The sequence below is a fragment of the Nostoc sp. UIC 10890 genome, from assembly GCF_054786515.1.
Window position 1 is genome coordinate 115,343 of the sequence record NZ_JBSGKF010000002.1, and the last position, 55,815, is coordinate 171,157.

Below are 55,815 nucleotides of genomic sequence, written 5' to 3' on the forward strand. Positions count from 1 at the left end.
TGGTTAATTAAACTTCCAGGAATGCCACAACCAAGATCCCCCACAGCTAGTCGAACGACGGCTTGTCCCTGAATTTCAACTTTCTGGATTAGAACACAGCCATATCTGTCTCCACTATGCTCAAAAACATTCGTGCATAACTCAGACAGTACATTGATCAAGTTGTTTATGTGTGAAATTGATAACCATCTGCTATAAATGTTTTCAGCGCGGGAAACTACAGCACTGACATCTTCAATAGTAGAAACCAAAGTCAATTCCAAAAGATTAGCTGTCCTTGGATCTCGGTTCCACCGCTCTTGTAGTGGACTGTCCACGTCAAACCAGTCGTTCTCTATCTCAAAGAGAGCCATCCGTTCCAAATACTGATGAACTTTTAGCTGCATACGGTTCAGCAATATTTTATTACCCGAAACCTGCCTCAAATGACGTCCGGCAATTACTAAAGCTAAGAGACCGTAAGGACGGATAAAACTCACTTGGCTCATATCAATTTCGTATGCTTGAGCAGGTGTAGTTTCCTGAATACGGTTGTAGAAAGCCTCAATAGTTCGTGCATCTGCCCCAAGAACATCAGGAACAGTTATAGTCACAGGTTGCAAGGTAACTACCTCTAAAAATAATAATTACTAAACAATATGGGTTTTTACGTAAAAATGTTTATATTTAGAAATAACCAGAATACCTGAGTGCAACTGAGAAGCTTTTTTAATCGCTTTTTTAGAGCGAACCTACATATGACAGATGAATTGTTCCCCGGAGATAATTTTGGGGATACTCAAATAATCGCACCAGACTGACTTTTCCCACCACTGCTTACTCAACTTTGGGGCAACTAAACTAGCTTCAAGCCCACCTTCCGCACCCAGTACTGTCACAATCGGTTCTTGCGTGAGCGAATAATATATCTGGCTTAGATTCCTGCCCAAAAGATTCGCCCTCTGCTTTCAGGCGACGAATTTCCCCAATCGCTCGTCTACCTCTTGCTGAAAGGAGGCGATCGCTCTTTGCTGATTTTGCTTAACCTCCTTAAAGTCAGCATTTCATTGACAAAAACGAGTAGATTATTATAATTGCAACAAATTGGTAAAAATAGGCATTTTTGCCAATTTTGGTGCTTAATTTGAGAAGTGATATTGCATTCTAGATGTTCTCTAACTTGCATTCCCACAGCATATGCAAGCAATGGGGGTACCGAATTTCCGATTTCTCTTTGGGCGTGGAGTATTGCCTCACTGAAATTAAACCAATCAGGATAACTGTGCAAACGAGCAGCTTCTCTAACTGAGATAACCCGTGGCTGTTCTGGATGGAGGGGACGTAATGCTGTGCGGTTGCCACTCCCCGCTCTTAACGTCACGCAGAATCCATCCCATTGCAGCTTTTTTGATTTGGATCTAGCTTCTCTCGCGCCTGGAGGAGTGTTGATGAATTGCTGAATTACTTCTGGTGTATGTGTTGTCGCTGCGAATCCCGTCTCAATGTTAGTTACTATACCAAGATTTGGGAATATTTTTTCAATATACTTAGCATATTCTCCCTTCACCCAATCTGGATGCCATTCTTGAGTGTTTTGCTTGGGGAGTAGGGGGACTGGCGACAAGTCCGCGATCGCATCTCTAACTGTATGTTGAGGTTGATGCTCCGGCGGTATAATTTCTCCAAACTTAGATGCAACAAAAAATACCCTTTTTCTAGCTTGCGGAACCCCGTAATCTGAAGCGTTCAGGTTCCATTTGCTAAGGAAATAATGTTCTTCTAGCACTGCTTGGAGGTTAGCAGTAATGCAGCCAAACTTCTGATTTTCAATCCCCGGCACATTCTCCATAATTGCCCCAAGGGGATTGAGTTCCAACACCAGCCGAACAAACTCCCCTACCAACGAGTTTCTCTCATCTTCAACATTTTGCAGTCCAGCAACACTAAATCCTTGGCATGGTGGCCCACCAAAAACTGTATGAATTTCCCTGTCCCAATCTACATACTTCGTCTGAATACAGGCGCGTATTTCTTCACCCGTCACCTCCCGAATGTCTTTGCACAAGACTGTGGCGTGCGGGAAATTATGTTGGTATGTTGCTAGGGCGATGGGATTATTATCAATGGCGATCGCGATTTCAAATCCTGCTGCTTTAAATCCCAAATCAAATCCACCCACCCCGGAGAATAGGCTAACAGCTATTTTTTTGTTTGTTGCTGTTGAGTTCATTGAGATTCTAATTAATGTTAATTTCTTGCACTTGGCTTTTAACACATGTCAATTACAATCGGAGTTCTGCCTGAGTTTTAAGTCTGCCAACCATCTGTCTAACCGACTATTACTAATTGTTTCTTCTATTAATGGGTAATCTGTAGTAAAGACTTTATATACTCCTCCTGACTCCATCTCATAAAAATTGATAATCAACCCTTCACGCTTGGCATTACTAAGCTTTTTGATTGCCTCTGGAAGCATCTGCCATACAGATTTCCTTTCCGAATCCGAAAGGAGGTTCCAAGCTTGTTCCTTAGCTTGTTGATATTGCCATAGTCCTCGGCGCACTGAGGAATAATCTGAAGCTTTCCGCAATATGTCTGCGAGGACTTCTGCATCAGTTGCTGGGACTTCATTTGTACCGAACATCCCAGCCAATGTACTTTCTACTGCCTGAATCTCATCTTCTTCAAAGTCAATGTTTGACTCTTCAGGTTCTTCCAGGTATTCTTCGCAATCATATTCTTCTGTATCCCTTTGCCACAAGGTTTCAAGTTCTCGCTGCATTACCTCAAGGTTTGTTGGGTTGACGATATTTTCATCGTTGGCAGGAATCAATTCTTCTATGGTGTCAGTGAGTTGTTCACAAAGAATTAGTTCTTCAAAAGAGCCGATTTCATTCTTGGCTATCTCAGCTTGATGCTTTTCATATAAGTCAGCGATCGCCTTTCTAACAATTCGCTGCGGTGACAATCCCAATTCCTCTATTAACTTCTCGGTAAACACCCCTGTTTGGTGGTCATCCTCCATAATTTTGCCGAAGGTGTAATATCTATTTCCATCTGGTGTTGCTCGCCAGTTGCCATCTTTTTTTTCTTGATTCATGGCTCTGAGAAACAATCTTCTTTTCTCAATCAGTTCTAACACTAATCCACAAGTCAATCCTCCAATAGGAATATCTTCCAATTCATCAATTAGGATTTTGTAGTTCACAGAACATAACCGAAGTAGTACCGATATTGGTAAAACCGCCAAGTGTTCCGGGCAACTGATAAATGCTTGAAAATTCTCGGCAATTCGGAGCGATCGCCTTTCCTCAGCACTGCCCTTATCCCAACCGTACTCTTCTAATAGTGCGCGATATTCTTTTTTGGTGTAAGTCTGCTTGTACTCGTAGAGTAGGAAAGCCGTATGGAGGTACTCTAGGGTACTTTGCTCTATGTGGGTGGTAGGATTGGAGTTTACCTGATGCTGCTCGACGTATGAATTATTTGCAAAAGTTGTTGTAGTCATGATATTGTATGCGCGGTCTTAATCTCTAAGACCAAGTTTCCTAATTCGACTAGTTAAATAAGTCAGGCCGCTTTTTCCCAATTTTCTGATGATGATTTGGAGATAGCAGCCAAGGCATAGCCCAAGGTGTGCTTGTGAATTTTGGGCATTTTGTGAAACGACATATCCTGACCCCAATCTTGGACTGACTTGGTGCCAATATGTAATACTTGCGTGAGAGTTTTGACACAAGTTGCGCGAAAATTGGCGTGAGACACAGTTTGTAGTACTTGTTGTTCAGTTAACCCTTGAAGGAGTATTTTTTCTAGAAACGTTTGAGCATTTACTTCCAGTGCGCTATATTCTCCTCTCAAGACGCTCTTTAGCTGCTTTGGCACGATTTCGGCAGCGTGAATGTAAGCAAGTGAAACTTTGCAGTAGTTGGGCATCCCGTCAAAGTTGAGGTCACTTCCCCACTTGCGAACTGTTGGTCTTTGTACACCTAAGACTGCACATAGTACAGTGATACATTTTTTGCGGTATTGTGAGTCGGTTTCTTCTTCGAGAAGTTCTGGGGGACTGAGTTCAGCGATATCAAAACAGTGGCGTAGAAATTGTCTTGGTTCTAAGCCTTCTTTGGGCAAGTTTTTGAAGATTTCGCAGTATTTCATATTGGACTCGTGCAGAAATTTTGATTGAAACAGGTGTTTTTCTGCCATCTCAACTTTTTTGTGCTTTTGATTGAAGAATACCAAATCAACTAATTATGTATGTGTTTTATTTACATTTTGTAACTATTTAGCAGTGTAAAAGCAATTATGCACTGCTAAATAGTTACGTTTATTAACGATTTAGCATACAAAGGCTTCAAATATGCTTTGTGGTTCCGATAGACTGAAGTAACATGAGTAAACAACAGCCCGAACAAAACCCGAAGCTACCTCCGAAGCGTGGTCGTCCTGTAGATGCAGAGAAAGACCGCGTGACAGTTCATATTAGTGTTGAAATGCGAGGTCAAATTGAGAAGCTAATACCTGATATGGGTAAAAGCTTGTCAATGGTAGTTAGGAACTTGGTGAATTTGGGTTTAGAGCTTGTTGGTTTATCTCAAAAGGGACTTACTGCTCCTCGGTCAGGTAATTTAGAGGAGTGGCTTGCAAGTTATACGTCTTTGGGAACTGAGCTGCTGATTGCTTGTGAAACTCTAAATTTGTCAGCTCCAAAATCAGGACAAATAGCTATTTGGCTTTTAGACAAAATGGCTTTTGGGTCAAATGACCCTCAAATTATTAATGATGAAGAAGATACTGGTACAAAGCTTTTAGAAAGAATTCGTTTAGGAAAGAAACTGCAAACTTTTAGCTTTGAACAAGGGATAGAATTACCTCAAAATGAGGAATTTGCTACTTGGTTGGGGCAGTTATATGTTAATGCTGCTATTGGACAAGAACTTTCAGCTGCTTGTCAGACGCTGGATTTGCAGTTACCAGAGACAGGAAAACTACAGGAGTGGTTGCAGGATTTGGTGGTGCGTTCGCCCTTGGCGGCTCTTCAAGGAGGATCGCACAGCGTCTCCGCAGTAGAATCGCAATTATCAAACGAGTTATTAGAAGAATGCGATCGACTGGGGATAGAGCCGCCAAAACCTGGTGAGGTTGTAGCGTGGCTACAAAATACCCGCCCTGCGGTATTTGAGCAGTCAATGCACGAACATAGGTTACCTTTTACGGATGATGGTTTGCCTTTAGGGGGGTCGCAACCTTTTTTGGAGCATTTACTTACACTAAATGCACCGCCAACTGAAGATGAGGAGTATGACATTGCTCATAGGTTTGGTGTAGATCCAGCCCATCTTAAGGATTTGATATCCCGCATGAGGTTTGACAAGAACGGACAGACCAATAATTGTCATTAATTTGCTGAGGGGATAAATGCATGGATGCCATTGAAGATTCCTCAACGTTGTGGACTTTACTATGCAAGCCTGGATGGGAAATTAAACCCAACCCAGTAAAGCATCTACTCAAAATTAAAGCTCCTGACTACCAGGAAGCATTAATGCTTTATACCAACTATCGAAAATTTCTAGCAATGTGGGCGGCATCCCTCGATTGTACCTGTGCTTTGATAGGAATTCAGGGGATGCGTGGGTCTGCATTCAAAATTCTTGCAGCAGCGCCAGCATCGCAGCAGAAGTTATACGAAGACTTAATTTTTGCGAGCTTACGAAAGTCGGTTAGTTGTGATTCAGAAAAACTAGTTGATCGGGAATTTGAGAAAGATATCAGCAAGTATTCAGGGTTTTACATTGCCGAAACTTGTTTGCACCCTGAGCTTAAACCAATTGTTGATGAAATATTCTCAAACCCAGACAAGAAACTTGCTTTAACGCGAATGTCTGACAATTTGCAATTAATCGTGTCCGCATCAGCAGCACGGGCGATGAGTTCTGACTCACAAGATGTGGTGCGTCGCCGAACAACTGATTTTTGGCACGCTAGAGACTATGAATGTTTTTTGCGGATGTTCAAGCAAGATGGGGGAGCGGGGTTTGAAATTACTTACCAAGCAACAACCAATCTCCCAAAAATTAATCCTTTGGCACCGTGGGCGCGGTTTACTACAAGCTATCGGTTTTTTGAAATTGATGTTGGCGATCGCACAGAAGTGTACCGTTTGGGCGAAGGTAAAGATATCGCCCTAATCAGTCGTCCCAAGGTTATTTCATAATATAGCGAGGTTTTATGGCAGTAAGATTCCTAGAAAACAAGGGCAGTGGCAATATTCTAGAGATTAGTCGAGCTAGACTTTTAGAACTTACCCCCAATGTTTATCCCCTCACCTGGGAAGCGATTCTTTCAGGTAATGGTGATAGTGCAGCTATCTTGGGTGCAGGTTTTGCCGAACGTGAAGTTTTTTTTGGTTTTGAGGGAGTTGACTTAACGCGCTACCAACTTCCGACAATCGACTGTTACGACATTGCTACTGAGCCGCCAGAAAAGTTTTTAGCTTTACGCAGCCAATACCCAAACCTACAGTTAAATTATTTTTGCGATCGCAATCTAGCAGAACTAGAACTGACAAAACTTTACGCTCCTAATAGCCTGCGGCTAGTTTCGGTTCATGGAGTGTTAGATTACTTACAACCAGATGCTGTTACGAGAACATTACTCGATATTGTGAAAGTACAGCCAGAGGCAATATCGATAAGGCTATTTTTAATGGGCAACCCGTGGTCGCGGAATTTTGCGAGTGTAGAGCAACTAGCGATGGAATTAAATTCAATAGAAATTACTACAAGTGGCTTATTTGAGCCGATTTATTTTGATATATTTTGTCGTACAGGTGTTGTGCAATTAAATATTTTAGACCAGGATAAAATTGAACATAATTTGTTACCAATTTACGGTGCATCTCATGTCATGCCTGATAAACTAGTTGGTTATTTGAATACTCAAGGATATAAGCTTGTTGCAACTGATGTGTACTCACTTTCAAGTCAGGATTTACAAGGGAATGAGTTGCAGAATCACAATAGTAATAAAGATGTATCTTTAGATAATCCACATGGAATGTTGTTATTTTTCAATAAAGAAAATATTTATTTGAATCGAGTTAATCAATGAAGGTAAAACTGTCCTTGTGGACAGTTAATGGAATAATATTATTGCGAAAAAGCTATATTCATTGAAATAAAATAAGTTAACCGCATTACCATTGCAGATAATGTGGTTACGAACTGAATCAAAAAATAAAAAATACTGCAAATATAGTATTTTTTGCTCCAAGAAGTAACCCAATACTTTTGCTTATCAACTTAACGTTTGCAGCGGGTGTTATATTTGCTCAGTTTGTGGGAACACTAAGAATACGGGTTTTGATTCCACTATAAAAATATAAACATAATGATTATACACAAACGTTACAGACAAGTGTAGACAATGACCCGTGTAACCATAAAACAACTAACGGATCTTTTTTGTTCAAGTCCCGCTAACTAAAAGGCAAAATCTAGAATATGTATTATCCGAACAACATTGAAGAAATTTGTTATGATCAAGACCATATTGAAAAGGTATGGGATGAAATAAAACAAGTTATCCCGACTTACTTCCAACAATATATTGATACAGAAGGCGGAAATTCAATACAAGAAAGTGAAATTGAAAAGCTCGCTGTAAAATTTGGTTCTACCTGCAAACCAAAAAGCAAGCCAAAAGACACAAAAAAAATTCTAGAAAGGCTTTTGAAAGAATCAATCAAACATTATGAAAAAGAACGCCTAGATTATCAAGATATCCTTCACTTAGAATCACTAGAAAAAGAATATAAAAAAGATGTTAACTCCTTTAAAAATACAGTTTTAAGAAATAACATTCCTATTATCAGAAAAACACTGCAAAACAAACAAGCTAAGGAACTTGATAAGTTTCGTGCAGCATTCAACACCGCGCAAGCAGGACAATTATTTGAAGTAGTATCTAACCTTGTTCAATTAGCAAATAAATTGCGTAATGAGTGGTATGAAGAAAATGAATTTGAAGAAATTGAGACATGCTATGATTTGGGATATTATGAGTTGGATGGAGAAGCCTACACAGTTTACGGAGTAATTGGCGGGGGAATTAAAAGTCATTTTATTTACAAGCTTTTTCCTGAAATGTATCCAAATAGAAGCAGAGAAGCTGTTTGGGCATTATATTATTTAAGCAGTAAGAAAAAGTTTGGTTGTAAAGAAGACTCTCAGTTTCTTATGATCAATGCGAGAGAAGGAACAACTCAGCAAAATTATTTTTATCCGTATGCCTTGTTTTCATTTTACGCTATTATAATTTATCAGCAACTAAAAGAGCTTTATGCAAAGCATGGAGTAAGCCTACCTATTGAATATAGATTTGTTCCAGTGGATAGCTTTCTCTCATTTGTCGCAAGAACTCATCAGTCTGAAATTGACGATTTAAAGAAGAAAGCAGAAAGCTATCATTATGAATACTAAAGCAAAAGAAGTTTTTGAAAAAGAGTTTCCTGCTTTAGCAGGTGTGTTTTCTTTAAAACTATTTCAAGAAAAAGTAATTAACCATCTTATAGAGAATGGTTCAACATTAGCAGTAATGCCGACAGGTGGTGGGAAATCCCTCATTTATTGGGTTACTGCAAAAGCACTAAAAGGAACTTGTTTAGTTATTTCGCCATTGATAGCACTTATTGACGAACAGGCAGAAAAACTCGAAAAAGAAGGTTTTGAAGTCTTAGCTATTCACAGTGGTATGGGAGTTTCAGAACAAATGAAGCAATTAAAAAAATTTGCTAAGGGTGAATCTAAACCTGATTTCATTTTTGCTAGTCCAGAAAGGATGGCGACAGATGGATTTTTTGAATACTGTATTTCATTGCAGATAAATAAAATCAAATTAGTAGTTATTGATGAAGTCCATTGTATAAGCCAATGGGGATTTGATTTCCGACCATTTTACAAGCATATACCAACTTTTCTTAATTCAGTCTTTTCAGATAAATGGCCAACAATTTTAGGTTTGACAGCCACAATAAATCCAAAAGAGCTTATTGATATTACTACTGATTTTAAAATTAAGAAAAGTTCTATCATCAAAGATGATGTATTGTTAAGATTTGATATTGATTTGAAAGTTGAGAAGTTATCAAACGAAGAAGAAAAGAAAGATCGTCTTTGGCAAATAATAGATAACCACACCAACGAGAAAGTATTGGTTTATTTATATCGTAAATACCACAAAGGTGGTGTGGAAGATTTGTGTGAAACTGCAAATCAAAAGGGGCTAAAGGCATTATCATTTCATGGAGATATGAGTAGCTCCGAACGGCAAAGTGTTCTAAACGAGTTTAGAGATGGTTCAACCAATTTAGTTTTTGCAACAAATGCCTTTGGAATGGGTATTGATATTCCCAATATTCGAGTTGTAATTCATTTTATGATACCCGAATCTATTGAGCAGTATTATCAAGAAATTGGACGTTCAGGAAGAGACCAAAATGGTGCTATTTCTTATATGCTTTATTCTAATAAAAATGTTCAGGTAAGAAAAACACACTTTATCGACAAATCATTTCCTCAAGGGGATCAAATCAAAGAATTGTTCAAAAAGGCAACCAACAATGAAGTTGGTAAAAAGACTTTGCAATATTTTGCAGAAGAAGAATTACAATCGGCTCTACCTTATTTTTTGAATTGCGGTGCAATTACGATAGAAGGCAAAGGCTTTACAGGCTTAAAAGTTTTCAAAACTAACTCAAACCCTATGTTGAAGTCAATAATTGAATCTACAAGAACGGGAATGGTTGTTCCTGTATTGTTAAAACCCGAATTCTCAAAACTTACTTGTCGAGAATTTTTCAACATAACCTATAAAGCATTAGTTGATAATGAGGCAAAATTAGCTAAAAATCTTGACAAATGCTTAATTATTGAAGCAACAAAAGAATATCTTACTGATGAGCAAATTGAAACAATTAGTAATGAAACTGCAAGTAAAAGAGAGTATAAACATAATTTATTAGACTATCTCGTTTATCTCCTTGATAACTTTGACAGTTCAATTTCAATGCACCAAGATATTGGAAGATATTTAGGCGTAAGTAAACATTCACTAAATAAGATACATCAGGCTGAAAATGGGATTTGGGTTCGTTCAAAATCAGAAGTAATAATTGCAAATATTCTTTATCATTCAAATATTGATTTTCAATATGAAGAAAAACTTTTTTATAATGAATATCAATGGAAAGAACCTGACTTCACAATCAGACATAATGGCAATGTTTGGTATTGGGAACACCTTGGGCTTTTAGGTAACGAGCAATACAACGAAAATTGGCAGGAGAAAAAGGAAATTTACAAAGAACTTCGAGTATCTGACAAAGTATTAACGACAAAGGAAAGTGCGGTTTTAAGCAACCAAGTAAATGAGTTAGTTAAAAAAATTAAAATGACATAACAAGAATGGTTTCTTTACATCCATTGGAAATGCGATCATTTTCCTCGGACGCTTTTGTTACTTTCGGAAGTGAATAATCTGAAATGCCCATAGCATAAGACTTTTACCAAAAATTTTGATTTCAGGCATTCTGTTAGAAAATAAACGCTCAAATGCTTGCTTTCTCTACAATTAAAAATTTGGTTATTATTTTATTGACCTAGAGTAACAAAAGAGGAGTAACTGATTACACTAAATTATCAAATTCCCGGTACTCGACGTAGTATATTCTTTGCCACCAAGGTTTCAAACTGCGATCGCATTCCTTTAGCAGCTACAGGGTCATCAATTAGTACACCAGCCTCTATATTGCGTTCGTGGGCGGCTTCAGTAAAGTTGGCTGAAGTTACAAGCAAGCGTTCTTCATCTACGACAACGCATTTGGCGTGAAGACAGGCTTTTGTATATGCACCTGGGGCGAGGGAACGGGGGTCATAAAACACCTCTGGTAAGCGTTGTCCCGTCCAGATTTCTTTACGAAAGGTGTCTGCAAACTCTTTTAAAAGCGTTGACTCTGGTAATTTATTGTTGTGCGATCGCTTCACGTTAAGGAACATCCTGACATTTAGTTCTAGATTCGCATCCATCCGGGAAGCCAGGACACCAAACAGAGCTTGTGCTTTTTTCCCTTTGTCAACAGCAAAACTAGAAATAAGGATGCTACTTTTGGCTGTGCTGAATAACTCGCGCACGACAACGCTAGTATCGCGGCTTTGAGAACCGACGACTTCCTGTCCTGTCCAAACCAACTCTACTCTGTCGTGTACTTCCTGAGATGCTGACCGTTCTGCTGCTAGCAGGCGCAATGTATAAGCTATGTGGTCAGAAGTAGCACCCATTGCATTGAGTCGATTAAGTTCCTCAACAATACCGCCACTGAGAATTTCCGGTACGTAGGTTTTAATAATTGATATAGTAAAAGGTGGATGAAGTCTTCCTGTTTCAAGGGCTGTAGCCAAACTGATCAAAACTGGTCGGCTCAGTTGGAGAAACGCTGCCATCACATTTCCTGATTTAGAAAAAACTCAGCACCCAAACCCTCAACTGTAGGTACTACAAGCGCCCGGTCGAGAAATTCGTTACCACGTTCGCAAGAAGATTCAGCAATTAACAAACAACCGTGACAGGCTGCACCATGCAAAAAACGCTCCTCTTGTACATTGTCTGGCTGGTGTTGGGCACAAACAGGGTCATTGGAACATAGCCTTCCCGATTCTAATGCTGTAGTTAGGTGATACTCAATTCGCTTGCCAATTTGTACCAGACCCCCCAAAGTTCCCTCCGACCCAGGTGAACCAGTGTATAAAAGAATTCCATAGCCAGTTTCACCAACATAAATGCGTTCACGAATTGATGAAGCAGCATAACCGCACTCTAGGGATACTGCTGTAATCAACAGGTGTGACAAGGAGTGCAGCATAATATAAGGTAATCCGGGGAATTTAGCGTCCTCTTGTGCCTTGCGCTTTTGCCATACCTCGAAGCCCCTCAGCAATTCCAGCCCGCGTTTTTGCACCATAGGCTGTTTTACCCAGCTTTCTATTGCCTGTTTTTGAAAGCTGATAAATACGCCTTCACCACGGTTTTCTATAGCAGGAACCCAGCTTGGTTCAATATCAAGGGCTGCCCGTCGCACATCCAGAGCCAGTTCGCCATCAATATCAGGCATTGCAGGTTCAAAGCGGGTAAACCCGACTTGGGCAATGACCTCTCGTAGGCGATGCACTAAAATAATCCGGTCAATACGAGACGATAATAATGGGGGCAAACTAGTTAACTTGCGGGCGCGGGCATAAAAGTCACCATCTGGAGCATCTTCTCCCATCTCTTCTGGGCTAGAAAGCAGTGTTTCAATTTCCACTTGCTTGATGCTTTTATCTTGGTCTCCTTGTCCGCTTTGCTTGCGCTGTATTTCTAACCACACAGCTTCATCGCTAAATCCCTCTAAAGCATTAGCAACTTTTTGTTTGCGTCGTTCTCTTTTGATATCATCTGAACTTTCTGCATACTGAAGAAAGTCTTCATAAACCAAATTAACTGCTTCTCGCATTGCTGCGTCTGAGTCTGGGAGGGAGATAACGCTCAAAACTTGCGAAAAGTAGGTATTACTTGCAGCCCTTACCAAAAGTCGGTTGTACTCTTGTTTACCAGTGAGGCGGGAAACACAAGGTTCAAAAGCTTTTGGCCCTAGCCAAGGACGATTCCCCAGACATTGACCCAAAATTTTGCTATTGGGTACTGTTACATCAGAGAGAGGACGACGAGTGCCGCAGGCTTCACAGCGAATAAAGATATCTACGAAATCATTGCCAGAACCACGTTCGTCAAGCCAAAGCTGACCCCGGCATTTACTGGAAGTATCGCTATTGCTGTGGACAAAGCGATACCAGTCGATATCGCTGATGTGTCCGTTAACACAGGCTTGGACAAAGCGAACGGGGACAACTGGTATTTTCTTTTTGGTATCGCTGAGGTATTTACCTTTAACTAAACTACCCCAAGGTATCAGAGGACGGGTACGATATTCTTTGCCGTTAGCAGAAGTCCAAGTTTCTTCTACTTGGGCAACAAACCAAGTGGGGAAGGTAAAAGCTGAAATTCCACTTCTGGCGGCGCTTGGGTCTTGCTCGTCCGTAGGTGGCGCATACATGGTAATGTCTCTGACACCCAAAATCTCGGCAACTCTGGCTGCAAGGCGGTCTTCGTAAATTCGTTGTCTATTACCCCGCCAGTGGTTGAGTCCGCCGATAATTACTGAGTAATTTGGTAAGTCCACCATTGAGCCAGGGCCAAAGGTGGAAATAATTTGGCTTTGCCGTATTTCTCCTGAAGGCTTGCGTTTGCTTTTTGACTTCATTTCTCTTTCTTCTCTGCGTCTTGGCGGTTCGTTTTCATTTCTCGTCCTCCTCAACCTCAAAACCATCAGGGTTGCAAACCCACAAGTTTACTGTTGGTTCCACATCCCGCAGGCTGCGTTGTGCTTTGAACTTGCGTGCTTCCATTGGTTGCTTTTCAAGTTCTGGGTCAAGGGGGTCAAATAATAATGGCGGCGCTTGTCCTACTTCTTGTTGGTATTGCAAGCTAATTTTTTGACTAGCAATATGTTCCCAAGTGTCCAGTAAATCTTTCACCCGTCCTCGAACTTTTTGACGCAGTGCTTCGGCTTCCACTGCATCAAGTTCTTTATCATGCATTTCTGCGCGATCGCTAATGGCATCGACAACATATTCTAAATCCTGCCGATGTTGTAAAATCTCGATAGCGCGGGGTGGTGCAGTCATGCCAGGATGTCCTAAACGCGCTAGGGCGACGGTGATAGCGGCGATACCCCTGTCAATGGCACGAGGTGAAAATGGGGTAACGCTAGTTGCTTCTACAGAACGATAAAAGCTGGTATGCCAAGCTGGGAAGCGTTCATAGTGAGAGCGATCGCGTGGTCGATGTATGTTTAATAATGTGATGACTAAGCCAGGGCGATTTTCATCCCGCCCTACCCGACTGGTAGATTGAATATACTCGGATGCTGTTTTCGGTTGACCCAACACAACCATCAACCCTAGACGGGTGATATCCAAACCCACGGATATCATATTCGTTGCTAAAGCTACATCGATATGTTTCTTCTCGTGGAATAGCAGTGCCAAGTAGCTTTTTATTTCAGCAACAACGTTAGTACTAACACGGGAAGTCAGTTCCGCCGGTTCGTAGGCAATTTGACGGTCGGCAAATAAACCTTCAGTTTCGTTGACTCGCTTTCTGAGGCTATACCTTGCTAGACGAGAGTTGACTTCATCTTCAACGATGCGGCGACTACCACCTAGTTCGCGTAGGGAGTTAAAATATCCCAGCAGGGTCATGTAAGCATCTGCGGGGTTATCAAGATTTTTTGCCCCTCCTGCTGCTTGATAATGTTTCTGTGCTGCACCTAGTAATGCTAAGTAAGTTCGTAATAGTACTACTTTTAAGCTTCGTCCCTGCGCTGCGATTCCCACGTAGGTACGGGCGTTACTGATGCTTGCTGGCACTGTTTTGGCGAAAAACGAATCGCGGCGATCGGGGCCGGGAGGTGGGAAAATATCTACAGCATCTCGACCAAATAGCGCTCGAATTTGTTTGCTAGCTCTCCGTACTGTTGCGGTGGATGCAATAATTTTGGGGCGTAATTTTTTACCGTTAATTTTCCGGCTGCATAGTTCGTCAATGGCGGTTTCATACAACCCTACCATTGTTCCCAAAGGGCCGGAAATCAGGTGCAACTCGTCTTGAATAATCAGGTCTGGGGCTGGTAAATGACCAGCAAGTGCTTGACCGCGACCGGGATGGGCGGGCCCGTAAAAACCATCTTTGTCATAACGGTCTACCAGTCCAAATAATGCTCCAGTTTCTCCTACCCAAGGGAGATTGGCGAATTTATCGACGGTGGCGATAATAAAGCTGGGTAATCGTTGGTAAATTGGTTCATCTACTGCGACGATGGGCAAGGATTGATTGCGGGTAAATTTGCATTTGCGGTTAATACAAGTAATTTGTAGTGACTTTGGCTGATGGGAGTCTGGGAGTAACTGGAAGGAGTCAGAGGTAAACCGTTTACCGCACCAAGGACAGTTTTCTAAAGGGATGGGTGAAGGTTTGCGGGTGTCATTTTGAAAGGCAATAGTACGGGCACGGGCAGTGTATTCATCGTTATCGCCTTTTTTTCCCATCCGGTTGGGAGTGGCGGTTTGTCCCACCCACAGCCCAATTTCAAAGGGCCAGGGGCCTAATTTTTGTGTATCTTTTTGTCTTTCTAACTCTAAAGCGCAGACAAGAGTAGCAGCACGGCTTAATTGGTCGAGGGTAAGCAGGCGCAGAGTATAACGCATCAAGACACTTACGCCAGCTGAATTTATCGTGGGATTTCGCAGGCGGCGCAGTACCATTGCGAATGCTGCTAGTCCTAAGTAAGCTTCGGTTTTACCACCGCCTGTGGGGAAAAACAGCAAGTCTACTAATTCTCGGTCAGGGTGTTCGGGATGGGCGATACCAACCAAGTTCATTAACAAAAACGCCAGCTGAAACGGTCGCCATGCCGGAGGCTTGACAGATTCTGGGGTAATATCTGTATTGTGGGTAGAACGCTGACGAATAGCAATGGCGATCGCTCGATTTGCAATCCGAAATGCTTCTAATATATTGGGGTCATCCAGTGCTTGCAGTCCGGCGGCGATGCGTTTGTTTACCCTGGTTGCCCGGTCTAGTAAGTCGTTAGCAACTTCAATTCGTTCTGGGTCATTAGGAAACTTTACCTTTTGTCCTTCAATCCACACCCCATAAGCATCAACCATCCCAGACATCATATTTCGCAGAGTTTCGACTGTGGGTGCGGCGGCGAGTGCTTCCATCCCAAGTTCCACGCCTGGAACTTGCGCGGCCACTACCTTTTCTACATCAGCAATGGGCATCCAAGCAGTGCGGACTTCTTGACAAGTAGCGTCATCGTTGGTGATGGCGACAGCTGAAACGTTATGTCCCACCGCATATTCATAATCATCTCGATACTGTAAATCTGCTACCTTCTCATCCCAATCATCACCGTGTCGTCCGCGCAGGTTGGGACGAGGGACGAGAGAATAAGGGGTGCGGATGATGAGGCAAGTTTGGAAGGCGAAGGCGATATCGCTGTATGGGTTGGCGGCTGGAGGGCGATAGTTCACCAGGAACACAGATGCAGAACGAGTCCCAGCAGGAACCAACTCTGCCGCAGTTACGGGACGCACTGAGGTAACTAGTCTCAAACCATGACTACCAGGAATTTCCCAATGTTTGGGTGCATTACTTACATGGAGAGGAACGGTTAATTCTGCTTGTCCGGGGGTTCTTTGCCACAGCCGGGGTAACTGGAGTTGGTTTTTAGAATCTTCTTGACTTTCTTCATTCTCTTCATCAACTGGACAGTAGTCGCCCCAGTGAACAGTAACACTTATTTCCTTAGCGGTTGCTGGTACAAGAATACTTAAACCCATTGAAGAGGGAAAAAATGCTCTCCGGGCGGAGGCACTTTCGGGTTGCTTTTCATCATCGCCAGCGTTGACTTGAGAAATCTCGTCGATATCATCGTTACCTATATCTTCTGAACGCTGTTCTACCGAAGCTTCATAAGGCACTAAAAAACCTGTGAGATACCACTTAGATGGAGCTTGGTCGATAATTTCGTCAACGTGGGCGATATCATTGGGCGTAGGCCCCACTAAGTCAAGTTGTAGGGCATCAATGAGAGATGAACGCACTTCGGCAGGAGTATTGGGCATGGTGTATCGCTGTTTACTCCCTTGAAAGATATAACAAGCAATTAACTGTTTATCTTATGTTGCCCGAAGTAGTTAAAAGTGTCAAATAATACTTTTGTTTAAAATCGTAGAAATCATTTGATTTCAATGGTCACGTCAAAATTAAACTTATCCCCTAAAAATAGGCTGATGTGCTGATTATTACCTAATCCCACCAAGCATATAACTTTTGGGAATTTATCTCTAGCTCATCGCATCCCCAAACAAATTGAACAAATTCACCAACAAAATCTAAGTCTTCCACACCGATAACTGTAATCGCATCAACAACTAAATTGGAGTTTTCTGCGTTGGTAAATGCTACTCCATCAAAATTTACTATTAACCCTTTTTCTTGGCAGCGCTGTCCAAATTCGATAAATAAACCTACGGATGGAGCCGCGTTAAAACTTGCAGATGTTGTAGTGTAACCCTCTTTAACGATCTGTTCCAATGATTCCAATGATAAGCCGTGAAACTTAATTGCATTAGGCGTATATTCACTAATTGTAGTACCCAGGATTTCCTCAATACGTTGAACCATAAATTTAATGACATAGATTCATCATTGATTGATAGAATTCGAGTGCTATCTGTTGAAAAGATAGATGATTTAGCAGAAGCACTACTAGACTTTTCAGAAATATCTGATTTAGTAGCTTGGTTAAACCAGAATGAAAGTAATTAATTTCATCAATTTTTCAACTTGTCAACCACGATTCAACAGATAATGTTTTTACTTCTTTAATACGCTGAAAATCGCTATCGGCTGAGACGATGGTAAGATTATGTTGTAGAGCAATCGCTGCAATCCACAAGTCATTTTCACCAAAACCTAAATCAGTTATTTTAGTTTTTCTCCGCTTGCTTTTTTCTTTGGGCGCAAATTGATTGAATAAATCCGTTTTGAGTTGTCCGTATAAATCAGCAGTATATTCATCTATTCGGTAAATAGAAATATCTTCAAGAAATTCTATTAATCGCGCTATGTTAGTTTCTTTTTGTTGGGATCTCTCCATCATGTAGCGAAGTTCTCCCTGTACAATCACACAAGTAAAAATATTAGATTCCCCAACTTCACTAATGCGACGAATTACATTAGTTTCGCCCAATATAATTGCGCTGCAATGGTTTGTATCAAGTAAGTACATTATTCAAAAGGATTAGATTCATAATCAAATTTAGCTTTACCACGAGTAGCATAAACTGACTGAAGGCATTCTTCAAAATCATCACCAGCCCATGTCCCTGCGTGTCTGAGAAGAGAACGTCCAGAAGCCGGACGGTATGATGTTTGAGAATTATCGTTTGGGTTTTGTTCTAGCTGTGGTTGTTCTGGTGATAATATCCGTTGTTGCTGTTTAGTTTGCAAAAATTGTACAAAATCTAAAATTTCCTGCAATAGAGGCTCAGGTAATTTTTCTAGTTCTTGTGTAATCTGTTCTTTAATTGTCATTATCTTTCCTTGTATTTAGACTATTTAATTTCAAATCACTCCAAATTTAACCCTGGTATTATTGGCGCATCTTCTTTAATTTTACGTGCTTTACTAGCTTTCTTCTTACTAGCTTTAGCCTTGGTTTTCTTTTGTGCTGCTTTCCCGCCAAGAATTTCCATGTTTGCTCGCTCTTGGTTAAGGTCGAGTAGGCGTGCTAAAACTTCATCATGCACTTCTTCTGTCCAACGGTAGCGCCAAGGTTTTTTTCGCTGTCGTCCGTTGCTGGTTTCTTCTTCTTCGTTTTCATCGTCGTAGTCTAGCAGGAAGGTGCAGTCGGTGGAAATGTCACTCCAGCCGTAAGCTTCGAGGACGGCTTTATCCATTGCAGCGTGCAGTGAGCGTAATTTTAGGATATCAGTGTCGCGTTCTTCTGGGTCGTGGAAGCGGTTGTAGGTGTCGGTTAGTCCCTGGTTGTTACGAATCATTAATTCGGCGCGGAATTCGTAGTATTCTTTGCCTACTGCTTCTAGGGTGGGGTTGGTTTCCCAATTTTCGGGGAAGGGGAAGGTTTCAAAGCAGTCGGAAATTGTGTACCGAAGTCGGTCTTCTAAGGATGAGCCAAAAAACCTTACCCAAATTTCGTGTATACGAGATTGCAGTCCACAAAAAGAAGCAAAACTTGACAGTGGATAAACATTTAGGTAATGTGCAAAGACACGATTAGAAGGCTGATAAGCAAAACATAGGTGTGAGCTTACTTCAGAATTTACAAGTACCCTATTTAATCCCCTAATTGCTTGCCACAATTCAACTCTTTTTTCACCATATTGCCACCAATATTTTTTATATGCAGCACGATTATCAGATAGTCGCTTTGGCTTTACTTTTTGCTCAACAATATTCATCAAATCAGGATAATTCCAAGCTTCATCCTCAGCCAGATCACCAAAATTGATAATGTAGCGATGATGTGTTTGTGTGGGGCTGCTATTAACTTCCGCCCCACCAATATATGGGAAGATTCTTTCAGCATTTTTGGGGTTTTCCTCAATCAATTGATACATTTCTGCAATGGGTGTTGCTTCATCGCTTGTATTATCGAAAGTAAAACCCATACCCAAAACGCAACTACCTCTGAAGCTTTTACTTTTATTAGCTAGCATAATTTGTGGATTTTCATTTGCCCCTGCATGAAAAAGAAATGCAGAAATTAGGGGAACCTCCTGCCCATTTAGCAGTTTTACTTCGTTATAAATTCCCTTAAAAACATTAATCACACTCACAACTACTGCTGCAAGTCCAGGCCACTTCAACCGCTTTTGAGAATTATAAATAGTCCCTTTATTCTGACAAATCCAACGTAGTCCGGTACTACGAGTATCACCTTGAGCAATAGTATTTGTAGCAATTAGCCCAAACGTTCCACCTTCTCGTAATATCTCAAAAGCACGACGGAAGAAAAACGCCACAATATCAGAATTACCGTGAGACTCTGGGTAAACTTCCTTTAACCAATCTTGATAACCGGGTGCATGAGCATTAATTGTTGTATTTTTCCCCGCAAACGGCGGATTTCCAATAATTGCATCAAACCCCGAATTCTCCCTATCAAAAACCTCTGGAAACTCAATATCCCAGTTAAAGGGAATAATCCCCTTTTCCCCACTCCGCAACCTGCTAGCAATTTCCTCCAAACCCTCAGTATCAGCTTGGTGATATCGCCATCTCTTCACCAATTCTGCAATCTCAGCTTCTCTCTCCTCTCGCTGCTTCTTATTACTTCCCTCAAAAAATGCAGCAATTCTTACATCCCCTGTTAACCTCGCTTGGCGCAATTCTTGCTCTACCTTATATAGATAATCCCGCTTTTGGTCATCATCAGCATCACTGCGGGTATCCAACGCCTGAATTTCCGCCCGATAAGAACGCGCACGGTCAAGTTGCTCTTTCAAATATACAAATAGCGGTAAATCGTCAGTTGCATCCTTCCCAAAAGACCCAATCTGCTCTTTCCTCAACCCTACCAGTGAATCCCCACACTTGAGCGCATGGTCAAGAAATGTAAACGGTAAATCCTTCGCCAGCGTTACCAACCATAAAGATAACTTCGCTAAATTCACCGCAAACGGGTTTTTATCCACGCCATATAAACACCGTTGCGCCACCAAGCGACGCGCAATTAATAAAGGTTCTTCTTTGCCATAATTGCTAATTGTCGCATTCTGGTTGCGATCGCTATCAATTATCGTATTCTGATTGCGATCGCTAATTCCCAGGCGGGTATCGTTTTCCTCGCGTTCCCACGCTTCCACCACTTTCTCAGCCAATTGACGACAGGTTTCTACCAAAAACGCACCAGAACCCATCGCCAAATCACAAACTTTCAAAGATAAAATCTGTTCCGCAGTCGGTTTTTCTCCCAACGCTTCCAACACCGGACGCAGCGTTGCTTCCACAATTGGTTTAGTGAGTGACCTGGGCGTATAATGCGAACCAGAACGCCTGCGTTCTTCCCCTGGCTGCAAGTACAGCGAACCCACAGGCAATAAATTAGGTGTTTGCCGCGATACCTTCCGACCTAGTGCAATCACTATATCTTCTAACGTCTGTGCCGCCTTCAGTTCCTTGAGGACATTCCCTGATACCTCACAATTTGCCCATTCCTTCAGTAATTTCTGACGGTCAGCTGACTTTGCTGCCAAAATCGCCGTCACATCTACTACCACCGTCGTAGAAACCTTTGACCCCTTGGGCTTGCTATAAACTCCAATACTCGGACTTTCTGCCCGTTCCACAGCAAAACCCATAATGCCCTCATACACCGAGCCAATTTGCTCCACATCTAATGCCCGATAAGACAGGCGCTCCCCTTCTAAAATTAGTAGCTTTTCTAACAAACGATACACCACACCATCGGGAATTCGCGGAGGCTCGATTGGTTGACCCTTGACAAACTTACTACCGCGTGAGCGACCTTCCAAAAACGCATACTCATCCGGGTCAAAAAGCTGACCATGCCGTGCTGGTAAATACTCTGGTGTTTGTCCGCCGCCGTCATAAACCAATCGAAACAAACTCAACAGCCACACCCACGCCCCATAACGCTGATCCATCGTATCGGGGTAATTCCCCACGTCTTCTCGTAGCCGTTCATACAATCCAGATACAGAATAGTTACGCTGGTAAATATCGTCTGGTGGCATTAACCCTTCGTCCTCAGCGTAGAGCAAAAACACCAGTCGCATCAGTGTGGTTATTAATCCACCATAAATGTGTTGCGGATTTGTGGCAGCAATTTCACTTAACAGCTTACCATCAACTGCCGCATCCGCCATCTGAAACCCACGCAGCAGTTCCCACAAAGCATCTAGTACTTGGTTAGCCAAGGTTGTAGAAACTTCTGCTTGGTACTTACGGCTATCTTCCAACAAATTTTGTAACCGACGGCCTGTAGTAGCACTAAACACGCGAAATGCCGACAGCAGCATTTCCATCGCCCCCAAAATCAGCCGTCCAGACACCTCACACATCGCCTGTACTGGAAAAGTCAAATGTCCAGAAGACTCGCCCCGTGGCGCATACACCAAACGCAGCAACCCACCATTACACAACAAACCTATGGGTATTTGTGTCTCCCGCAACAACCGCTCAAACTTAGCTTGGGGGCTGGCGTGCCAACCACTGCTAGACTTAGTTAATTCTGGTGCGACTACATCCAAGTCAGTACCAGAAGAAATTATTTGCACCAAAATCTGCGGCTTGTCGCTATCCGGGTCAGGCACAATATAGGTAGGCGCAAGAATTTCGCTGTAATCAGTTAAAGCTATCTCGTATTCTAGTGATGGTTTAACAAGGTCACTATCAGCCCAGCTTAATACATTTACCACAAAAGCCGGAAAATCAGCAATATAGCCATCCTCATCAACCGCAGCCAGCAATAATTGTTGCAAATCTACAATATTGCGGTTGACCATCGCCTGCGCCTTTACCAACGCCGGGGGAGATACTACCAACCCTATAGGCTGGAGAAAACCCAACCACTCTTTATGTCTGGTGATTTCTGGGTCAATTGCCATCGTTTCTCCTTTGCGGTCTTTGAGTCTGGTACAGTTTGTTTACTTAATCTGATAACATCAAAATCTGCTAATGCACACGATATTGGTGCGATGCGAACAAAAATACAACTAATTCGCGGTCAAGATAGCATGACCGTGGAAGCAGATTTAGTAGAATTAGTGCAAAAGCACGTCAATGATTATGCCTCAGAGTGGAAAGAACAATTAAGATTGTACGGACAAGAAGATAAATTTTGGGACTGGGAGTTTAAACTTCAGTTCGTTATTCACAGACAACCAAACCGCGAAGGCTATGCAATTGAGTACGAAGGCGAAACTCAAGGGTTAATGCTGATTGAAACTCAAATGCACGGTTCGCGTATCAGTGAGGGTAAACGGTTAGTATACATTGATGGAATTGCTTCTGCGCCTTGGAACCGGGAATTTATTCAACGTCCGCCCAAATTAAAAGGCGTTGGTACTGCACTCTTAGCATTTGCCAGAAACCGCAGTATCGAACTAGGTTACGAGGGTAGAGTTGGGTTGCATTCGCTACCAGGAGCAGAAGAATTTTATGATAATCAAGGGATGATTGATTTAGGAGAGGATGAAGATTACGAAGACCTGGTTTATTTTGAGTATGGAATTCGCCGTTCTTCTAAATAAGGTAGCGAGGTGAAGTTAATGAATCAGGAAGAACCTAATTATATTCAAAGCACTTTTAATCAAGAAAATGCAGTAAATTCGATGGATTTATTGTTTGATGAAAAATGGTTGAGAAAAGCTGTTGAAGCAGAAGATAAAGTAGGTGGGAATATTGGTGCTGGCTTGGATTGGGGTTCTGGATTTGGCGACCTCATGCTTAACTTTGAACTTTTAGGACGTTTAACAACATTACGTATTTCTCTTAATAGAGAAGTGCGGTTGCTGCTGAATAATTGGAATTTAGGAACAGCTACAAAAATTGCAGTAAAAACTGCAAGAGATAGATTACTTCAAAGATTAAGATTACCTGCACCAGAAGTAAGAGAACACCTACTCGTTGTTTTGGGAACAGATGAACTTTATGGCGAAGAGTTTATCTCTAATCGAGAGATACTACGCGAATTGCTTGCGGTGTTGTTGAAACAAGAAGATTGGGAAACTATTGCAGCAGTTGCAGCAGATTCGTTAAAAGAGCGAATTATGCATCAAGTTTCTGTTGAAAAAATTTCAGCATAAGTCATAGATTTAAGAATCAATTACTGCAAATTAACAACTAACCGCTAACTGGATACAAATAAACTATACCTACAGGTTCAACGCGTACCGCCTTCACTTCATAAATTGCTTCAATTCGCGCGGGTTCGCGCACCAACTCTTCAGCTAGCATATTTAGCCGCTTATCCCAATGGCGACGGTCTGCTTCTAACTGACGCAACTCTTCTTCAGCAAATAACGAAAGCTGTAGGGGTTGTTCAGTTTCTTGTTTAGTTTTGAAAATGCGATCGCGTTGTTCCTCCAAAATCTTCTTCATTTCCTCAGCTTCCTTTTGTCCCCGTGCTGTCAGCTTTTTCTTGGCGCGTTCAGCTAGCACCTCTGCACGTTTATGCAAATGTGGTGTCAACTCTCCCACATCCTCAGATGTAGCTTGACATAAGCGTTGTCTAACTGATGAGGGAACCTCTCGCAACCGGGGAGAAGCCAAAGAATTTTCCAGTAAAGCTAAAACATCATCCTTTTGTCCTTCTGGTAAAGCTTGTAACTTTTTACGCCCTCTAGTTACTGGGTCTGACCACTCCGCAGCCACAGCAATTACTTCATCATGTAATCTAGTGGCGCGATCGCCATATAAAGATAAGCGTCCTAAAATTAACACTTTAGGTAAAGGTTCATCCGTGAGACAGACGCAAGCACGAGTTAATTCATGGTGTGTAAAACCTTGCGATAAAAAGCGTCCCAATAACCGCTGCACTACCCGGTGTTCCAAATGCAAGTGAACTACATCACCATCCAACGTACCAGGATCGCGGAAAATTACCGGACGAATGGGAGCCCCCCGTCGCCATTCCCAAGGTTTTTGACCGTGTTTTCGCGGTATTCTTAAGGTATCAAGAGTATTAGCCCAGGTGGGATCTGCTCCCAAGCGTTGGTCGAGAGATGGTACTATCCAACGCGCAGTAGTAGGGTCATTAGCCGCCTCATTAGCATCCACAGGTGCGAGCGAACTTACTCCCAAAATTTCCAAAGAAGCGGAAATAGCATCTCGAAAATGGCGGTCATCCAGTCCCAACCAGTTCTGCGAACTTTTGAGCATTTCTTGAAGTTGTGCCACTTGGTTAACCAATTGCTCTTTTTGAAGTCTAATTTCCTCCAATTCTTCATCAACTACTTGGGAGAAAGCGTTGGCTTGAGTCTCAGACTGGTCTACTTTTTTAATCACCTCAGCAATTGAATTTGCTTCTTCATGGCGAATACCCCCTTCCAGCAATCTTGATAAATTCTTCTCTACCACTGGGGAAAGGCTACCCAGTTCTTTTTGTATGGTTGCTGTCTTTTTAATTAAGATATCTAGTACCCGGTCTTCGGCTCGCTGTGGCAGTGCAAAATAGTAACAGCGAACAATAGGCGATCGTTGCAGTTTTCTGTCAATCCGCCCGTTGCGCTGTTCCATGCGGCTAGGGTTCCACGGTACGTCAAAGTGAAACAGGTCAGCGCAGTTATTTTGTAGGTTTACCCCCTCCCGCGCTGCATCGGTAGCAATGAGGATACGCAGAGGATGGCGAGATGGGTCGGTATTAAAAGCTAATTTGATTGCTTCTCGGCGTTCTTCGCCCATACCACCGTGAAATACATCGATGCGTTGATGTTCACGGTCTGAGCCTGCAATCAACGCTTCTAATTGCTGTTGGAGGTAGCGTTTTGTATCTGTATATTCAGTAAATATAATTACTCGGCGGTCATTCCAAGTAGCCCCTGCCTCGCCCAAATTGGGACAGAGATTGCTACGAATCCAATTTTCTAGTTCTTTGATGCGGGGGTCTGGCTGATAACGTGCAGCATTTGCAGTCTCAGACATTTCTTCTAGTAGTTCTAGTTCGCGGGCTGTAAGCGCAGAGGTCGTAGCTTGACTAGTTGCTGCCATCATCTGAGCATCTTCTTCCTCCTCTACTTCCATTTCATCAAGTTCAGCGCGGTCATCATCAACCCCTGGGGGTTCCCAAAGTAGGGGTAAATTACGTGACAATTTAGCTGTGTTAGGAGTAGAAGTAGCTTGCTTTTCAATTGCAGTACGATGCACCTTTAAAGTTCTGGCAAATGCTTCGATAGAGGAGAGTAGGCGTTTTTGCAAAGAGGTGACAACAAGCATCGCTGACTTCTGAGTAGATTTGGATGTATCTTTTAGGCGCTCCTCACGTAGTTGGCGATACTCTTGTAACAATCGAGACAGCTTTAATTCTGGGGCATTTGCAGGTAGCCCATCAATAACTATGGGGATAACCTGGCGATTAGGAAAATCTTCTCCTATTTCCCGTAGGTCGCGTTTTAAACGCCTTACCATCACAGTATCAAGGAGTTTTGGGTTGCGAACAGGTACGCCTCGACAAAACCGTTGTGGGTCAAGAATTTCTAGTAGTGCGGCAAAGCTGTTAGAGTGGCCGTTATGGGGAGTGGCAGACAGAAACAGCTTATGCTCAAACCGACGAGCTAAGTTACGAACAGTTTGTGTCAGTTGAGAATCAACAGCATATTTGGCACCACTTGCTGGGGCAGCGTTATGAGCCTCATCAAGTATCAGCATCGATGCAGCAGAAAAATCACCCAACCAATCACGTAATGGTGCAGCATAAGTTTCATCTCGGAGTAGCGCATGAGAAATAATAAAGCGGTTGTGCGTTGTCCAAGGGTTAATTCCATAGCCGCGTTCTTGGCGACGAGAGGCGACAAACTCTCGGTCAAAAATCATAAAAGTGAGTCCAAATCGGCTCTCCATTTCATCCCGCCATTGTCGTACCACCGATGGCGGACAGGAAATGACAACGCGCCTCACTTTTTGGCGCATCAACATTTCGCGGAGGATCAGCCCAGCTTCAATGGTTTTGCCCAAACCAACATCATCGGCAATAAACAGAGCTACTCTAGGCATCAGTAAGGCTTTACGTAGTGGCTCTAGCTGATAAGCTTTCACCTCAATCCCGGCCCTGTAAGGTGCCTGAAATAATTTTGGGTCTATGGAAGTGACGCAGTTCCAACGCAGTGTGTGCAGGTAGGCAGAAAACAGCCGTGCATCGTCAAATCCTCGGCTGGCAACTAAATCCCAATTCGTTGCACCTATGTACTGAGCATCGACTTCTCTCTCCCACAAAACTTCCAGGGGGTCTCCTAGTGCATCGTCATCTAGACACGAAAGGCGAACTAAAGTGTCTTCCTCAGCAGACGGCCCAAGAACTACATCTTCTACAAGATACTGTCGGGAGCGTACTCGAACGATTTGTCCGGCTTCAAGGTTTATTGCTGGCATATTGTCCTGAATAAGTACAATGGCACTTTGAATTTTGTCATCCGAAAGGCATTGCTGCCATAGCATACACACCTAAAGTACCGGACTTTGTATCGAAAAAGATAAATTCCTCAGCAAGGGACTCGTATTTTCCATAGATTTGCTGTATCTTGTTTATTCCGTGCAATTATTAACACCCAATTTCTCCCAATTTTGCTGTCATCCAAATTTTCAGCCAATGCTTTTGGAGAGCAGTGAATGAAAACTTTTAATACATAGATATGAAGATCATCAAAAAATCCGACAAGCTGACTCTGAAGAAAATGATGGAAATCCAACACGCTGAAGACCAAAATCTTCAAGCTGATACCGTCAATTCTTCAGCCCCTGCCCCTGTGGTTGATGAGCAACCAGCAGCAATTCCAGTGGCTAGAGTTCCTGACTATATTCCATTCTTTGACAATCCTCCAGTACAGTCTGTTGGCAACTCTGGCTGGCAGATTTCTGACATTTGGCGGGATATCCGGGTGGATGATTTTTGTGGGTGATACTCCTGGCAAATATAGGTAAAAAACAATACGTTGCTCTTGTGATGTACGTACTGTCACAAACAGGAGTTGCTCTTTGGTAAAGAAGCCTACCAAATAATCAACGGTAGCATTAAAGTTGAGTGTGTAGACGTTTAGGCGGCAAGGCGATAGACATTGCAATGGCTCAATGGGTAAACGAAAGAGAAAACATTACAATACATCCTTCCCGAAGCAAAGAGTTCCATTTCCTCTGGGCTTTTCCTCCACTCAACGAGCAGGAGTGCAAAAACTATATCAATCGTTGCCAAAATGAGGACTTTGAAGGCTTACTAATTTGTCACGCAGATAGCGCTGAAATTATTGGAGTCGCAAATTTCAGTCAAATCTTCTACCGAGCGTTTCAAAATGCTTATCTCGGTTATTACGTTGACGTAAATTTTTCAGGTCAGGGGTTGATGTCAGAGGGTGTGCGTTTAGCGATTGATTACGCTTTTTGTACACTCGGTTTGCATCGTATTCAGCCCCAAAACAGGGCATCCATTCATTTGGTAGAGCGACTCGGTTTCACGAAGGAGGGCTTCTCTCGACGATACCTCAAAATCAATGGAGAATGGCGTGACCATGAACGCTGGGCTTTAACGGTTGAAGATTGGGTATAGGTATGCCAGCAGCCCAACTTCGTAGCAGACGGACGAAAGGCGTTAGTTGGTTTCCGAGGTTAATCGTTATTCATTCTTACAGCAGGAGTCATCGAATCATGAGTGAAGTCACTCCCCAAAATATCAACTCAACTTTTGTTGTCCTGGATGATGCTAACAATGCAATTCCGATCGCTGTTAGCGATCGCTTCTACGAAAAGCTAGAACAGCAATTTGGAGACTTTAAGGGAAAACGGTTGATTTCCCACTACACATTCGAGCAAGACTGGGATAGTTGGGAAAGACACCCTGCTGGAGAGGAATTTGTCTGCCTTTTATCTGGACAGATTGATTTCGTGCTGGAGCAAGATAGAGGTGAAGCAATTGTATCTCTCAACACCCCTGGTCAGTACATTTTGGTGCCACGCGGAGTCTGGCATACAGCAAAGGTTCGTACTCCCAGTTCAGTGTTATTTATCACGCCTGGTGAAGGAACCCAGAGTCGATCGCTTTCCTAAAACATGGCTATGGACATTACCACCAAACGATTTCTTCTCCGTGACTTTGTTCAGGAGGATGAGCCTGCATTCCTTGCTTATCACGCTGATCCTCGTTATGCCGAGTTCTGTTCACCGGAAGAAGTGACACCGGACTTTACTTATCAACTGTTTCAACGGTTCATACAATGGGCAACCGAAGTTCCTCGATGCAATTACCAGTTGGCGATCGTCGATCGCCGCAATCTGGAGTTAATTGGCTGTGGTGGATTGCGGCAGGATGGCTATGCTGCCGGGCAGGCAGAACTTGGAATTGAGCTAGCACCCCAGCACTGGGGGCGTTATGCCTATGCAATCGAAGTTGGGAAAGCTCTGATTGATTTTGGGTTCCGCGATTTGGAACTAAAGCAAATTATTGGTCTTTCTGTGAGTGCTAACCTGAGAGTATCCCGGCTAGCAGAACGTTACGGATTCCAGGCGATCGGTACACAACCTGGTTCCGGCTGGATGCATATGCAAGGGTGGAGCCAGATTAAGTGGCAGCTTACCAGAGAATCATGGGAGCATTTATTTCCTTTGACCAGTTCGGTTAATTGAGCTTTTTGGAAGAAGGAGCAACGTAATTCAAGGAGTGTCGCGATGTCAATCCATTCCAAAGGCTATGGCAAAGCGGACGCTCAGCAACCTATCACCCCACAAACTCAATTTCCGCTCGCTTCACTGAGTAAATCTTTTACAGCGATCGCAGCGCTGCAATTGGTAGAAGCTGGAAAAATTAACCTGGATGTCCTGGATGTCTCTGTAAAACAATATCTACCAGACTTCACTCTGGCTGATACCCAAACGGCTGATCAGATCACGAATCATTGTGAGGTCTGATTGAGACTTGCAAGTGCAGCTGCGATTCGCCCAGATGCCTTTGGTCGTTTGTACATTCGTTCCATGTAGTCCACCAGGGTGGGGAAAGTGGCGAGTAGCTGAACTTCGTTCGCCCAATCCAGTGTGTAAGCAAGCACAAAATCAGCCACTGTGACGTGTTCACCCACTAAAAACTGCCGATCCAACAGATGGTTCTCTAAAACGACAGCCATACTGGTGAAGTCTTGCCGAGCCAGAGGTATTTCAGCAGGCAATCTCAACTCTTCTGGGTATATAAACGTGTGGCGAGCGATACGCCATAGCGGCTGTTCCAATTCGGTGGCAGTAAAGAGGAGCCAACGATAAAGCTGTGCTCGCAGAAGCAAGTCTGTAGGTACCAGGTTAGATTCTGGGTACTTCTCACCGAGGTACAAAGCAATGGCTACGGATTCAGTGATGATATGTTCGCCATCGATGAGTACAGGGAGCTTGCCAGTGGGATTGATGGTGAGAAAATCGGGTGTACGGTGTTCACCTGCCTGCATGTTGATGGAGATTGCTTCAAATTCCACCCCAAGTTCCTGGAGAACCCAACGAACCCGAATTGATCGTGTGGGAGCAAATTCATAGAGTTTCATGAATCAACCTCAGTGATGTGCATTTGTTCGCAGTTGATCATCCACGGTGTCCCAAACTGATCGGTCAACATGCCAAAGCGGGATGACCAGAACGTTTGCGCGATCGCCATCTTCACCTTGCCGTTTTCTGCTAGAGCGTGAAAAAGCCGTTCTGCCTCAGCGATTTCAGGAACGCTAATTTGTACGTAGAAACCTTGCGGGGTTTCAAAGTATCCTGGTGGGCAGTCAGATCCCATCAGGAGGCGATCATCTAGTTCAAGGCAAGCGTGCATGATTTTGTCCTGCCATTCCGGTGAGACATTTTCTGCAGAAGGTGCTTCTTTGTGTGTCATCATCATAGTTATTTTCCCACCCAGACATTGTTCATAGAACTTGAACGCTGCCTCACAGTTGCCGTTGAACATCAGGTAAGAATTGAGTTGCATTGATTTCTCCTTTTGTAATCGATTCTGCGTTTTGATGAGCGGATCGTTCGCACATGAACATCATTTGCGCGGTTGCTGATGACGTTACTCTTGCTGCTGCGTTTCAAGTTGAGCGCGAATGCGGTCTTCCTGCTCCCTTAAGGCGGGTGTCAGGACTTCACCAAAATCCTCTGTCTCGAATACGGGACGAATCTCAATCTCGGAGTCTCCTGGCATAGGGTTAGGGCAGCGCTTTACCCAAGCAACTGCCTCTTCCATTGAGTTCACCTGCCACAGCCAGTACCCTGCCACTAGCTCCTGCGCTGGAGTGAAAGGTCCCTGGGTGACGGTGCGATCGGTTCCTGAAAAGTGAACTCGCACCCCTTTTGAGCTAGGATGAAACCCCTCAGCAGCGAGCAAGATACCTGCCCTGGCTAATTCTTCGTTGTACTGCCCCATTTCAGTTAAAAGCTGTTCGCTCGGCATGACCCCAGTTTCGGAGTCTTGGGTTGCTTTGACAAAGACCATGACTTTCATTGTGAAATCTCCTGTTGATGGTTTTGAGTTAGATTGCGAGGGTTTGGGTGTGCTGATTAGCGCAAAGCGCAACTCCGAAGGAACCGCTAATCAGCAGCGACACGCTTGAGTTCATCAATCTCGATCTTCTTCATTTGCAGCATGGTAGTGGTCACTTTTTGAGAGGTTGCCTCGTCGGGGTGGTTGAGTAACTCAATCAGAATGCGAGGAATAATTTGCCAGGAGACGCCGTATTTGTCTTTTAGCCAGCCGCATTGCTGTGCGGTTTCATCCGCACCGGCAGACAATTTTTGCCAGTAATCGTCCACGTCCGCCTGGGTATCGCAAAAGATTTGGAAGGAAATCGCCTCGTTAAATTTGAAGGTCGGACCACCGTTGAGTGCTGTGAACGGCTGACCATCAAGTTCAAAGCTGACAGTCATGACGGCTCCGGCTGGAAATCCCTGAATTTCCTGTCCAGCGTCTCCATATCGACTGACGTGGACAATTTTGGAATTGCGAAAAATCGACGTATAAAACTGAGCGGCGGCTTCGGCTTGATCGTCAAACCATAAACAGGGAGTAATTTTGGAATTGTTTTGCATGAGGGTTCTCCTTGAGTTCAAGCGGTTAAGGACGGTCAGGGCTGTGCTGGTAGTCCCGCAACTTCGATGACAGGACGGATTTCGACGGTGCCGACTTTTGCACCTGGGATGCGGGTGGCGATCGCAATGGCTTCATCCAAATCCTGAGCATTAACGAGGAAGAATCCACCCAATTGTTCGCGGGTTTCGGCAAATGGTCCATCGGTCACGAGTGATTTGCCATCACGGACTTGGACACTGGTTGCGGTTGCAACAGGATGGAGTGGAGCCGTCGCCAGAAATTGTCCTTGAGTATGCAAGTCCTGGGCGAGTTGGGCAGATTCCCCATAGCAATGCTCCCGCTCGGTGTCGCTCATGGCGTTTTCGTCCATATAAATCAGCAGCAAATATTTCATTTGGTTGCCTCCTTTGTGATTAAGTCGAACGGGAATTGTCCAAATCGACACCTGAGTGCAAAAATTTTGTCTAGTACAATTGAACTTATCTCCCTTTATCAGTTAGTCGAACGGCAATTGCTCAAATCGACACCTTGTCCAAAATTCTTTATGTATTTTTGTGAAAGGTATGGCTTCAATCCCAAAAACAGATGTGGCTCAAGCAATTGCTGCCCTTTATCGAACTGAATGGGGGCGCATTGTCGCTATTCTGATTCGGCTGGTCGGAGATTTTGATGTAGCTGAAGAAGCTGCACAGGCAGCATTTACAGCGGCAGTGAATCAGTGGGAAAGCGACGGTATTCCTGATCGTCCCCGTGCCTGGATTATCCGAACTGCCCGGTACAAGGCGATCGATCGCCTTCGACGACGCACGAAACTGACCGAAAAACTGGAGTGGTATGCGGCATCTGGCTTAATTCCATCCACTGAAGAACCAACTTATGACAGTGATGAAATTGGAGATGATCGCCTGCGATTAATCTTTACCTGCTGTCACCCGGCACTGGCAACGGAAACTCAAGTAGCGTTGACCCTGCGAATGTTGGGTGGACTGGAAACCGACGAAATTGCCCGCGCCTTTCTTATACCGACTGCAACAATGGCACAGCGGTTAGTTCGTGCTAAACGCAAAATTCGAGACGCAGGCATTCCTTACAAAGTACCGGAGACGACTGATCTCGCTCCCCGGATAGAGGCAGTCCTGACAGTCATCTATCTGATCTTCAACGAAGGCTATGCCGCAACCAAAGGAGATGCGATCGTGCGGGCTGACCTCTGCATCAAAGCGATTCGCTTGGGGCAACTGGTGCGGCAATTGCTGGCACCCCAACCCCCATCTGAAGTCACAGCACTGGTGGCGCTGATGTTATTGCACGATTCGCGGCGCAATGCGCGTCTAGATGAGGCAGGCGATTTGATTTTGCTAGAAGATCAGGATCGCAGTCGTTGGAACCATCTACAGATTGCTGAGGCGTTACCTCTGGTAGAGGAAGCGTTGCTCTTTGGAACCGGAGTGTATGCCCTGCAAGCGGCGATCGCAGCCCTCCATTGTCAGGCAACCCGCGCCGAAGAAACAGACTGGGCGCAGATCGTGCGGCTCTATGAGGTGTTGGAACGCTTGCAGCCCTCACCCATTGTGGCCTTGAACCGAGCAGTGGCGATCGCAATGGCAGACAGTCCTCAAGCCGCATTTGGACTGATTGATCGCCTTGCTCCAGAACTGGACAGCTATCATCTCTTTCATGCCACCCGTGCAGATTTATTCCGGCGTGTTGGAGCATTAGAGGAAGCGACCCAGAGCTATACACGGGCACTAAAATTAGTGACAAATGACAGTGAGCGTCGTTTTCTGGAACGTCGGTTGCGCGAAGTTAAACCTAACATTCAGTCCGGCTAAGGGTTTACAACAGTTTAAAGCGCCAGGCATCCATGATGCCGGTAAAGAAGGCAGGAGGCAGAGGGCAGAAGGGAAGAATTTGAACGGGGCTTTAACCCCGCTCAATTCTTGGCCACCAAATCAGAGATTATGGTGGGGGACTCAGACCCAAGTTCGGTCTGGTCACGGGCAGAGGGCGAAAATAGTATTCCTTCTGCCTCCTGCCTTCTGCCCTCTGCCTTTCTTGTTGAAAAGAAATGAAAAATCTTCTAACAGGGTGAACTTGTAACTTAACAAAAGGCAAAAGAAGACAAGTCGGCTTAGTACTAAAGTACTGTTATAATCCAATCGTTTCATCAAGTTGTGTTAGGGTGCAGCAAATCACCGATCGGCTCTCTACTCTCTAGCACATCCACATCAACTGATAGAGGATTCCGACATGGATAACAATCCCAGCATTCTCTCGCACGTTTCAATTGGTACTAATGATTTTGAACGAGCGATCGCCTTCTATGATGCTGTGTTGCCAACATTGGGCTGTAAGCGATTTATGGAGCATCCGGGGGCGATCGCCTATGGCAAACAGTATCCCGAATTTTGGGTGGGAACTCCCTTCGACGGGCAACCTGCAACCGTTGGCAATGGAACTCACATTGGTTTTATTGCTCCTACAAAAGAAGCAGTCCACGCCTTCCATGAGGCAGCATTAGCGGCAGGAGGCAAAGACGATGGTGCCCCCGGTGGTAGACCCGACTATAGTGAGCCGTATTACGGCTGCTTTGTGCGCGATCCAGATGGACACAAAATAGAAGCCGCCTTCTGGGATGAGCAGCTTGAGCAGCAACTCAACCAGAACAATGCTTGACCAGAGAATGACTCATTTTTAGAGGCAAGATAACACTATGGAATTCCATCGAGGTCGCCTGATTGACCATGTTCATCTACGGGTTGCTGATGTTGCTGCCAGCAAACGGTTTTACCGGGCAGTGTTGCGAAATAAATGTACTCCCGGCTCCTGCTCATCGCCCCACTAATTCTGTTAAAATCGCGTCTTCCAGCACGTAAATTTTGAGGCAGTGCCATGTGTGCAAAGGGATTTGGGCAATCTCAACCTACTAAAATCGATAAACTTATTGAATCTGCGGTGCGTTATTCCCACAAGCGACACCCAGAAGCCTTAGACAGCATCTTTGATTATCTACCTGTCAACCTCAACGAACGAGTAGTAACGGGTATTTTGGCAGCATTGCAGAAAGATATTGACACTTTGAGTTGGTTTTGCGGCTACATGGCATCAGAAATCAACCGCACTGAGGACAACCAAAAGCCTCATCATCCCATCGCGGAACTTAGCAAAACTCTGATTACATCGGGGATGGAACCCTTTACTGATTTTATGCCTTACCCAGGTTGCCGCATCGTTATACTCAATTCGGAAAAATTTGAATCATTGCCAGAGTCAGTTCAAGCTGTGGTGCAGCAGGCTTTTGACATCATGGAAAGTACTGGAAAAGAGGCACAAAGGATAAATGATGCCTTACTGCAAGAGTTGGTGGTTCAGGAATAAAAAATTGAATCACAGGAATTGTGGTAAGCGCCAGCCATGTCGCTCTTCATTGAAGCGAACGCGAGTAGCGTCTCGTAGAGACGAAAAAAGAGCGTTCGCACCTACAAATGATTAACTGTCAGAAACCCCACGGATAAATCCGAGGGCTTGAAAAAGTCCTAATCTGACCAGTCTAAGTTCTTCACTGAACTACGTTTAAGGCAAGAGTTCAATACCTACCGGGGAATGCGTAGCTAGTTCCCTGCTCTAGAACTTAAAAGTTAAACAGGTCTACAAGGGTTAAGCCAGTGCTTTTGAGATAGTTACCGACCTTAAACATTGACGAAGCTAACATTACCCGCAAGGAGGCACTTATGTGCAAAGTATTCGTTATCGACCGAAACAAACGACCATTAGACCCAATACACTCAGCACAAGCAAGGCAGTTATTACGAAACAAACAAGCAGCAGTATTTAGACGTTTTCCTTTCACGATTATTGTTTTTGAATCGCGTCTTGATTGTCTTACATCAGCACTTAGGTTAAAAATTGATCCTGGTGCAAAACACACAGGAATTGCGTTAGTCAACGACGCTAGTGGAGAGGTTGTGTTTGCAGCAGAATTGAAACACAGAGGTTTTGCAATCAGAGATGCTTTAACCTCTAGACGACAATTAAGACGTGGTAGACGCGCTAGAAAAACGCGGTATCGCCAACCAAGGTTTTTAAACAGAAATCGTCCAAAGGGATGGCTAGCACCTAGTCTACAAAGTCGAGTTGACAATATCAAAACTTGGGTTGATAAATTACGCCGATTTGCATCGATTCAGGCTATTAGTCAAGAGCTAGTACGCTTTGATATGCAGTTGATGCGGAATCCGGGTATTCAAGGTAATGAGTATCAACAGGGTACGCTTCAAGGTTTTGAGACTCGCGAGTACTTGCTTGAAAAGTGGAACAGGACTTGCGCTTACTGCGGGATAAAAGACGTTCAGTTGCAAATAGAGCATATTCATCCAAGAGCAAAAGGAGGCAGTAATTCAATTACAAACCTCACACTGAGTTGCGAAAAATGTAATGTAAAAAAAGGGATTAAAGATATTAAATATTTTCTTAGAAAAGACCCTTCAAGGCTAGAGATAATTCTGAAAGAAGCTAAAAGACCATTAGCAGATGCAGCAGCAGTTAACACAACTCGCTTTGCATTATTGGAAACCCTAAAAGCAACTAAATTACCTGTAGAAACGGGTTCAGGAGGTTTAACCAAATTTAATCGTAGCCAACAAAATCTAGAAAAAACACATTGGTTGGATGCCGCCTGTGTTGGGGAATCGACACCTAAACTAATTGTTAAAGGAGTTAAACGATTATTAATTACAGCTAATGGTCACGGTAATCGCCAAATGTGTGGTACTGACAAATTTGGTTTTGCAATTCGTCATCGGACAAATAAACAAACTCATTTTGGTTTTAGTACTGGCGACATCATCAAATCAGTTGTTACTAGTGGGAAGAAGGTAGGTGTCTATGTTGGACGTGTTTTATGTCGAGCCACGGGTAGTTTTGATATAGCTACAAACAAGGGAAGGATATCGGGCATTAGTCACAAATATTGTTCAGCAATTCACAAAAAGGATGGGTATTCCTATGGATTTTGAGACGGCGAATAAATTCGCCTACGCCTTACCCCCACGGATAAATCCGGGGGCTTCCACGGCGAGAGGTGTCTGGTGATGCATAAGTTGTTAGATTATTTCAGTTAAATATATATATTCAATAACTAACACAGAATCACCTATGAAACTCGCTAACCCACTCAATTTGGCAAATCTTGTTGGTTCTATTTTACTACCTAGAATCGCTAACAATCAAACAGCTACTTCTAACAAGAGTGAAATATCAATTACTTTACCCAGTAATCCCATAAATATCAATTACCTGCAACCCTTTGATACTGCTGTTATTGCTTATCACATGATGGGTATTGGCAACTTTGAATAAAGCATAGTTTCAGTACAGCCTTTGAAAAGCTACTTTACCTCTCCAACCTTGGAGGGGTTTTTAATTGGTGCATTAATTCTTAAAATCAACATATATTACTCCAGAAGATAGAGACATATTGGAAAAGTTAAAGCACACTAGTAAGAGCAACTTTAACTATTCAGTAATGGTGTGGCAATGTGGCTGAAATATGGTGTAAATGAAGAAGGTATCTTGATATGTATTGAAGATATCAACAGGGGCAAGACTTCACTTAAGTGTCCTTACTGTAATAGCAGTCTAACTGCTAAAAAAGGCAAGGTGAAAGAGCATCATTTTGCTCATAATGAAGAAACCTGCCGCCCCATAGCTAACCGAGAATTCCCTACTCTGCCACTCTATGACAATTTCAACGTTCAATTATCTGGCAAGGATTTGGCACAGTTAAAGCTGCTTTGGCAGGAGTACGGAGCCAAAAATTACCCTATTAGTTCCTACTTAATTACTTCTAGTTTACTCAAAGCAGGAGTGTTAAGAAAAAACCTATACTTAACCCCACCTGAGTATGAATTTAGTGATTTGGGTAAAATTCCTGTTGGAGCGCTAGAGTTTGCACGGTTCAATGATGTACAGGAGCCACTATTACTTAAAAAACTGCTGAAATTTGAGCTAGCTTTTAAACACGCCGAATACAAAAATGCTCCAGATTTAGCATATCGACTTACTGATTTAAAACTCTACCGCGCTCAACTTCAACGTATTCTATCCTCTAGCCTATATTTTTTAGAGATTGAAACGAATATTGGCACTCTGTACAAGATAGGAGTAACCCAAAGATCCGTTGTCAAGCGAGTAGCAGAAGTAAAAATTGATTTACTTGCTCATTATTCCAGTGTTGCTATTAGAGTATTAGGAATTTGGGAGCATCGGGGAAACATTGAATTATATTTCAAACACCGCTATCGTAACTTTAATTATCCCATAGGGAGTTTAACTGAGTACTATAAATTTAATGCTGAGGATACCGAAATGGTACTGCGTGACCTACAACAAATGCAACCTAAAATACTTTCTCTTGATGAAAAAAATATTCTTGAGGAGAATTCTAGCTGGGAGCAAATTGCTGTGTAGTATTCTCATAATCCCCTAGCAAAATCTAATTAATTACCAAGCAAAAATAATTATTTTATTGCTTCTAAATACTCTACCACTGATAATGACGCGACTGCCGACTCTTGATACAGCAGTATTTACTGAGGAGCGATGGCGTAACCGCCCAGCGTAGCTGATCGCAGTGGTCAAGCGCATTACTTAAGACTATGCACTCAACGATTTAAGAAGCTAGCAAACCCGACATCTCCAATACTCGCTGTGACCAAGTAGACGCAACAGATGCAATATCTGTAATTTCCATTGATTTGTCCCAAACATTAATCAAGTTTTGTAATAAGTCTTGGAGTTGATTTAATTCAACATTATTTATTTCACTTTTTTGTTGTATTAAAGACACGTACAACAAACTTTCTGACAACAATATTGGAACTAATTCACGAATTGCACTCTTTTGTGACCAAGAGTTAAGGCGTGCCAAACTAGCTGCCAATTCTCCTAATTGTTGCGCGTGGGGTTGACGTAAAAAACTTGCTTCAATTGCACTCCAGTTAGGCATTACAATCCTCCTAGCAATTGCTGGCTAACTTGTTCTCGAATTTGGTTAGATCGACTACCTTAAGTTACTAAAGTACTAAAGTACTTTGCAATACAACCGAAGCAGCTACCTCCAGCCTTGGACGATCGCGCCGCCGAAAATGCTACGATTCACCTCGCTGGTGAAGATGCTATAGGGAAAGGCGGGATCAAGGGCACTGCTCTCGTCCAGCGTCCGGATCTGTTCCGGGGTGAGGCGGATGTCCAATGATGCCAGATTGTCATGCAGTTGATCGAGCTTACTGGCACCCAGAATCGGCGAGGTAATGCCAGACTGTGCCAAAACCCAGGCAAGGGCAACCTGCGCCAAGGGGCGATCGACTTCCTCTGCCACGGTTCGCAGGGTATCAAGGACGCGCCAGTTACGATCGGTGAACATCTGGTTGCCGAAAGGATTGGGGCCAATCAGCCGTCCTTGACCGCTCGCCCCCACCTCCTCGCGCTGGTACTTGCCAGTGAGGAAACCAGCAGCAAGCGGACTCCAGGCACAGATGCCGAGACCGCATTCACGGGCGGCGGGCAGATGTTCGCGCTCAATGCTGCGTTCAACGAGCGAATACGCCAGTTGCATGGCGATGGGCCCGGTAATGTTATGCGCTGTGGCGATCGCCGCTGCCTTAGCAGTGTACCAGGCTGGCACATTTGAGAAGCCGAAGTAGCGGATCTTGCCGACGCCCACCAGGTCGCCGAGCGACTGTAGTACTTCTTCAACGGGCGTTACCATATCCCAGGTGTGCATCCAGTAGAGGTCAACGTAGTCGGTACGGAGGCGGCGCAGCGAACCCTCAAGCGCCCGATGCATGTTCTTACGTCCGTTGCCGCCCGCATTCGCGTTGCCCGGTTCGCCGCCATGAAAGCTGAACTTGGTTGCAAGCACTAGTTGGTCGCGCAGGCTGCGATCGGCGATATAGCTACCAATCAGTTCCTCGCTGCGACCCTTGGCATACACGTCGGCGGTGTCGATGAAGTTGCCGCCAGCATCGACATAGGCATGGAAGATGGACTCAGAAACCTCATCGGGTGCACCCCATCGCGGAGTCCCGAAGGTCATGGTGCCGAGGGTGAGCGGGCTGACGATCAAGCCGGAGTGTCCAAGAGTGCGGAAGGCGGTAAGGCTCATAGGTTTCTTTTCTGGCTGAAACAACAAAGTCTGTAAAAGTCAATCAAGCTCATGACGCAAAGAAGGGACACAGAAGTGATGTCTTCAATACCTAGAAGGCGCTGGCTGTCGGGCGGACAATGATTTCGTTGACATCGACATCATCCGGTTGGGACACAGCAAATAAGACAGATTGGGCGATCGCCTGAGGGGTGAGGGCAGTTTTGCGGAGTTCTTTCAAGAAGCCTTTTACTGCATCGTCCGTGATCTCAGAGCCGAGTTCGGTCTCAACGACACCGGGGGATATGATGGTCACGCGAATGTTCTTCGACTCCTGGCGCAGTCCATCAGATATCGCCCAAACAGCATATTTTGTCGCGGAATAGACTGCACTGGTTGGCCCTACCATGTGAGCAGCGATCGACGCAGTATTGATAAACTGTCCGCCGCCTTGTGCTTCCATGATCGGTAAACCAGCCGCAATGCCGTTCAATACGCCACGGATATTTACATCAATCATGGTGTCCCACTCCTCGACTTTCAGGGCATTCATTCGAGACAAGGGCATCACACCTGCATTGTTGAAGATGACATCGACGCGACCAAATTTTTCTTTAGCAAAATGAATGAATGCTTTCACATCCTCGCGATCGGTGACATCCACTGCTTTGAATTCTGCAATGTTTCCCTGGTCGCGGATCTCTTTGACAATCGCTTCTAGCTTTTCTGTACGCCGTGCCCCCAGAACCACATTTGCACCGTTTTGAGCAAGTAACTTCGCGGTGGCTTGACCGATGCCACTACTGGCTCCAGTGATCGCAATAACTTTGTTTTCTACATTTAACATGATGACTGTCCTTGCTGTTGAGGTTGATTTGACTTAGAAAAATATGCTTCTAGAGACTTCAATTCTTTGGGTATTTACTCATCGGTTTCCGCGATGGGTGAATGGCCACAGTAGGCGATCGCAGAAACAACACTGTTCACTTTTGCCTCACTGCTGCGATCCGTCACGATTACACCAACCCCTTTTTTCGCCAGCGCCAAAGAGGTATTTTTCGCCAGTCCTTGGCTCGCTCCTGTGACTAAAGCAATTTTTGCCTTGTTTCTCTTCATTGCCTCATCCTTTCAGCCTTGTCTTTCAGCATGGGTTCATCATAAGGTTGAAAAGCTTTTCCCTAAATACATAAACCTCGCAGATGATTGCCTAATCCTCTCAAATCAGGCGTTGGCAAGGGAGAAATATTCTCTATAATGAGCGTATGAGGATGGTATCAGTCAGGAATTGAGTATGGTGATTGAAACACTCAACTATGAAGCGGCAATCAGCAAGTGTGACGAACTGGCAGCATTAGTGACTCGGCACACTGACAGTAGGGGAAACGGTGTTCATCCAACAGCAATTAGTCAGTTAGAATTCATGCGGGAATCTGATACTTCAGCCACAATGCAGGGAGTCACCGAACCGATTCTCGGCATTGTCGTTCAAGGCAAAAAAGAAGTGTTGCTAAATGAGGAAACCTATGGGTATGGTGTGGCTCAATATCTAGTGGTGTCGGTAGATTTGCCGCTCTGTGGATGTGCGATCGAGGCGACACCTGCGAAGCCGTATCTAGGATTTAAGCTAGATTTAGACCCCGTTCAACTCTGTGACATTATTGCTCAAACTAACCCAGGCATGGGTAAGAAAGAAAACTCGGTTAGAGGCTGGTTCATCAGCGATGCCGATCCATCGTTGATTGATTGTGCTATCAGGCTGACACGGCTTTTGGACACACCGCAGGATATTCCATTCCTAGCACCAATGATCGTCCGCGAAATCTACTACCGTTTGCTAATTGGTGAACAAGGTGAAGCAGTTCGCCAAATTGCCACATCGGGCAGCAATATGCAGCGCATTGCTGAAGTGATAAAACTTATCAAGGCTGATTTTACAAAGCCACTGCGGGTTGAGGATCTAGCTCTTCAAGCCAATATGTCTCCTTCCTCGTTCCATCGCCATTTCAAAGAAGTCACCTGCATGAGTCCCCTGCAATATCAAAAGCAATTAAGACTATTGAAAGCGCGTCACCTGATGCTTGCCGAGAATGCCGATGCGACCCATACTGCCTATCAGGTGGGGTACGAAAGTCCTTCACAGTTTAGTCGCGAATATTCTCGGATGTTTGGTGCGCCTCCTATGAAGGACATTGAACGATTACGAATAGCTTGAGCAAAGACTGTGAATTCGCTACAGCAAACTGCAAACATCCAGAGATATAGCTTTTAATTTATAAGAAGTAAGTTGATCAATATAAATTTGTGTATGAGAGCCAAATGTTAAAAGAACTTCACCTCCAACAAGTTGGTCCAGCTGCCCATTTTGATGTCGCATTTGCCGATAGGCTCAATATATTTACAGGTGATAATGGTTTAGGTAAAAGTTTTTTACTTGATATTGCATGGTGGGTGATGACTACAAATTGGGCGGAGCAACCAGCGTACCCACAGCGAGTCAGAGGTGAAAATCCGCAAATTACAGCCGTAGTTAGCAATAAAAAAAATATAAGAGAATATCAGAGCCACTTTGATTTTTCTGAACAGCAATGGCGTAATTTACAAATGCCTCCTTTATTAAAAGAAGTAGTTATTTATGTGCGGGTTGATGGTAGTTTTTCTGTTTTTGACCCTGCTCGCCAACGCGATATTGCTTATAATTTTAATCCAAATACACTTTGGAATGGATTAAAGTCAAAAGGTAAAGTTATTTGTAATGGTCTAATTCAAGATTGGGTGACATGGCAGAATCAACCCAATAAATATCCATTTGAACTCTTTTCTAATGTCATTAAAAAACTTGCACCTCACCCTTCTGAATGGATAGAAATGGGAGAAACAACGCGAGTTTCTATTGAAGACGTGCGCGATATTCCTACAGTTAACCTACCTTACGGGAATGTTCCTGTCACTCAAACATCAGCCGGAATGAAGCGTATTCTGGGACTAGCTTATTTACTAGTGTGGACTTGGTACGAACATAAAAAAGCTTCCGAACTGCGACAACAAAAGCCAGTAAATCAGATAGTTTTACTAGTTGATGAAATTGAATCTCATTTACATCCTCGTTGGCAGAGGGTGATTTTACCAGCTATTTTATCTGTGGTGACAGAATTACAACCCAGGATGAAGATACAGGCTTTAGTAACTACTCATTCTCCACTTGTTCTTGCTTCCTTAGAGCCAAATTTTAATGAGCAAAAAGATCAACTATTTTTATTTAAATTACAAGATAGAGAGGTTAGCCTTGACGAAGTACCTTGGTCAAAACAAGGGGACATAGTTGGATGGTTAACCTCAGACATTTTTGGACTCAAACAAGCCCGTTCCAAAGAAGCAGAAATCGCAATTGAAGCAGCAGAGGCTTGGATGCGTGATGATGATATGAATGCGTTTCCAGAAAATCTGAGAATACCAATACAAATTCATCAGGAACTTCAAAGAGTTTTACCAGGACATGACCCATTTTGGCCCCGTTGGATAGTTACAACGGAGAAAAGAAATTTTGGGTTATCAGAGGTATAACACAGATGATGCCATTTAACCCTCCTCCAGAACCGCCTGATTTTGATAAAAAAGTGCGACAACCAGGAAATGCTTGGTTGGCAAAAAACTCAGATCCCAAAAAAGGAACCAGAGATTATTGGTCGCCTTTCAAAAGTTATTTAGCTGATGGATTTAGTAATCTGTGTGGCTATAGCGTTATGTATGAACCAGTTGGTACAGTAGATCATTATCGCAGCCGTGAAAATTATCGAAATTTAGCTTATGAATGGAGCAATTTACGCTTTGCTTCTGCTTGGATAAATAGTAGTAAAGGTACACTTGACGACCAGGTACTTGACCCTTTTGATTTGGGAGAAGATTGGTTTGAAATTTTGCTTCCTTCCCTACAATTAGTATTAACAGATAAAGTTCCTCCGCAACAACGTCAAAAGGCAGAATTTACTTTGGAACGTTTGCGGTTACGGGATGATGAAAGAGTCCTGCGCCAGCGTCAACAATGGTATCAACTTTATTTGGATGGGGATTTAACTCTACAAGGATTAGAAAAAAAAGCTCCTTTGATAGCGCGTGCGATAAAGAAACAGCAGCAGGCTATTTCTCAAGAAGAATAAGCTTTGTAGTTATCAGATTGTGAAGGCAAGTATTTTCATAACACGATACGGCAAGATAAATGGGTAAAAGTTCAATAAACTTGTCACAGACTATTAAGTAGCACATCGCGTTATATATTTCTGTTAGAGCAGTTTCTTACCAAAAGAGGTATTGTTCTATTTTTTTAACTCATATATACAAACGTGCTTGCATTCTCAACAGGCAGTATGTAACTTGGCAAGTGTGCAGTTTAGTAGGAGATGAACTGAAATTTAGTTGTATTTGAGTTGAGCTATACCTGTACTAAAGTGACATCAATTGTAAATTGCTTTTTAATTTACAAGCAGTTTGGTAAGGTGCTAGTTTAATTTGCTTTCAATTGATGAAGTCTTTCAGTTGGAATTGAGTTTGATGATATGTGAGAACGTTATTTACACCCAGAAAACACTTGCCGAAAGATACGGGATTTCCATTGCCGCTTTACAACGGTGGTATCCCTATGCCGGTATAGTCAAACCCCGAAAGCGGGGAGGATATTTTGATGCAACAACAGTCGAGATTGCGGATGTTTTCTACGTTGCTATCAAGATTCGGCGGCTGACTTGTGAGGAATATTTACAGCAGGTGATTCCTGCTGGTGGCTTAGATGCTTATTTGCAAAAAGTCAATGACGTAAGCCTTTATGACTTTTTGACTAAGCATATATCTGATGAAGAAAAAAATAACCCAATTGTGCAAGCAGTAATTAGGAGAATTGAGCGAAATGAAGCATATCAACAAAGTGGCAGAGACTTTGCAGGTGTCGCCTGATGTAGTACGTACCTGCTGTCGGTTGTTAGATTTAGCTTTGCAGTCAAATGATACGCTTGATGAAACTGTTGAGCAGCAGCTAGTTCAACTCAAAGAGATAGCCTCCCGTGAAGGTATGTCCCTTGAAGAAGCAGCCCAGCACTTGATTGCAATGCGCGATCGCAAATCAGAAGTAGGCGAACATAAGTTCGACAAACGCGAGTATATCAAACAGCGATTTGGCATAGACCCAGAACAAGCTTCGCCCGACAGCTTTGTAGGAATACTTTACCGAGATGCAGATAGGGGTATTCAGTTAGGGGAATTACGCCATAAGGTGGTGCTTGAATCTTCGACACTTGCTCTAGAAGAATTTGTTTTTCATGGGAGCAGTTCGCCTGCTGAAGGTGATACTTCCGTTCCGCCTGGTTACGATGAAGCGCAAGAGCGAATTAACTCGCGCATTAATAACGATTTTTTCGGCAAAGTGAACTGGGGGGAAGAGACTCATCCACTGTTGGTCGGTACATCGACACAGCAGCCGAGACAGTTGAAGTCCTCGCAGCCGAAAACCGGGCAATCTCCGAAGAAATAGTAGCTCAAATGCTACCCATCTGCTATCAAATACGGGATGAGAGTTTACTCAACTTGAGAAAGACATCTACCCAGGCAGTTGGTATAAATTTACTTTCGGTAGTAGCTGGTACTGTTATTGGGACGTGGGTAGCAGTCCCCCCAACTCAAGAGAGACAAGAAATTCCGAGTATTCAGCCAATTTTGATTGGTGTGGGTATAGGCGAATTAGTTGGCTTGATTCTGGCACTAGTAATAATTTGGTTTACCAGGGACGAACAAAAAACCTAATCAACTTTTCTCTCATCAAGGGAATTACTGATTTTAGTCGCATTATTGCCAGGGAGCAGTTATGAGTGCAGCATTTGACTTTTTGGTTAACACAGCAGGCGGTTTATTGATGAACCTGGGTGTTTCTGGGATGGTGGGACAATTATTGGGAGTGGGGGCGACCCTTGCCTTGCATCCTCTGTTGCTACTTACTGGAATAGTTGTCGGTGGTGCGGGAATTGCGATCGCGCGAGAGTTAAACAAGCGCCCTCAATTGCAGTTGGTTGTTGATAATACGTAAGGGGTGGACGATGTTTACTCCTACACCTGTGCGAAATAAACAGCCAAGTCGCAGAAAGAAAAAGGTAAATGTTACCCTGTGGACGGTTTGTTCAACTGTTAGTGCGCTGTCTGTTATCGGGGCGGTTGCATTGATGGTTGGATGGAAGCAACAGGTTCCAGGTAATCAAATATCGGAGGTACAGCAGGTAAAGGCGCAAGTTTCCCAAATTCGGGAAGTGTACTTAGAAAAGCTTTCCCGTACTGACTACAATATAGACCATCTTTCCAGTTACTCCTCAGTCGAGGGTGCGCCTACTCTTACGGGCTGGCGACAGTTGGCGGCGGCATTATGGGGACAGCAATTGCGGGGTGAAATATCCAGAATGCAGGCTAATGAGAAATCTGGATTTTACCGCCTTCACTATATGCCGGCACTGGAGATAGTTAAATTCAACTCGCTGGATGTTTTACTAGAAGCGGCTTCTGGAAATAATACTTTTTACTGGGGGTATCGCAAAACCGATGGTACGAAAGTTGAGGAGAAGATACCAACTGGGGCGGCTGCTGTTTTGATTTTGGGTAAATTAGAGGCAATTGATTATGCTCAAAATTTGGAATCTCAACCATCGGTTGATCTGAATCAAATGCTAATTCAGATTAAGAATGCTCAAGAACCATATTCTCTTGCACAGGCACAGCTGTTACGAGCGCGGGGGTATTTAGACCCAGTAGAGCAGATGGCACAGGTGGCAGACATCCGCGAGAGAATACACCAACGGGAGGAGCAAAGGCGGATGTATATCCAACAAATGAAGAAGCAATTACCTCAGCCAGTTCCTAATAAACAGCCTGTTAATAAATCGAGGGGATGATGTCATGTATGTCAAGTTTGCTGCTGCGATAATTTGCATAGCTTTGTGTTCGCTCAATGTTGTAGCGGCAGTCAAACGTACCCCTATTCGTACTACCCTTGAAGGTTCAACTCGCACAACAGTTGAGATGATGCCATCTCCCAATTCAGGAGTGCATTGGATGAGTGCAGTTATATTTCTGGCTGGGTTTACTTGTTTTTTAGGCTGGGGAATTTCTGACTACAACAATGCAATTGAAGAGAGAGACGAACTGTCTGATAACTTGGCTAATCCTGGCAATCAACAACTTCATGTTGGTGCTTCTGATACTGACATTCAGCCTTCTTTAATGCCCCCGGTATCACCTTCTTCTGGGATGAGATTAAATAGCGAATTCTCTGCCAAGAATGTAGTCCAATTTTCTCCTCGTTCTAGTGTTTCTGGGTTAGGGCGAGTACATAGTAGCCAATTTGTTGAAGATGGAGTGCAAAATCAACCTGGAATGTTATCTCCAGAGGAGTTTTACGCCCAACTTCAGGATGAAGATTTTTGGGAAGATACTAACTCCCAGGTAAATGATAAACCCGCCAGCTAGTTACTTAATTTGAGGTCATATTATGAACAGAAATCAGCGCCGCAACTTTGATGTTGATTATTCTGAAGGCGGAGCAATCGTGCCTGCAAATCGGTTGCAAAATATGTTGCAACAGGTGCAGCAAGGAGGAATGGTAAATCAGCAACCTAACATTTCTCCCATGACTACTTATGAGACTCAGCCAGTAGAAGTTAGGTATATCAATGCACCTACTTCCTATAAGCCGAGGGTTCCTCAGATAGAGATTCCCTACATTGAGACTTGGAAAGCACATCGGTTGCACCCGCAAAACCCCTGGAGATTTGGCTGGTATCCAGTATATTTTTTATCTGATGTAATTAAATCTCCTGTGGGTGTAGCTGGTGTGGGAGTGTGGTTGTTAATAATGCTGTTGAATTTTTTCCTAAATGGCAGTTATACCGGGCCGGGGTATGCGTCTGGGAAGAAGATTGAAGTTGTACCCAAGGAAGTTCCCTCTTTTGCCCTGCCTGTGGTTAAGCAATTGGAATAATGACGGTAAAGGCAATTTTTTGGTTCGTACTGCTGGTATGGATTGCAGATATTTTGCAACCGGGATATTTGCAGTTTTATAACTGGCGTAATGCTGTGGCATTGGTACAAAAGCTTCAGTTTTCATCGTCGGCTGTTGTCCCAACTGCCGCACCTGGCGTGAATATATCTTCTACTCCTGTTCCTACACGTTACTCTCCTCAAGTAAGGGAACCTGCAACATCTGGGAATGGGCTAAATTCTCCTGATTGCCGTGTGGCTAGGAATGATTTTGAGGAAGTATTGAGTACTGCAAGGATTGGTTGTTGGCAGGTTGCTCCTGCTAATGCGAAAAGGCGTTGAGGCAATGCGAATAATCTTTGAAACTGACGGTGGTAAGGAGGTTAGTAATTCGACTGTAACTAGTTTGGATGAGACGGTCGATACTAGTTCGAGTGGAAATTGGAGATATGCGATCGCAACCTCAGTTTTAATTGCAGCTATGGTCATTCCCCAGGTTTCTGGATGGATTGAATCTCAACTGTTAGTTAAATCTCTCCAAGGTCTAATACTACCAAAAACTATTCGTAGTAATCAGGTTTTAAATAATCGTCGAATTGTCTTTCCAACTGCTGCTGGTACTCCTATTACCTCAGAGTTTGGTTGGCGGATACACCCAATTACAGGCGATCGCAAGTTTCACGCGGGGATTGATTTTGGTGCAGCCAAGGGTACGCCAATTTATGCGATTGATGCTGGTCGAGTGGTTTTTGCAGGCGACAAGGGTGGTTATGGCAAAGCAGTTGTTATTCAGCATCAGGGAAGTTTATCTACTCTGTACGGTCATGCCAGTCAGCTGTATGTACAGCAAGGACAACAAGTTGTGCGTGGGCAGATGATTGCAGCAGTAGGTAGTACGGGCTTTTCCACGGGGCCGCATTTGCATTTTGAAGTTCACGTTAATGGTGTAACACAGAACCCCCGTCCTTATTTACACGAATATTTAGCAACCCGTTGAAAGTTATGAGTCGTGATACCTAAAATCCTGAATAAATCCGGTGCATATAAGCATATAGCCAAATAAATTTGGCTTTCTTAAATCAGTCGAGATAAATCAGGTTGAGCCATGATAATCTATGAGTTCAAAGTCAAAGGAAAAGACAAGCAGTATCGTGCTATTGACGAAGCCATTCGCACCAGTCAATTCATCCAAAACAAATGTTTACGTTACTGGATGGATAATAAAAATGTAGGCAAGTATGACCTCAGCAAATACTGTGCGATACTAGCTGCTGAATTTCCCTTTGCTGCTCAACTAAATTCAATGGCTCGGCAGTCGGCGGCGGAACGTTCTTGGAGCGCAATTAGCCGATTTTACGATAACTGCAAGAAAAAGATTAATGGTAAAAAGGGTTTCCCAAAGTTTAAGAAAAATTGCCGATCAGTGGAGTACAAAACCTCTGGGTGGAAGCTTTCTAAAACTCGTAAAGCCATTAGTTTTTCAGATAAGAAAGGCATAGGAACACTCAATTTGAAGGGAACTTATGATCTTAATTACTACGACATTAAACAAATTAAGCGTGTCCGTTTAGTACGTCGCGCTGACGGTTACTACGCTCAGTTCGTACTTGATGTTGATGTTAAGGTTAAAACGCAGCCAACAAATCAAGTAGTTGGTATCGACTTAGGATTAAAGTATTTCATTGCTGATAGTAGAGGTAATGTAGAACCCTCGCCCCAGTTTTACCGCAAGTCGGAAAAGCAGTTGAATCGAGCTAATCGCAAAAAATCTAAGAAATTCAATCAAGCTAAAAATAAAGCCAAGCTTCGTCAGTCTAATAATTACTACAAAGCTAGAAATAGGTATGCGCGTAAGCATTTAAGAGTAAGTAGGCAGCGAAAAGAGTATTGCAAGAGATTGGCTTACTCCGTCATCCAATCTAATGATTTGGTAGCCTATGAAGATTTAAATGTGAAAGGCATGGTCAAGAACCAACATCTAGCTAAATCAATCAGTGATGCTGGTTGGTCAACTTTTCGCAGTTGGGTAGAGTATTTTGGTCATAAATATGGGAAGGTAACGGTTGCTGTCTCTCCTTACAACACAAGCCAAAATTGCTCTAACTGCGGCAAGAAAGTGAATAAATCTCTATCTACTAGAACCCATATTTGCACACATTGCGGATATGTAGAAGACAGAGATGTCAATGCCAGTATAAATATCCTGAACCTAGGATTAAGTACCGTGGGGCACACGGGAAATTACGCTTGGGGAGATTTGCCCTCTTGGGGAATTGGTGTAAACCAATTGTCTAACGGCGAGTCACTGAACCAAGAATCCCTTTCTCTTTAGAGCAGGGAGTGTCAAGGAGTAGCTTCACTGCCATGTCAGTTGCCATCATGTTATATGCATAGTTTTGGTAAGGCAATTGATAGTTGGCAATTTGGGTTTATTGTTGATAGTTTAGTTGAGTTAATGCAAAATACTCGCCGTCAATTTATATTACGTTTTCAACCCATTCATCTGTCAACTGCTTCCTTAATTACTTTGGGCATTTATTTTTCAATTTCTCAAAGTACTGGTGTTTCTTCAGTATCATTAAATAGTTTAAGAGGAAGAGTTAGTACAAGTTCTTACTCACCACATCCTTATTCACCACGGTTGAGTGCTTTTTTAGCGACAATTCGTTGGGCAGAAACAGGAACCAGTGAGCCAGAAAGTTATCACAAGTTAGTATTTAATGGAACTTTTAATAATTTTTCTACACACCCGTTAAAGAAACAGTGCGCTCCTATTAATGGTAAAAATATTTGTTCAACTGCGGCTGGTGCTTATCAAATGTTGGATAAAAGTTGGTATGATCTTCAGCCAAAATTAAACTTAAAGGATTTTAGCCCGGCTTCTCAGGACAAGATGGCAATTGAATATATTCGTCGTAATAATGCGTTAAGTGATGTTGAAGCAGGAAAGTTTGATACTGCGATATGCAAAGTAGGTAGAATTTGGGCTTCGTTTCCTTGTAATAATTACAACCAAAATGCTAAATCAATTGATAAACTAAGAATTTACTATCAGCAGCAATTACAGAAGCTGGAAATTTCTAGGAGGTGAAAACTTAGTGATATCATCACAATGCAATGACACTAATGGTAATATTGAATTTCAAAAACAACAGCTTTTAACTGCAATTGTGCAGGCAAAACAAGATGGTTTGGGCAATGAAGAGATTATAGATAATGTACGGGAGACTTTACCTTCCCCAATGGTCTATTATGCTGAAACTGTTCTACAACAAATAGATTTTAGAGCAAAATTATCACGTCCGGTTATAGAATTTAATTTAGAATTTTTATTTCAGTCAATATACGAATCAGTAATTGCAGGTACAAACGATGAAGAAGTATTATCAATATGTGCAGAACACTGTACTTTAAACCAGTACGAGTTTGTACGTTACGCACTTGAATATATTCATATCAATCGGATGCCATCACAGTGGGAGCAAAATAACGTATATCATAAGATGATTGAGATAGTTAACATATCACCAATTGAATCTTTATTTGAATACATTGAATCAATCAAAAATATTCATCTTAAGCAGATTGGATATGAAGTAGTTCAAGAAAATCTTTATAATTTATTCTTAATAAATAAAGAAACTAGTTATTTTACTGATTTAGCTAATAAATCTAGAGATAAATGCATTAAAAACTATTGTTACCGAACGGCAGTGCTTGTTGCGCGTGCCACAGGTAAGCCATTAGATTTAAAACTGACAGGTGATGGCTCAATTATTTTAAAAGAGCCTAAATATTTAGATAGAAATACTGGTGCAAATGAGATTGCTACTTCACAGAATTTAACTATGTTACAGGCAGGGAAGTTATTAGTTGATACCTTAGAAGATTTTAATATTAATGCTAAGTATGTTGATGCCAAAAATGGCCCTACTTTTAACCGTATTAGAGTAAAACTGGGACGGGGTGTTAGTTACAAAAAAGTAGAAGACATCGGTAATGACCTAGTGCAGCAGCTTGGTGAAGAGTTAGGCTTGAAATTTGCACCAATGGTGAGTGTAGTGCCTGGAGGAGTTGTATTTGACATACCCCGATTAGATAGACAATTTGCTTATTTCCGCGATTATTTTACTTTTGACAGTGAACCTGACATTCATTCTGTATCTATTCCTGGTGGTGTTGATGTTGATGGCACCTATGTCGAAATTCCACTTTATAGCGACAACGTGACTCATATCCTGGGTGGTGGGCGGACGCGGGGTGGAAAGTCGCAATTTGAGAAAGCAGCAATCTTATATTTAGTGCGGCAGTATCCACCTTCTGTTGTTCGATTAGCGCTTTCGGATGTTAAGCGCGTGACCTTTGGTAAATTTGATGGGCTACCCCATCTTGTTGCCCCAGTTGCGCGTGATGCAGAGTCTACCGCTAACTTGCTAGATTACTTGGTAGAAGAAATGGAATTGCGTTACCAGGAATTTGAGCGCCACAGTAGTATTGAAACGATCGCACAGTACAACCTGCGGTTTGCACCTGATTTTGTCATGCCGCGAGTGATTTGTCTGATTGACGAGTGTTTTGACCTACTTTCCGATGATAACTACTGCGATCGCATTGAGACTGCGCTGATGAAGTTGCTTGCAAAAGCGGGTGGTGCAGGGATTCATGTACTGTTGTACACGCAACGGCCTGATAAAAACGTGATTGATCCGTTGATTCGCTCAAACTTTCCAGCCAAGACAGCCTTTGTTACGACTCGCCCTGAAGACAGTTGTATTATCCTTGGAGACGATAAAGACAAACGTGCAGTTTATTTACTGGGATACGGAGATTTCTTGTACAAAACGACTGAAGTGCTGCGACTCCAGGCGCTTTATGTAGCTGATGATGAAGACCCTGAATACTTCCAGCAATTACTCCTAGAAGCTAAAAATCAGAACGACCCCTATACAGCATGGAAATCTGGGTTAGACTTTGATGAATTTGTAGCTAGTTTGTATGGCGAGAGGAATAGTAATAACAGTGGTAAATCTAAAACCACTGCTGTTACTAAAATTAATACTAAAACTAAACAGCATAAAACTGATTTTGAGGGCAGTTTTAACTTTAAGGTACAGCTTGACGAGGAAGCAAGAAACTCAATTTTGAATTTGCATCAAAAGGGTTATCAACTTGATGAAATTGTCAAAGCGGTATTTAATTTATCCCGTCAAGATGGTAGATCGTACAAGAAATTTAGAAATGTTGTTGAGGATTTTTTAAATAGCTTGAAAGGTGGCGTTGAAGATGATATTTGAACTGACTATGCCTTTACCCCCTTGTATGAACGAAATTATCAACCAGGCACGGTCGAGTTGGCAAGCTAGTGCTGAACTTAAGAAGTACTGGACAAACTTAATTGGTGAATTTGTTAGAGAATGTGATTTTTGTTTGGATGGTGCAGTTTGGATTGAATTTCATTGGTATCTCAAAAATTTTGGACGAGATAGCGATAACGTAGCTGCTGCCGCCAAATTTATCATGGATGGTCTGGTTACAGGACAAGCAATCCGTAACGATAACTTGACAGTTATCCAATCACCTGTAGTTCATTATTATCATCGCAGTAGTGGTGATGATGGTGTGCTTTTGAGACTTTCACAATCACCTGATTTTCTGTTAGATAATTTTATTGTATCTAACCAATTTTCCCGAAACAGCTTAGAAAAGCATAGTCAAAAAATCACATATTTAGTGTCAATTTAACTTATGGATATATTGGATTTAAAGGATGACGATAATGTTACGTTATAAAGACTACCGTCAGTTAATCGATCAGGTAAATGTAGGTAAAAATATTAACCTATGGGGCAAGCAAAATATTGGTAAGACTCTTACTGTTAAAAACTGTTTACTCAAGGATATTAACTTAGAGTCTGTTTACCTCAATCTTGAATATCCTTTTAGTGTGGATCATCTATTCAACGTTATTCCTATTAGCTTCAGTTTTTACTACCAGCAGGATTGGCAAAATATCATAAGCAAATTATCTGATGGTTATAATAAACTGCTGGTGATAGATAATTTTGATAGATTACACTTTGTTAGCGATAGTTTTATCGACGACTTATTTCGATTACAACAGTTAGCTCAACTAGAAAATTTTTCTTTACTATTAATATCTCGGATGCCGTTAGAATATTTTCACTTTCCAGGTTTTGCTAACTATTTTGAAAGATTGGAATTAAACGAAACTAATACTTGGACTCTTGGACAGTAGATATATGGCTTATAGATATCGTTTTTTGGTGATATCCGCTCCGGGTGGAATGTTGGTTTAAGCAATAAAGCAAGTTCGACTCTTGCTATCACTATTGAGGATGAAACTACTGCCGACACTGAAAATTAACCAGGACGAATCTATTAAATAGTTTTGGAATTGTTAATAGAGTAAGGAGTAGGTTAGTAGTGTAGTTCTCAGCAAATCCCAATCCATACCGGGGCGAGAGTAATTAAAAACCTTGTGACCTGCATTTTGGAGGGATGAATTATGTTGAAGAAGTTTGCGTTTAATTGCTTGAGGAACTTTAATGCTGCTTTTGGAATGGTGTCTTTGACTGCTATTGGTTTGGGCGCTATAGCAACTTTTTCTGGTTTGGGTTTATTGTACTTAGCTAGGGGCGGATTCCCAATTGTTGAGAAAGAACGCTCTGAACAAATTGCCTCTACCGGCATTGGTGCTATTGTATTGGGCTTTACCGGAATTATTTTTGCTTCCTTGGGCGGTGCTTTCTTAAGTATTGTTGAAGAATCGGAGGAAACTAATTCTAGGATAGAACCTGCAAAAATAGCTGACATAAAACCGCTTGTATTTACAAAATATGAGAGCTTTGAAAAATCTAATGATGTGCCTTTTATTTACACCTATACGGTGATGAATTTTGAGGGACATTCTGATTTAAAGGGCTTGGTTATTTGCAGATTTGAGGAAGAACCGTATCGAAAATTTGTACTTTACGAGGAATTACGTTCTCACCACATTGATGACTTGGCAGTAATCTGTGATGAAATTGATCCAGACAAATTAATTGGACAAACTTTTTCCTCATATAAGCCTTTACCTTGTGAAGCTTTAGAGGAGCATTTAAATATACACCGACGCTATGTTAATGCAGTTAATAGCGAAGAATTTACTTCTTGCTATTTGCAAGTGTGTGCTGGGTGTAAGTTACTGCATGGTGCCAATAATATTGTTTGTGGCATTCATTCATACGGATGGTTTGAAGATGGTTGCTGTCCAGATAAGCAATGGGATGAACGTAAGGCGTTGTTTCCATTTGAAGATGATGCTGTTGTCGAAAGCTTAAATAGAGAAATATCGTCCAATCAGGCGAATATTTGCAAGTTTTACGGCGACCTTATTTTGTGGGATGAATACGCTAATCGTAGGTTTTCTTTTTCTTATTCCGGTATCTTGCTGAAACATTCTGATAGACTGCTTGAGCTTGGTACGGAAGCGAGACTTCTTTCCTACATCCAGTATTTCCGCACTCGAAATGTAGTGGTCTTTGACTACGTAGCATCAGGGCGAGTTTCGGAGTTTACGAAGGAACTTAAGGGCATAGCCAAAATCGAGGTTGATGGTGATGAGATATCTATCTTTTTTGATATATATGCGCCTTGTCACCGCTTTCGCCGTGATGGTGTAGCGCTGCATCCTTACTCAACTTTTGTTCCCCAAGAACTCAAATATAACTATAACTTGGTTAGTTACGTCAACTACCTTAAAAGTAAAAAATCTGGAGTGCTGGGATGAATAAGGAAGTTTCTAAAAGCTGCGGGTGCAAGTCGGAAAAATCGCATTTTTGTAATTTCTGTATCTTGGATTGGTAATTTCTAAAATTCAACAACTGCAAATTTTGGAAAACTTGGTTTGTCTAATTGCTTAAAGGCAATTTACCCTCCTTCCTCCTACTGGTGGATGGGATACGTATAAAAGCTTTCACTCAGTACGGGGGTTTCCCCCCGCTACTGGGTGGCAAGCCGCTATAACGCCGCCCATCAGTAATTCATGGAGGGATCACATTATGTCTGCTTTTGCAATATCACCTTTTGTGCAATCTGTTAACGATGTTTTGTTTCCAATCGAGTTGTTTTTGATTATCTTCCCAATCTTGTACGTGATTTTTGTCCCTGCTCAATCAGTATCACTTCAAGTTAGTAATAGCGCTGCGGTGATTTCTGAAGA

Annotated in this window: 60 protein-coding genes and 1 pseudogene (2 of these 61 only partly in view); 38 read left to right on the plus strand and 23 right to left on the minus strand. The window is 42.9% G+C overall.

The genetic code is table 11. The features are described from left to right. The 4 genes from ACWATR_RS30390 to ACWATR_RS30405 form a co-directional block, all read right to left on the minus strand. A protein-coding gene (locus ACWATR_RS30390; protein ID WP_460341083.1) for an ATP-binding protein crosses the window boundary here: on the minus strand, positions 1-593 show its 5' portion. 256 nt of this gene lie to the left of the window's left edge; 593 of the gene's 849 nt are visible here — the first part of the coding sequence; its start codon is at positions 591-593; the stop codon falls past the left edge of the window. A 383-nt stretch (positions 594-976) separates the two neighbouring features. Beyond that, positions 977-2,209, minus strand: coding sequence for a DNA cytosine methyltransferase (locus ACWATR_RS30395; protein ID WP_460341086.1), 1,233 nt, complete (start codon positions 2,207-2,209; stop codon positions 977-979). A 48-nt stretch (positions 2,210-2,257) separates the two neighbouring features. After that, the gene (locus tag ACWATR_RS30400) at positions 2,258-3,487 is read right to left on the minus strand and encodes a hypothetical protein (protein ID WP_460341089.1); all 1,230 of its coding nucleotides are present in this window, start codon (positions 3,485-3,487) and stop codon (positions 2,258-2,260) included. A 62-nt stretch (positions 3,488-3,549) separates the two neighbouring features. Further along, on the minus strand, positions 3,550-4,137 hold the full coding sequence (locus tag ACWATR_RS30405; protein WP_322734926.1) for a hypothetical protein: 588 nt from the start codon (positions 4,135-4,137) through the stop codon (positions 3,550-3,552). A gap of 233 nt (positions 4,138-4,370) precedes the next feature. Between ACWATR_RS30405 and ACWATR_RS30410 the strand changes: the two genes are divergently transcribed. From ACWATR_RS30410 to ACWATR_RS30430, 5 genes are all read left to right on the plus strand, one after another. After that, entirely contained in the window at positions 4,371-5,381 is a 1,011-nt protein-coding gene (locus tag ACWATR_RS30410) for a hypothetical protein (RefSeq protein WP_322734925.1), read from the plus strand. Between the two features lie 20 nt (positions 5,382-5,401). Continuing rightward, positions 5,402-6,196: a hypothetical protein gene (locus tag ACWATR_RS30415; protein ID WP_322734924.1), complete on the plus strand. Its 795-nt coding sequence runs from the start codon at positions 5,402-5,404 to the stop codon at positions 6,194-6,196. Positions 6,197-6,210: 14 nt separating this feature from the next. Then, positions 6,211-7,092, plus strand: a complete 882-nt coding sequence (locus ACWATR_RS30420; RefSeq protein ID WP_322734923.1) for a hypothetical protein — start codon at positions 6,211-6,213, stop codon at positions 7,090-7,092. A gap of 392 nt (positions 7,093-7,484) precedes the next feature. After that, the gene (locus tag ACWATR_RS30425) at positions 7,485-8,462 is read left to right on the plus strand and encodes a hypothetical protein (RefSeq protein WP_460341094.1); all 978 of its coding nucleotides are present in this window, start codon (positions 7,485-7,487) and stop codon (positions 8,460-8,462) included. Continuing rightward, positions 8,452-10,440, plus strand: a complete 1,989-nt coding sequence (locus ACWATR_RS30430; protein WP_460341097.1) for a RecQ family ATP-dependent DNA helicase — start codon at positions 8,452-8,454, stop codon at positions 10,438-10,440. Before ACWATR_RS30425 ends, ACWATR_RS30430 begins: the two co-directional genes overlap by 11 nt. 239 nt (positions 10,441-10,679) lie before the next feature. Here ACWATR_RS30430 and drmC read toward each other — a convergent pair whose 3' ends face one another. The 4 genes from drmC to ACWATR_RS30450 all read right to left on the minus strand — a co-directional run bounded on the left by drmC (position 10,680) and on the right by ACWATR_RS30450 (position 17,328). After that, the gene (drmC, locus tag ACWATR_RS30435) at positions 10,680-11,480 is read right to left on the minus strand and encodes a DISARM system phospholipase D-like protein DrmC (RefSeq protein ID WP_322734920.1); all 801 of its coding nucleotides are present in this window, start codon (positions 11,478-11,480) and stop codon (positions 10,680-10,682) included. Further along, the gene (drmB, locus tag ACWATR_RS30440; protein WP_460341101.1) at positions 11,480-13,336 is read right to left on the minus strand and encodes a DrmB family protein; all 1,857 of its coding nucleotides are present in this window, start codon (positions 13,334-13,336) and stop codon (positions 11,480-11,482) included. The genes drmC and drmB overlap by 1 nt, the downstream gene beginning before the upstream one ends. A gap of 34 nt (positions 13,337-13,370) precedes the next feature. Continuing rightward, complete coding sequence (gene drmA / locus ACWATR_RS30445; RefSeq protein ID WP_460341104.1) at positions 13,371-16,766, minus strand: DISARM system helicase DrmA; 3,396 nt, start codon at positions 16,764-16,766, stop codon at positions 13,371-13,373. Between the two features lie 184 nt (positions 16,767-16,950). Then, positions 16,951-17,328 (minus strand): hypothetical protein, encoded by a 378-nt coding sequence (locus tag ACWATR_RS30450; protein ID WP_322734917.1) that lies wholly within the window; start codon positions 17,326-17,328, stop codon positions 16,951-16,953. A gap of 24 nt (positions 17,329-17,352) precedes the next feature. Here ACWATR_RS30450 and ACWATR_RS30455 point away from each other — a divergent pair, with 24 nt between their 5' ends. After that, a complete protein-coding gene (locus ACWATR_RS30455) occupies positions 17,353-17,472 on the plus strand; it encodes a DUF4351 domain-containing protein (RefSeq protein ID WP_322734916.1) in 120 nt (39 codons plus the stop codon). 13 nt (positions 17,473-17,485) lie between these two features. Here the strand turns inward: ACWATR_RS30455 and ACWATR_RS30460 are convergent, their stop codons facing one another. The 3 genes from ACWATR_RS30460 to ACWATR_RS30470 are packed head-to-tail and all read right to left on the minus strand — an operon-like array spanning position 17,486 to position 22,298. Then, positions 17,486-17,935: a type II toxin-antitoxin system VapC family toxin gene (locus ACWATR_RS30460; protein WP_102206002.1), complete on the minus strand. Its 450-nt coding sequence runs from the start codon at positions 17,933-17,935 to the stop codon at positions 17,486-17,488. Further along, positions 17,935-18,240 (minus strand): DUF2281 domain-containing protein, encoded by a 306-nt coding sequence (locus ACWATR_RS30465; RefSeq protein WP_102206001.1) that lies wholly within the window; start codon positions 18,238-18,240, stop codon positions 17,935-17,937. The genes ACWATR_RS30460 and ACWATR_RS30465 overlap by 1 nt, the downstream gene beginning before the upstream one ends. A gap of 35 nt (positions 18,241-18,275) precedes the next feature. Then, positions 18,276-22,298, minus strand: a complete 4,023-nt coding sequence (locus tag ACWATR_RS30470) for an Eco57I restriction-modification methylase domain-containing protein (protein ID WP_460341110.1) — start codon at positions 22,296-22,298, stop codon at positions 18,276-18,278. A gap of 90 nt (positions 22,299-22,388) precedes the next feature. Between ACWATR_RS30470 and ACWATR_RS30475 the strand changes: the two genes are divergently transcribed. Both ACWATR_RS30475 and ACWATR_RS30480 read left to right on the plus strand, forming a co-directional pair. Further along, on the plus strand, positions 22,389-22,943 hold the full coding sequence (locus tag ACWATR_RS30475) for a GNAT family N-acetyltransferase (RefSeq protein ID WP_460341113.1): 555 nt from the start codon (positions 22,389-22,391) through the stop codon (positions 22,941-22,943). 18 nt (positions 22,944-22,961) lie between these two features. Then, the gene (locus ACWATR_RS30480) at positions 22,962-23,498 is read left to right on the plus strand and encodes a hypothetical protein (protein ID WP_460341116.1); all 537 of its coding nucleotides are present in this window, start codon (positions 22,962-22,964) and stop codon (positions 23,496-23,498) included. A gap of 37 nt (positions 23,499-23,535) precedes the next feature. Here the strand turns inward: ACWATR_RS30480 and drmD are convergent, their stop codons facing one another. Continuing rightward, positions 23,536-26,778: a DISARM system SNF2-like helicase DrmD gene (gene drmD / locus ACWATR_RS30485; RefSeq protein WP_460341119.1), complete on the minus strand. Its 3,243-nt coding sequence runs from the start codon at positions 26,776-26,778 to the stop codon at positions 23,536-23,538. Positions 26,779-27,038: 260 nt separating this feature from the next. On the opposite strand from drmD, the gene ACWATR_RS30490 reads away from it, so the two are divergent. From ACWATR_RS30490 to ACWATR_RS30510, 5 genes are all read left to right on the plus strand, one after another. Continuing rightward, the gene (locus ACWATR_RS30490) at positions 27,039-27,305 is read left to right on the plus strand and encodes a hypothetical protein (protein WP_460341122.1); all 267 of its coding nucleotides are present in this window, start codon (positions 27,039-27,041) and stop codon (positions 27,303-27,305) included. Between the two features lie 122 nt (positions 27,306-27,427). Continuing rightward, the gene (locus ACWATR_RS30495) at positions 27,428-27,946 is read left to right on the plus strand and encodes a GNAT family N-acetyltransferase (protein ID WP_322743950.1); all 519 of its coding nucleotides are present in this window, start codon (positions 27,428-27,430) and stop codon (positions 27,944-27,946) included. Between the two features lie 98 nt (positions 27,947-28,044). After that, entirely contained in the window at positions 28,045-28,443 is a 399-nt protein-coding gene (locus ACWATR_RS30500; RefSeq protein ID WP_460341126.1) for a cupin domain-containing protein, read from the plus strand. 9 nt (positions 28,444-28,452) lie between these two features. Further along, a complete protein-coding gene (locus ACWATR_RS30505; RefSeq protein WP_194042446.1) occupies positions 28,453-29,019 on the plus strand; it encodes a GNAT family N-acetyltransferase in 567 nt (188 codons plus the stop codon). Positions 29,020-29,061: 42 nt separating this feature from the next. Continuing rightward, entirely contained in the window at positions 29,062-29,301 is a 240-nt protein-coding gene (locus tag ACWATR_RS30510; RefSeq protein ID WP_194042447.1) for a serine hydrolase domain-containing protein, read from the plus strand. On the opposite strand, the gene ACWATR_RS30515 is transcribed toward ACWATR_RS30510, so the two are convergent. From ACWATR_RS30515 to ACWATR_RS30535, 5 genes are all read right to left on the minus strand, one after another. Continuing rightward, positions 29,286-29,918 carry a glutathione S-transferase family protein gene (locus tag ACWATR_RS30515; protein WP_460341131.1) on the minus strand — a complete coding sequence of 211 codons (633 nt, stop codon included), beginning with the start codon at positions 29,916-29,918 and terminating at the stop codon, positions 29,286-29,288. The two genes, ACWATR_RS30510 and ACWATR_RS30515, sit on opposite strands and share 16 nt — an antisense overlap. After that, positions 29,915-30,343, minus strand: a complete 429-nt coding sequence (locus ACWATR_RS30520) for a VOC family protein (protein WP_460341134.1) — start codon at positions 30,341-30,343, stop codon at positions 29,915-29,917. The genes ACWATR_RS30515 and ACWATR_RS30520 overlap by 4 nt, the downstream gene beginning before the upstream one ends. Before the next feature lie 84 nt (positions 30,344-30,427). Next, on the minus strand, positions 30,428-30,859 hold the full coding sequence (locus tag ACWATR_RS30525) for a YciI family protein (protein ID WP_109013312.1): 432 nt from the start codon (positions 30,857-30,859) through the stop codon (positions 30,428-30,430). An 86-nt stretch (positions 30,860-30,945) separates the two neighbouring features. Then, entirely contained in the window at positions 30,946-31,443 is a 498-nt protein-coding gene (locus tag ACWATR_RS30530; RefSeq protein WP_460341138.1) for a VOC family protein, read from the minus strand. Between the two features lie 35 nt (positions 31,444-31,478). Then, entirely contained in the window at positions 31,479-31,838 is a 360-nt protein-coding gene (locus tag ACWATR_RS30535) for a YciI family protein (protein ID WP_012408899.1), read from the minus strand. Between the two features lie 169 nt (positions 31,839-32,007). Between ACWATR_RS30535 and ACWATR_RS30540 the strand changes: the two genes are divergently transcribed. Both ACWATR_RS30540 and ACWATR_RS30545 read left to right on the plus strand, forming a co-directional pair. Continuing rightward, the gene (locus ACWATR_RS30540; RefSeq protein ID WP_460341143.1) at positions 32,008-33,276 is read left to right on the plus strand and encodes an RNA polymerase sigma factor; all 1,269 of its coding nucleotides are present in this window, start codon (positions 32,008-32,010) and stop codon (positions 33,274-33,276) included. A gap of 418 nt (positions 33,277-33,694) precedes the next feature. Then, entirely contained in the window at positions 33,695-34,120 is a 426-nt protein-coding gene (locus tag ACWATR_RS30545) for a VOC family protein (RefSeq protein ID WP_322734904.1), read from the plus strand. Positions 34,121-34,155: 35 nt separating this feature from the next. On the opposite strand, the gene ACWATR_RS30550 is transcribed toward ACWATR_RS30545, so the two are convergent. After that, on the minus strand, positions 34,156-34,338 hold the full coding sequence (locus tag ACWATR_RS30550; RefSeq protein WP_221704736.1) for a hypothetical protein: 183 nt from the start codon (positions 34,336-34,338) through the stop codon (positions 34,156-34,158). On the opposite strand from ACWATR_RS30550, the gene ACWATR_RS30555 reads away from it, so the two are divergent. The 4 genes from ACWATR_RS30555 (at position 34,337) to ACWATR_RS30570 (ending at position 37,912) form a co-directional block, all read left to right on the plus strand. After that, positions 34,337-34,822, plus strand: coding sequence for a hypothetical protein (locus ACWATR_RS30555; RefSeq protein WP_460341148.1), 486 nt, complete (start codon positions 34,337-34,339; stop codon positions 34,820-34,822). The genes ACWATR_RS30550 and ACWATR_RS30555 overlap by 2 nt on opposite strands. A gap of 353 nt (positions 34,823-35,175) precedes the next feature. Next, the gene (gene iscB, locus ACWATR_RS30560; protein WP_460341151.1) at positions 35,176-36,459 is read left to right on the plus strand and encodes an RNA-guided endonuclease IscB; all 1,284 of its coding nucleotides are present in this window, start codon (positions 35,176-35,178) and stop codon (positions 36,457-36,459) included. Positions 36,460-36,598: 139 nt separating this feature from the next. Further along, positions 36,599-36,802, plus strand: a complete 204-nt coding sequence (locus ACWATR_RS30565) for a hypothetical protein (RefSeq protein ID WP_460341156.1) — start codon at positions 36,599-36,601, stop codon at positions 36,800-36,802. 177 nt (positions 36,803-36,979) lie between these two features. Continuing rightward, positions 36,980-37,912, plus strand: a complete 933-nt coding sequence (locus ACWATR_RS30570) for a competence protein CoiA family protein (RefSeq protein ID WP_322650816.1) — start codon at positions 36,980-36,982, stop codon at positions 37,910-37,912. 33 nt (positions 37,913-37,945) lie between these two features. Here the strand turns inward: ACWATR_RS30570 and ACWATR_RS30575 are convergent, their stop codons facing one another. The 5 genes from ACWATR_RS30575 to ACWATR_RS30595 form a co-directional block, all read right to left on the minus strand. Continuing rightward, on the minus strand, positions 37,946-38,089 hold the full coding sequence (locus ACWATR_RS30575; protein ID WP_334987677.1) for a hypothetical protein: 144 nt from the start codon (positions 38,087-38,089) through the stop codon (positions 37,946-37,948). A gap of 25 nt (positions 38,090-38,114) precedes the next feature. Next, positions 38,115-38,450, minus strand: coding sequence for a hypothetical protein (locus ACWATR_RS30580; protein ID WP_322733500.1), 336 nt, complete (start codon positions 38,448-38,450; stop codon positions 38,115-38,117). A 105-nt stretch (positions 38,451-38,555) separates the two neighbouring features. After that, positions 38,556-39,608, minus strand: a complete 1,053-nt coding sequence (locus ACWATR_RS30585) for an aldo/keto reductase (protein ID WP_460341161.1) — start codon at positions 39,606-39,608, stop codon at positions 38,556-38,558. A gap of 91 nt (positions 39,609-39,699) precedes the next feature. Continuing rightward, positions 39,700-40,434: an SDR family oxidoreductase gene (locus ACWATR_RS30590; protein WP_460341164.1), complete on the minus strand. Its 735-nt coding sequence runs from the start codon at positions 40,432-40,434 to the stop codon at positions 39,700-39,702. 74 nt (positions 40,435-40,508) lie between these two features. Beyond that, on the minus strand, positions 40,509-40,703 hold the full coding sequence (locus ACWATR_RS30595) for an SDR family NAD(P)-dependent oxidoreductase (protein ID WP_029631356.1): 195 nt from the start codon (positions 40,701-40,703) through the stop codon (positions 40,509-40,511). Positions 40,704-40,878: 175 nt separating this feature from the next. Here ACWATR_RS30595 and ACWATR_RS30600 point away from each other — a divergent pair, with 175 nt between their 5' ends. The 19 genes and pseudogenes from ACWATR_RS30600 to ACWATR_RS30690 form a co-directional block, all read left to right on the plus strand. Then, positions 40,879-41,799, plus strand: coding sequence for an AraC family transcriptional regulator (locus ACWATR_RS30600; RefSeq protein ID WP_460341169.1), 921 nt, complete (start codon positions 40,879-40,881; stop codon positions 41,797-41,799). A gap of 104 nt (positions 41,800-41,903) precedes the next feature. Further along, a complete protein-coding gene (locus ACWATR_RS30605; protein WP_460341172.1) occupies positions 41,904-43,148 on the plus strand; it encodes an AAA family ATPase in 1,245 nt (414 codons plus the stop codon). 5 nt (positions 43,149-43,153) lie between these two features. Further along, entirely contained in the window at positions 43,154-43,741 is a 588-nt protein-coding gene (locus ACWATR_RS30610) for an HNH endonuclease family protein (protein ID WP_460341175.1), read from the plus strand. A 391-nt stretch (positions 43,742-44,132) separates the two neighbouring features. Next, a complete protein-coding gene (locus ACWATR_RS30615) occupies positions 44,133-44,531 on the plus strand; it encodes a hypothetical protein (protein ID WP_029631351.1) in 399 nt (132 codons plus the stop codon). Between the two features lie 22 nt (positions 44,532-44,553). After that, complete coding sequence (locus ACWATR_RS30620) at positions 44,554-45,105, plus strand: hypothetical protein (RefSeq protein WP_460341447.1); 552 nt, start codon at positions 44,554-44,556, stop codon at positions 45,103-45,105. An 8-nt stretch (positions 45,106-45,113) separates the two neighbouring features. Next, positions 45,114-45,374, plus strand: coding sequence for a hypothetical protein (locus ACWATR_RS30625; RefSeq protein WP_039744742.1), 261 nt, complete (start codon positions 45,114-45,116; stop codon positions 45,372-45,374). Positions 45,375-45,435: 61 nt separating this feature from the next. After that, positions 45,436-45,654: a hypothetical protein gene (locus ACWATR_RS30630; RefSeq protein ID WP_011316696.1), complete on the plus strand. Its 219-nt coding sequence runs from the start codon at positions 45,436-45,438 to the stop codon at positions 45,652-45,654. Positions 45,655-45,664: 10 nt separating this feature from the next. Further along, positions 45,665-46,507 (plus strand): phage terminase large subunit family protein, encoded by an 843-nt coding sequence (locus tag ACWATR_RS30635; RefSeq protein WP_069072465.1) that lies wholly within the window; start codon positions 45,665-45,667, stop codon positions 46,505-46,507. Positions 46,508-46,511: 4 nt separating this feature from the next. Beyond that, positions 46,512-47,081: a hypothetical protein gene (locus ACWATR_RS30640; RefSeq protein WP_460341180.1), complete on the plus strand. Its 570-nt coding sequence runs from the start codon at positions 46,512-46,514 to the stop codon at positions 47,079-47,081. A gap of 22 nt (positions 47,082-47,103) precedes the next feature. Continuing rightward, on the plus strand, positions 47,104-47,592 hold the full coding sequence (locus ACWATR_RS30645) for a hypothetical protein (RefSeq protein ID WP_460341183.1): 489 nt from the start codon (positions 47,104-47,106) through the stop codon (positions 47,590-47,592). Next, the gene (locus ACWATR_RS30650; protein ID WP_460341186.1) at positions 47,592-47,933 is read left to right on the plus strand and encodes a hypothetical protein; all 342 of its coding nucleotides are present in this window, start codon (positions 47,592-47,594) and stop codon (positions 47,931-47,933) included. Before ACWATR_RS30645 ends, ACWATR_RS30650 begins: the two co-directional genes overlap by 1 nt. A 4-nt stretch (positions 47,934-47,937) precedes the next feature. Then, entirely contained in the window at positions 47,938-48,588 is a 651-nt protein-coding gene (locus tag ACWATR_RS30655) for a M23 family metallopeptidase (RefSeq protein ID WP_375449194.1), read from the plus strand. Between the two features lie 108 nt (positions 48,589-48,696). Beyond that, positions 48,697-49,923 carry an RNA-guided endonuclease InsQ/TnpB family protein gene (locus ACWATR_RS30660; RefSeq protein ID WP_375449195.1) on the plus strand — a complete coding sequence of 409 codons (1,227 nt, stop codon included), beginning with the start codon at positions 48,697-48,699 and terminating at the stop codon, positions 49,921-49,923. A gap of 15 nt (positions 49,924-49,938) precedes the next feature. Further along, a pseudogene (locus ACWATR_RS30665) lies at positions 49,939-50,682 on the plus strand (glycoside hydrolase family 24 protein); the annotation flags it as partial. A 7-nt stretch (positions 50,683-50,689) separates the two neighbouring features. Beyond that, complete coding sequence (locus ACWATR_RS30670) at positions 50,690-52,885, plus strand: DNA translocase FtsK (RefSeq protein ID WP_460341191.1); 2,196 nt, start codon at positions 50,690-50,692, stop codon at positions 52,883-52,885. Then, entirely contained in the window at positions 52,875-53,333 is a 459-nt protein-coding gene (locus tag ACWATR_RS30675) for a RusA family crossover junction endodeoxyribonuclease (protein WP_460341194.1), read from the plus strand. Before ACWATR_RS30670 ends, ACWATR_RS30675 begins: the two co-directional genes overlap by 11 nt. A gap of 34 nt (positions 53,334-53,367) precedes the next feature. Then, the gene (locus tag ACWATR_RS30680) at positions 53,368-53,847 is read left to right on the plus strand and encodes an ATP-binding protein (RefSeq protein WP_460341197.1); all 480 of its coding nucleotides are present in this window, start codon (positions 53,368-53,370) and stop codon (positions 53,845-53,847) included. Between the two features lie 270 nt (positions 53,848-54,117). Beyond that, positions 54,118-55,383 (plus strand): hypothetical protein, encoded by a 1,266-nt coding sequence (locus ACWATR_RS30685; RefSeq protein ID WP_460341200.1) that lies wholly within the window; start codon positions 54,118-54,120, stop codon positions 55,381-55,383. 271 nt (positions 55,384-55,654) lie between these two features. Continuing rightward, a protein-coding gene (locus ACWATR_RS30690) for a hypothetical protein (protein WP_094352030.1) crosses the window boundary here: on the plus strand, positions 55,655-55,815 show its start. Its footprint extends 346 nt past the window's final position; the window shows 161 of its 507 coding nt (coding positions 1-161); it begins with the start codon at positions 55,655-55,657; its stop codon lies beyond the right edge, outside the window.

What these genes read in the sequence shown, in the direction of transcription:
- ACWATR_RS30675 (WP_460341194.1), top strand. Translation starts at nt 52,875, where the DNA reads ATGATATTTGAACTGACTATGCCTTTACCCCCTTGTATGAACGAAATT.
- ACWATR_RS30575 (WP_334987677.1), bottom strand. Translation starts at nt 38,089, where the DNA reads ATGCGCTTGACCACTGCGATCAGCTACGCTGGGCGGTTACGCCATCGC.
- ACWATR_RS30490 (WP_460341122.1), top strand. Translation starts at nt 27,039, where the DNA reads ATGAAGATCATCAAAAAATCCGACAAGCTGACTCTGAAGAAAATGATG.
- ACWATR_RS30685 (WP_460341200.1), top strand. Translation starts at nt 54,118, where the DNA reads ATGTTGAAGAAGTTTGCGTTTAATTGCTTGAGGAACTTTAATGCTGCT.
- drmA (WP_460341104.1), bottom strand. Translation starts at nt 16,766, where the DNA reads ATGCCCAATACTCCTGCCGAAGTGCGTTCATCTCTCATTGATGCCCTA.
- ACWATR_RS30470 (WP_460341110.1), bottom strand. Translation starts at nt 22,298, where the DNA reads ATGGCAATTGACCCAGAAATCACCAGACATAAAGAGTGGTTGGGTTTT.
- iscB (WP_460341151.1), top strand. Translation starts at nt 35,176, where the DNA reads ATGTGCAAAGTATTCGTTATCGACCGAAACAAACGACCATTAGACCCA.
- ACWATR_RS30545 (WP_322734904.1), top strand. Translation starts at nt 33,695, where the DNA reads ATGGATAACAATCCCAGCATTCTCTCGCACGTTTCAATTGGTACTAAT.
- drmC (WP_322734920.1), bottom strand. Translation starts at nt 11,480, where the DNA reads ATGGCAGCGTTTCTCCAACTGAGCCGACCAGTTTTGATCAGTTTGGCT.
- ACWATR_RS30625 (WP_039744742.1), top strand. Translation starts at nt 45,114, where the DNA reads ATGCTACCCATCTGCTATCAAATACGGGATGAGAGTTTACTCAACTTG.
- ACWATR_RS30655 (WP_375449194.1), top strand. Translation starts at nt 47,938, where the DNA reads ATGCGAATAATCTTTGAAACTGACGGTGGTAAGGAGGTTAGTAATTCG.
- drmB (WP_460341101.1), bottom strand. Translation starts at nt 13,336, where the DNA reads ATGAAGTCAAAAAGCAAACGCAAGCCTTCAGGAGAAATACGGCAAAGC.
- ACWATR_RS30415 (WP_322734924.1), top strand. Translation starts at nt 5,402, where the DNA reads ATGGATGCCATTGAAGATTCCTCAACGTTGTGGACTTTACTATGCAAG.
- ACWATR_RS30680 (WP_460341197.1), top strand. Translation starts at nt 53,368, where the DNA reads ATGTTACGTTATAAAGACTACCGTCAGTTAATCGATCAGGTAAATGTA.
- ACWATR_RS30660 (WP_375449195.1), top strand. Translation starts at nt 48,697, where the DNA reads ATGATAATCTATGAGTTCAAAGTCAAAGGAAAAGACAAGCAGTATCGT.
- ACWATR_RS30460 (WP_102206002.1), bottom strand. Translation starts at nt 17,935, where the DNA reads ATGTACTTACTTGATACAAACCATTGCAGCGCAATTATATTGGGCGAA.
- ACWATR_RS30635 (WP_069072465.1), top strand. Translation starts at nt 45,665, where the DNA reads ATGTTTACTCCTACACCTGTGCGAAATAAACAGCCAAGTCGCAGAAAG.
- ACWATR_RS30615 (WP_029631351.1), top strand. Translation starts at nt 44,133, where the DNA reads ATGATATGTGAGAACGTTATTTACACCCAGAAAACACTTGCCGAAAGA.
- ACWATR_RS30540 (WP_460341143.1), top strand. Translation starts at nt 32,008, where the DNA reads ATGGCTTCAATCCCAAAAACAGATGTGGCTCAAGCAATTGCTGCCCTT.
- ACWATR_RS30645 (WP_460341183.1), top strand. Translation starts at nt 47,104, where the DNA reads ATGAACAGAAATCAGCGCCGCAACTTTGATGTTGATTATTCTGAAGGC.
- ACWATR_RS30555 (WP_460341148.1), top strand. Translation starts at nt 34,337, where the DNA reads ATGTGTGCAAAGGGATTTGGGCAATCTCAACCTACTAAAATCGATAAA.
- ACWATR_RS30430 (WP_460341097.1), top strand. Translation starts at nt 8,452, where the DNA reads ATGAATACTAAAGCAAAAGAAGTTTTTGAAAAAGAGTTTCCTGCTTTA.
- ACWATR_RS30590 (WP_460341164.1), bottom strand. Translation starts at nt 40,434, where the DNA reads ATGTTAAATGTAGAAAACAAAGTTATTGCGATCACTGGAGCCAGTAGT.
- ACWATR_RS30550 (WP_221704736.1), bottom strand. Translation starts at nt 34,338, where the DNA reads ATGGCACTGCCTCAAAATTTACGTGCTGGAAGACGCGATTTTAACAGA.
- drmD (WP_460341119.1), bottom strand. Translation starts at nt 26,778, where the DNA reads ATGCCAGCAATAAACCTTGAAGCCGGACAAATCGTTCGAGTACGCTCC.
- ACWATR_RS30420 (WP_322734923.1), top strand. Translation starts at nt 6,211, where the DNA reads ATGGCAGTAAGATTCCTAGAAAACAAGGGCAGTGGCAATATTCTAGAG.
- ACWATR_RS30525 (WP_109013312.1), bottom strand. Translation starts at nt 30,859, where the DNA reads ATGAAAGTCATGGTCTTTGTCAAAGCAACCCAAGACTCCGAAACTGGG.
- ACWATR_RS30535 (WP_012408899.1), bottom strand. Translation starts at nt 31,838, where the DNA reads ATGAAATATTTGCTGCTGATTTATATGGACGAAAACGCCATGAGCGAC.
- ACWATR_RS30605 (WP_460341172.1), top strand. Translation starts at nt 41,904, where the DNA reads ATGTTAAAAGAACTTCACCTCCAACAAGTTGGTCCAGCTGCCCATTTT.
- ACWATR_RS30505 (WP_194042446.1), top strand. Translation starts at nt 28,453, where the DNA reads ATGGACATTACCACCAAACGATTTCTTCTCCGTGACTTTGTTCAGGAG.
- ACWATR_RS30410 (WP_322734925.1), top strand. Translation starts at nt 4,371, where the DNA reads ATGAGTAAACAACAGCCCGAACAAAACCCGAAGCTACCTCCGAAGCGT.
- ACWATR_RS30640 (WP_460341180.1), top strand. Translation starts at nt 46,512, where the DNA reads ATGTATGTCAAGTTTGCTGCTGCGATAATTTGCATAGCTTTGTGTTCG.
- ACWATR_RS30580 (WP_322733500.1), bottom strand. Translation starts at nt 38,450, where the DNA reads ATGCCTAACTGGAGTGCAATTGAAGCAAGTTTTTTACGTCAACCCCAC.
- ACWATR_RS30465 (WP_102206001.1), bottom strand. Translation starts at nt 18,240, where the DNA reads ATGACAATTAAAGAACAGATTACACAAGAACTAGAAAAATTACCTGAG.
- ACWATR_RS30500 (WP_460341126.1), top strand. Translation starts at nt 28,045, where the DNA reads ATGAGTGAAGTCACTCCCCAAAATATCAACTCAACTTTTGTTGTCCTG.
- ACWATR_RS30565 (WP_460341156.1), top strand. Translation starts at nt 36,599, where the DNA reads ATGAAACTCGCTAACCCACTCAATTTGGCAAATCTTGTTGGTTCTATT.
- ACWATR_RS30600 (WP_460341169.1), top strand. Translation starts at nt 40,879, where the DNA reads ATGGTGATTGAAACACTCAACTATGAAGCGGCAATCAGCAAGTGTGAC.
- ACWATR_RS30395 (WP_460341086.1), bottom strand. Translation starts at nt 2,209, where the DNA reads ATGAACTCAACAGCAACAAACAAAAAAATAGCTGTTAGCCTATTCTCC.
- ACWATR_RS30510 (WP_194042447.1), top strand. Translation starts at nt 29,062, where the DNA reads ATGTCAATCCATTCCAAAGGCTATGGCAAAGCGGACGCTCAGCAACCT.
- ACWATR_RS30650 (WP_460341186.1), top strand. Translation starts at nt 47,592, where the DNA reads ATGACGGTAAAGGCAATTTTTTGGTTCGTACTGCTGGTATGGATTGCA.
- ACWATR_RS30570 (WP_322650816.1), top strand. Translation starts at nt 36,980, where the DNA reads ATGTGGCTGAAATATGGTGTAAATGAAGAAGGTATCTTGATATGTATT.
- ACWATR_RS30585 (WP_460341161.1), bottom strand. Translation starts at nt 39,608, where the DNA reads ATGAGCCTTACCGCCTTCCGCACTCTTGGACACTCCGGCTTGATCGTC.
- ACWATR_RS30595 (WP_029631356.1), bottom strand. Translation starts at nt 40,703, where the DNA reads ATGAAGAGAAACAAGGCAAAAATTGCTTTAGTCACAGGAGCGAGCCAA.
- ACWATR_RS30405 (WP_322734926.1), bottom strand. Translation starts at nt 4,137, where the DNA reads ATGAAATACTGCGAAATCTTCAAAAACTTGCCCAAAGAAGGCTTAGAA.
- ACWATR_RS30520 (WP_460341134.1), bottom strand. Translation starts at nt 30,343, where the DNA reads ATGCAACTCAATTCTTACCTGATGTTCAACGGCAACTGTGAGGCAGCG.
- ACWATR_RS30480 (WP_460341116.1), top strand. Translation starts at nt 22,962, where the DNA reads ATGAATCAGGAAGAACCTAATTATATTCAAAGCACTTTTAATCAAGAA.
- ACWATR_RS30475 (WP_460341113.1), top strand. Translation starts at nt 22,389, where the DNA reads ATGCGAACAAAAATACAACTAATTCGCGGTCAAGATAGCATGACCGTG.
- ACWATR_RS30425 (WP_460341094.1), top strand. Translation starts at nt 7,485, where the DNA reads ATGTATTATCCGAACAACATTGAAGAAATTTGTTATGATCAAGACCAT.
- ACWATR_RS30610 (WP_460341175.1), top strand. Translation starts at nt 43,154, where the DNA reads ATGATGCCATTTAACCCTCCTCCAGAACCGCCTGATTTTGATAAAAAA.
- ACWATR_RS30530 (WP_460341138.1), bottom strand. Translation starts at nt 31,443, where the DNA reads ATGCAAAACAATTCCAAAATTACTCCCTGTTTATGGTTTGACGATCAA.
- ACWATR_RS30630 (WP_011316696.1), top strand. Translation starts at nt 45,436, where the DNA reads ATGAGTGCAGCATTTGACTTTTTGGTTAACACAGCAGGCGGTTTATTG.
- ACWATR_RS30450 (WP_322734917.1), bottom strand. Translation starts at nt 17,328, where the DNA reads ATGGTTCAACGTATTGAGGAAATCCTGGGTACTACAATTAGTGAATAT.
- ACWATR_RS30515 (WP_460341131.1), bottom strand. Translation starts at nt 29,918, where the DNA reads ATGAAACTCTATGAATTTGCTCCCACACGATCAATTCGGGTTCGTTGG.
- ACWATR_RS30400 (WP_460341089.1), bottom strand. Translation starts at nt 3,487, where the DNA reads ATGACTACAACAACTTTTGCAAATAATTCATACGTCGAGCAGCATCAG.